Here is a 57,671-nt window from a genome sequence, read left to right as displayed (position 1 = left end):
GCAGCACTCCGAGCCGGGATGGCAAGATGGAGACAAGGCGGAGGTGAGCGGATCGTGGATAGATGGAGAAAGGGATTGGCGTTAGTTTGGCTGCTGCTGGCTGCCGTTTATGCGGCGTTAAAGTGGATACCGGCAAAGCAGCTGGAGAAATTATGGACCGGGCAGCAGGCGGATCGGATAAGCTCGGTGCTTGGTTGGTGCGTTATTGGCGGAGCCGTGCTGTTGGCAGCAATCCTTCTATTTAATGTGTTTGTTAGTCGAGGGAAAGGTAAGTCTGATAGTGCTGCAGCAGCGGTTCTAGAAACAGGGGAGAAGCTGGTTATCGGGCTTTCGACCGAGCTCTCGCAGCCTATCGCTGCTGCTGAAACGGCAGGAGCGGGGCAAGGGGAATATGCGGTTAAAGCCGCATTCCATCTCATGGCCGGCTCCGCGCAGCATATCGGCGAACGCGAGGAGCAGCAGGACGCTTATTGTTTCTCGTCCTTAGAGGATGCAGAGGCGGTCAAACGCCATGGTGTGCTGGCGGTACTCGCCGACGGAATGGGCGGCTATGAGATGGGCAGGGAAGCGGGCCGGCTTGCTGCGCTGACCATGCTGGATGAATATACGAAGAAAACAGCAGAGGAAGCCGTGCCGCGAGCGCTGGCGGAGTCGCTGCAGCTTGCCAATAAGGCCGTTTATGAGCTTGCGCTGGAGCATGAACTGGAATGGTGCGTAGGCACGACACTGGCTGCCGCCGTTATTCAGGATAATCGATTGTTTTGGATATCGGCTGGCGACAGCCGGATTTATTGGTACCGCGGCGGCAAGCTGATAGCCTTAACGAAGGACCACATCTATGCGAATCGGCTGCAGGAGCGGGTTGCGGCAGGCGAGCTTACTCAGGAAGAAGCGGATTCACATCCGGAACGTCATCTATTAACAAGCTACCTCGGTATTCCAAGGGTAACGGAAATGAATGCAAATCAAGTGCCGATTCGGCTCATGGCAGGGGATTGGGTTATTTTATGCAGCGATGGGCTGTATGACGATTTATCAGTTGAGTTGTTGGAGGAAGCGAAGTGCTTCCCGCCTAATGAGGCGTCAGCGTATATTGTTAAACGTGTGCTTGCACAGGAGAGGCCGTATCAGGATAATGCGACTATTGCGATATTGGCCTGTTATTAACGTTTGCGGATGAGTCTATATATGAATAATAACGGATCTGGAGTCCGGAACCGTTATCCTCGCTAAGCTTTCGCGTACATTTGCACGAAACGCCGGTTAACGAGTGACAGGGCTGTCTTTCAGGTAAATACCTAGAAAGACAGCCCTGCGCAAGAACCTCACTGTAATTCCCCTATGGATCCAGCACCGTAACGCAACTCGAAAGGTAATCCAGAATGAATATCGTCTTTTCGATCCGGCCCATATGATGCTGTATTTACATGCCCGGCAGTTCTACATATAAAAGGTAATTTTGGCTAACAATAACGAAAGAAAAGATTTTGTCGAAGGGATCGACACAAATGAAGGAGCGCTCCTTGTTTAAAAACTTCACCAAAGCGTCCAAAAAGAAAAAAACTGACGACCCTGTTCAGCAGGAAAGCGCAAATAACAGTCAGCCCCATCAGCTTTATACCGATTTGCAGCAAAATGAACAGCAGCTTCGCTCGATTTATGCCAACTGCTCGGACATCGTCTATCGTACCTTCTTCATCGAAGGCCAAACGAAAGCAATCTTGATCTATATTGACGGTCTTGCCGACTCCGGCGGAATTGAATCGAACGTCATCTCCCCCCTCATGCAAGAAGCGGAAGGGAAAGCTTATGAAATCGGCCAGCTCGCTGAGCGAAAAATATCTGCATCGCAGGCAAAGCCTTTTACCACCTTTCAAGAGTGCGTCGAATACTTATCGAACGGCCTTCCGATACTGCTCCGGGATCATGAAGCAACCGGACTCGCTTTCGGATTGAACAAATGGGAGAAACGCTCCATCGAAGAGCCTGTGGCTGAATCCGGGATTCGGGGGTCGCGTGAGGGCTTTACCGAAACGCTGCGAACGAATACATCTCTAATCCGCCGTATTGTAAAAAGCCCTATGCTCAAAACGGAACAGATGAAAATCGGCGGCTACACCCAGACGAATGTCATCATCGCATACATCGAAGGGTTAGTCGATAAGACGTTGGTGGAAGAAGTGAGAAACCGGCTTGGGCGCATCCGGATCGACGGCATTCTGGAAAGCGGATATATCGAAGAGTTGATTGAGGATATGCCCTACTCGCCGTTTCCGCAGCTGCTATCAACGGAACGCCCAGATGTGACCTGCGCCAATCTGCTCGAGGGGCGGGTTGCCATATTGGTGGAAGGGACTCCGTTTGTATTAATCGCCCCCATAACCTTATTCTCCTTAATGCAGTCAGCGGAAGATTACTATCAAAGGTTCTGGGTAAGCACCGCTATGCGTTGGCTGCGTTATATGTTTACATTGATTTCAATGCTGCTTCCGTCGCTTTATGTAGCGATTCTAACCTTTCATCATGAGATGGTGCCCGGGTCCTTGCTCATCAGCATGGCGGTCTCGCGGGAAGCGGTGCCCTTTCCGGCATTGGTCGAAGCGCTCATTATGGAAGTGACCTTCGAGGCGCTCCGCGAAGCGGGCGTCCGGTTGCCCAAGCAGGTCGGCTCTGCCGTCAGCATTGTCGGAGCGCTCGTCATCGGCCAAGCGGCGGTTCAAGCCGGCCTCGTGTCTGCGCCGATGGTCATTGTCGTTGCCATTACCGGGATCTCGTCCTTTATGATCCCACGATACATTGCCGGCATTGCGATACGGCTGTTGCGCTTTCCGTTAATTTTTCTCGCAGGATCTTTAGGGCTGCTTGGCATTATGATGGGGATTATCGCTATAGTGCTTCATTTGAGCAGCCTGCGTTCTTTCGGCGTTCCATATCTGTCTGCCATCGCAACTCCAAAGATGAAGGAACTGAAAGACGTGCTGATCCGGGCTCCTTGGTGGATGATGAATACGCGTCCGCGCCTTACGGGGGATTACAACGAGTACCGGCAAGCGCCTAATCAAAAACCGAGACCTGAACAGGGAGGCGAAGCCTAATTAGAAGAGGTGAAATGGATGCGGTCCGACTCTTTGAAAATATTATATAAATTATGCATTTTAGTCTCTTTATTCGTATTTCTTGCGGGATGTTGGGACCGTACGGAGCTCAACGATTTGGCGCTTATTACAGCGATGGCCTTCGACCAGGCGGAGGACAAGCAAATTCAAGTGACCGTACAAATCATCATTCCGCAAAACCAAGGCGGAGGAGGCATGACGGGCGGAACAAGCGGCGGAGCGCCGAAAAAGACAACCGTCCGCGGTGAAAAAGGAATCAACATTTCCGATGCGCTGTCCAAGCTTCAACGAAAAATTCCGCGGAGATTGTTTTGGGGACAGTGCAAAGTATTTATATTCAGCGAAGAAGTTGCGAAATCGGGCATCAAGGACGAATTCGATTTTTTGGTCCGTCACCCGCAGCCTAGAGAGAGAGCTTATATGTTTGTCAGCAAAGGAAAAGCGGCGGATTTGCTCGAATTGTTCCCCCCGATTGAACGCAGTTCATCGGAAGTGCTGAGGGAAATGGCCGACTTTCAAATCGGGATCAAGGTTACGCTTGAGCAGCTTAGCATGTTGTTGAAAGGGGATGCTGAGGCGTCTGCTCTTCCGATCGTTCATATTCTTCCAAAAGCCAAGTCGGCGGAACCTTTCCAAGCGATGCCGTATATCATGGGATCCGCTCTTTTCAAAAAAGACAAAATGGTCGGGCGAATTTCGGAAAAAACGACGCGCGGCGTCATGTGGATTCTAAACGAAATCGATGAATACACCGTTACTTTCACGATGGACGGGAGAGATGAGCTCGTGTCGTTGAAACCAGTTAAAGCCAAAGTCAAGCTCCTTCCGAAAATGGAAGGCGACAAATGGATGATGACAATCAAGGTGAGCGCGGAAGGGGACATTATTCAGAACGGTACCGTCTTGAATCCAATGAATCCGAAATTGTTAGAGAAAATGGACAAGGCGTTTGAGGATGATGTAAGAGAGCGTATAGAGCAAGCGCTTCGCGAAGTTCAACATAAGAATAAGGTTGACATATTAGGCTTTGCGACGGCTTTTCATCGGAAATATCCGAAACAGTGGGAGAAGAACAAAGATCATTGGGATGAGCTGTTTCCCAAGGTTGAAGTAACGATTGATGTCGATGCGTCCATCCAGCGGCCCGGTTTGATCAACGCTCCCGGAGGAATACCTGAAGAAGAGGTGCAGGAAAAATGAGACTTGCTTTATTTAGCGGCGTGACGATTGCCGCACTGCTGATTCTATGGTTTGAATGGCCGCGAATGAAAGCAAAACCGATAAAGGATAAAGCGGCGTTAGTATCGCTGCTCCTAATCGGATGGCTGTTGACCATGCTGGATCTTCCAAACACGCCGGGCCCTACTACGCTTCTTGAAGCTATCTTCAAGCCGTTTAGGGGACTGGTAGAAAAATAAAGCATGGTGATGGCGATGTTGGAGAAAGGAAAAATATCAGGCGTCCAAATGGCGCTAATGCTGTACCCGACCGTATTGGCCACAGGATTTCTCGCCCTGCCGACGATTACGTCCCAGTATGCTCAAAACGACTTTTGGATGACGGGCATCCTCTCCCTCTTTATGGGCCTCATTACTGTATATACTGCGGTCCGGCTCCACGAGCTTTATCCGAATGAGAACGTCATCCAGCATAGCGAACGGATTGCCGGGAAATTAGCAGGGAAAATCATCGGCACCATTTTCTTTCTCTATTCGATTCATGGCACCGGAGCGATTGTCCGCCAGTATGCCGAATTCGTGACGGGCAACTTCCTGTTCAAAACGCCGATCCTGCTCATCATCTCCTCCATGGTTTTACTCGCCTCAATTGCCGTACGGGGAGGATTGGAGACTATGGCGAGGAGTGCCGTCATTTTCACGCCGATTTTTATTTTCCCTTTATTGTTCCTTCTGCTCCTCATTCCCGATCTGGACGTGAGAAACATCTTCCCTATTCTTAGCCATGGAATCATCCCTGTGCTCAAGGGAACGGCCACGCCGCAGGCCTGGGTCAGCGAATTGTTCTTTATGACCTTTTTCCTGCCCTGCTTGACCGATCCGGACAAAGGCCGAAAGTGGGGCAACATGGCATTGGGCGCTATCGTGCTCAGTATGGCTTATGTCAACTTGTTTGCGTTATTTTTGCTCGGGCAGGACACGGGCGACAAAGCGTATCCGATCTTGGTCGCTTTCCGTTATATTAGCGCCGCCGGTATTTTTGAAAATTTGGAGTCGCTGCTTCTCGCGATGTGGGTCGTGGGAAACTTTGTAAAGATCTGTGTGTTTTTCTATGCGGCTGTCCTTTCTTTGTCGCAAACGCTTCGATTGTCGGATTACCGCCCCACCGTCTTCCCGCTTGGCATTCTGGCGATCGTTTTCAGCTTATGGGATTTGCCGAGCTTATCTAGAATCGGGATCCATAATAGGTACACAGCTCCTTTCGAAATACCGGCAGTGTTGACGTTTATCCCTCTGCTGCTGCTTGTTATCCATCATTTACGAGGAATAAGAAAAACCAGGAGGTAAAAGTTCATGCTGGAGAAAGGAAAAATTTCAGGTGTCCAAATGGCGCTGATGCTGTATCCGACCGTACTGGCCACGGGCTTTATTTCCCTGCCGACCATTACGGCCCAGTATGCTCGGAACGATCTTTGGATGACGGGCATTCTCTCGTCTTTTATGGGTCTCGTTACCGTATATGTTGCGGTACGGCTGCATGAGCTTTATCCGAACGAGACTGTCATTCAGCACAGCGAGCGTATTGTCGGGAAAATACCTGGGAAAATGATCGCCGTCATCTTCTTTCTGTTTTCGCTGCAGGCCGCCGGAAACGTTATCAGACAATATGCCGAATTCGTTACGGGCAACTTTCTGTTCAAGACGCCGATTCTATTGATCATTTCCACCATGGTATTGCTTGCCTGTTTTGCCGTACGTGCTGGATTGGAAATCATGGCGAGATGCGCAGTCATTTTTACTCCTATTTTTATTTTGCCTTTATTTATTCTTCTGCTTCTCTTTCCCGACTTGGAGGTCAGAAACATTTTCCCGATCCTAAGCCGAGGGTTCATCCCGGTGCTCCAAGGAACGGCCACACCGCAGGCATGGATCAGCGAATTGTTTTTTATGACCTTTTTTCTGCCCTGTTTGGCAAATCCGGAAAAAGGAAAGAAGTGGGGCATGATTTCATTGTGTGCCATTGTATTAAGCATGACATATGTCAATCTCATTACTTTATTCTTGCTTGGTCCTGACACGGGCAATAAAAATTATCCGATCCTGATCGCGTTCCGTTATATCAGCGTCGCCAATTTTTTCGAAAATTTGGAATCACTGCTCCTCGCGATGTGGGTTGTCGGAAATTTTATTAAGATCAGCGTGTTTTTTTATGCGGCCGTCCTTTCTTTTGCACAGACGCTGAGGCTTTCGGATTACCGGCCGGTTGTGTTTCCTCTAGGCATCTTTGTGATCATATTCAGCTTGTGGGATTTGTCGAACTTCTCTGCGCTAGGATCTCTTTTAACGTTCATGCTTCCGTTCGAAATTCCTGTTGTTCTGACGCTCATCCCGCTGCTGTTACTTGTTATAGACCGTTTGCGCCGGACGTGATTCAGGGCTTAGCATATATTTTCGTTAAAATGTTGGCGGGACCCCCTTATTGCATCGTCGTACGGTTTTTCCCCTCGCTCTTCGAGACATAGAGCGCCTGGTCGGCTTGCTGGAAGGCGTATTCCTTCGTTTCACCAACCTCAACCGCATGCATGCCGATACTTAGGGTAACATGGCGCCGGTTCATTTCCGGAATGGGAATGCACGCAATCGCTTTTCGCAGCTTCTCAATGATAAGCCAAGCAGCTTGGATATCGTCTTCTCGCAAGAGGATAACGAATTCCTCGCCGCCATACCTTGCCGCAAAGCTTTTGCGGCTAATATGGTCCGCTATGCAGGCTGCTGCATGCTTAAGCGCGATGTCACCTGCCCAGTGCCCGAACGTATCATTGACCATCTTGAAATTATCGATATCCAAAATGGCGATCTGCAGCGGAAAGGGATGCAGCTTCTGATCCGCCAGCAGCTTCTCGAATTGTTCATGAAAAGATTTATGATTGTGCAAACCTGTCAACGGATCAATCTTGACCACACGCTCCATCAGCATCGTCTGAATGCGCAGCTCCTGCTCGGATTGCTGGACCATATCCAGCTGAGCCACCAGCTCGCTTCCGCGGCGGATAACCGCAAGTCCGGTAAAGGTGGCTATAATCATAAAACAGGATGTAATAAGCAATTCGACAATATCGGATGAGGAGCGATTCTCCGTATAACAGTGTGTGATAAATAGCCCAATGAAGCTTAGCGCCAGGCAAATAAATAAATACTTTTTTTTGAAATAAATAATGGATATGAGCAGAGGAAACATCATTACAATAGGCGCGACTGCAAAATGATCATTAAGAAAATAGAAATACATAAACGATAATGCCAATGAGGCGTATATAAGCGCTTCCTCTGAACGTCTTGGATTTAAACGGTGGCAAAGCTCAAGAACCATCATAATAAACAAAAAAACGGTGTGAGGAATGAACAATTCCTCGGATAAATAACTCATTGGCGTGAATGTAGGCACGATTAATGTAATAACCTCATAAATAAGCAATTGTGAGGCAAGCACGACAATGGAAACGATCCACAAAATATTAAGGATTAACCGGTTCCAATTTAAGGTTATAAGCAAGCTGTGAAGATGCGGCGTAGACATAATCGCCTCCATTTCTAAAAATACGAGCATCTATAAGTTTTTCGACATTTGGGGATTTTTATTATTCACTGCGCAGCCAGCCTTACCGCCAAAGGCGTCGACGGCTGATAACGCTTGGTTGCAGTTCGTTTAGGGTTCGACGGGTTTGCGGCTGCCTCCTTTATTTTTCGACAAAAACTGCGATACTTTTTGGTTAGAACCACCGTGGTAGTGGGTAATATAGGTTAGAAACGTCTAAGGAGGTAGGTAATCAAAATGGATAACGATCAAGAGCGCGACAAGGGGCATACGAACAGCTTAGTGACGGAAAAAGATATCGATCCTACATTTGGTTTGTTTACGGAAGAGACGCGGGAAGGCGCGGTATCGGATGCATCTGAGCTGCTGGCGAAGCAGCATCCGCGTGAGAATGCCCATGTGCACGAATCACATATTCCGGCTGCAATCGAGGCGTATGACGAGCTGGACTCCGAAGTTGATACCGCTGAGGAAATTTCAGAGGAGCTTGCCGCCGTTCCGGATGCGGACGTAATTGCTAAGGACAGCCCGATCGATCCGGCGTCTCCGGGCGAGGAGTTTCACGGCACGGACCTGCTGAACGGCGTTGGCAATCATCCTGAGGATGAAACGGAAGAGCTCTAAATAACCAGCCTATAATCGCCATAGCCCAAAGAGGAGAAGCACCTTCAATGCCATTTGATAGAATGGCATTGAAGGTGCTTCTTTTAAAATATAAGGATTGATAAGATCTATTATCGTTGGCGGCATCGGCCAGCCGCTCATCAGATACGGCGCTTGTGGTACAATTGAGGAACAAATGTTCTTTATGGGAGCGATAGAGAAGACATTATGCTAAATAATGATACGGTTACGATTTCGGTGAGGCATCTGGTCGAATACGTGTTTTTAAGCGGAAGCATCGACGTAAGGCTGAATGCGATAGATACGATGCACGAAGGGACGAAAGCGCATCAGAGAGTACAGCGGACCTATGGGGAACAGGACCAGAAGGAGGTCTACGTCAAAGCGGAGATCATGGTCGATGATCTGCTGTTTGCCGTGGACGGCCGCTGCGACGGTTTGCTCGGAACAGAGCCGCTGCTTACCGTGGATGAGATTAAATCGACCGGCGGCAACTTGGAGCGGATAACGGATGACGGATATCCCGTTCACTGGGCGCAGGCTCTGTTCTATGCCTATATGTACGCGAAGGAGCATGGGCAGGAGGCGATGCGCGTTCAGCTGACCTATGTGCAGACGGAGACAGAGGAGGAGCGGCGCTTCTTGCGAGTGGTCAGCTTCGCCGAGCTGGAGCAGTATGTTTATGAGATCGCTGCGCGTTACGCGCCTTACGCCCAGCAGCGCCGCAGGCATGAGCAGGCAAGAAACGAGAGCATCCGCGAGCTTGCTTTTCCGTTTGAGGCGTATCGGGCAGGACAGCGGAAGCTGGCAGGTGCGGTGTACAAGTCGATCGAAGAGGGCGTTCGTTTGTTTGCGAAGGCGCCAACGGGCATAGGGAAGACGATATCAACAACTTATCCGGCGATAAAAGCGATGGGATCAGGCATGCTTCAACGGTTTTATTATTTGACGGCGCGAACGACGACGAGGGCCGCGGCCGAGGATGCGCTGCTTTTTATGAAAAGCAAAGGACTGCATTTGCAATCCGTGACGATAACGGCTAAGGATAAGATCTGCTTCCAGGAAGAGGTGCGCTGCGAGAAGGAGCATTGTCCTTACGCAGACGGGTATTATGACCGGATTAATGGGGCGGTACTGGATATTTTGGAGCAGGAGACGGTGATGACAAGGTCGGTTATCGAAGCTTATGCTCATAAGCACCGTGTATGTCCGTTTGAATTTTCCCTGGATTTGGCCTATGCGGCTGATGCAGTAATTTGTGATTACAATTATATTTTTGACCCGCGAATCTCATTCAAGCGTCAATATGCGGAGATGAAGAAGCGGACGGCGCTGCTTGTGGACGAGGCGCATAATCTGGTAGACCGGGCAAGGGAGATGTTCTCGGCAGAGCTGACCAAGGCTCCGTTCTTAGCCCTGCAGCGTGAGCTTAAAGGGGTGCATGGCGAGGGCTACCGTACGGCGAAGGCGATCAATGATTATTTTATTGCGCTGCGCAAAAACAGCGACGGTGCGCCGCACTTGGTCGAGCGGCAGCTTCCGGAGGAGCTGGTCGCACGGGCAGATGCCTTTGCTTCAGCTGCGGAACAGGCGCTTGCGGCGGGCGCAAACGGCGGCGGTTTGCTGCTGGATACGTACTTTACAGCGCAAAATTTTATTCGGACAGCCAAGCTTTATGATGATCGCTATGTCGTGTATACCGAACTCTCGAAGAGCGATGTTCGGTTGAAACTATTTTGCCTCGACCCCTCGCAATTGCTGAAGCAGATGGGCAAAGGCTACCGCTCGCATATTTATTTCTCTGCTACCCTGTCGCCGGTTTCCTATTATATGGACATGCTTGGAGCAGGGGAAAATGATTATACACTGGCTGTGCCCTCTCCCTTCTCGAAGGAGCAGCTTAAGGTGGTGGTGAAGCCGCTGTCTACGCGCTATCACGACCGCGATGAGTCGAAGCTGCCGATTGCGAAGCTGATTATGCAACTCATGGGCGAGCGCCCGGGCAATTATTTCGTATTTTTCCCCTCCTACGCTTATATGAACGCGGTTTATGAGACTTATATGGAGCTAATGGAGTGGTCGGTTCCTGCGGGCGCGGCAACAAGCGCAGAGGTGCTGCTGCAAAGACCGGATATGACAGAGGAGGAGCGGGATCGCTTTCTGGATACGTTCCAAGCAGGTAACGGAAATTCTTTGATTGGTTTCGCCGTTATGGGAGGCGTATTCTCGGAAGGCGTCGATTTGGCCGGAGATCGATTAATCGGGGTGATCGTCGTTGGCGTTGGGCTGCCGCAGTTAGGCGTAGAGCGGAATATGCTGAAGGATTATTTTAACGAGCAGGGCAAGAGCGGCTACGATTACGCATATGTGTTTCCCGGCATGAATAAGGTGCTGCAGGCGGGCGGCCGCCTAATACGCTCGGAAACCGATCGCGGGACGCTAGTGCTCATTGACGATCGGTATTTACAGCCGCAATACCAGCGGCTTTTGCCGGAGGAGTGGAAGGGCTGATTACATGGCGGAATCGGATTCTGTTTTGGCGGCTCTTTTTGGAAGCAGCGAAACGCTGCCGAATCGTTTCTCTACGTAGGCGGCGGCTGACAGCGTAAGCAGCAAGCCGAGAAGCGATCCGCATACGGATAAAGGAATGACCCATAATAACGACGGCTGGGTGAAAAACGGAATGAGCGAAACGGCCAATATCGGAGGCGCATTCCATTTGAATTTATTAATCAAATACAGGACGATCAAGAGCGTGAGAAGCAGGGACAGCACGCCGGGATTCCAATAAACGAATACAGATCCGACAAGCGAGGAAATGACGGCGCCAAAGGCAATTTTGCTCACTTCTGCTTTCTCGAACGGGCGCGAGATGAAGAGCAGGCTGAAAGCGCCCAGGGTAGGGAAAAACAAGGAATGCATATAGGGAATATGTGAGGATATCCAGTAAATCATGATGATATAAAGACAGATGGCATAGGTTCTGATACGCATGCTGCTGGCTCGCCTACTTTCCTAGTTGGATCAACCGATAACTTTACTCAGCATGTAACATTTTACTCCGGGCATTCTTGTACAGTCAATTGCTTAAATGTGACATTTTTGATGCTGCCGATCGGAAATCAGAGGGAGTTCACAGCAATAAAGCCCAGCCGAAAAATCCGGTTGGGCCCTGAAATAAGGAGGAACGGCATGCTTTTGCACAAAGGACAAGTTTTATTTCGCCAAGGGGAAAGCGGATCGCTCTTCCATCTTCGAAGCGGATTGCTGAAGATCGTTCGCGTCCATGAGGACGGCAATCCGTTTCTGGTTAATCTCATCGTGCCTGGAGAAACCATTCCGCATCATTCGTTGATTAGCCCGATGCCCTATCACGGCACGGCGGTAGCGCTCATCACCTGCGAGGTTGACAGCGTATCGCCGCAGCAGTGGTATGGCGAGCTCGAGCGAAATCCGGAGAAGAACCGCGAAATCGCGCTGCTCCTCCAAAGCAAGCTGCGTATGATGCAGCAGCGGATTGATCAATTAACGCAGGTTGCTCCGGCAGATAAGCTGATCAGGCTTCAGCAATGGTTTGCCGTTTATATCGGTCCTATGTCCATTACCGATGTGCTGACGCAGGATGAGATCGGCCAGCTCATCGGCCTTAGGCGCGAAACGGTCAACAGGCTGCTTCGCGCCCAAATGAAAGAATCCGAGCCGAACTAGCTGGATGCAGCGGTTTCGAGGCTTGCAGCCGGGCCAAAAAATTCGAAATGGGTATCAGCTTCAGGAATGCCCCACTCGCTCAGCGAACGTTTAACGGCTGCCATAAAAGGAGTCGGCCCGCAGAAGTAATATTGAGCGTCCGCATCCGGAATGACGGATTGCAGCCATGCCGAGTCGATATAGCCTTCCTTGTGGAAGCGCTGCAGCCGGATGTCTTCTTCTGTCGGGTTCTGGTAGCAATAAAACACTGATAGCTGCGGATGCTGGTCTGCCAGCGCATTGACATGGTCTCTCATCGCGTGTACTTCGCCGTTCTGAGCCGCATGGATAAAGGTGACCGGCCGCGTGTTATAGCGTTCGGTCAGCGTGTTCAGCATGCTGACCATAGGGGTTAAGCCGACGCCTCCGCTAATCAAAACAACGGGACGCTGATCGTCGGTGTTAAGCGTGAAATCACCGGCTGGAGCCGACAGCCATAAGGTCTGGCCTTCCTGTGCGCATTGATGCAAATAGGAGGAAACGGCTCCCGCGGAGCGGTCCTGATAAGCATCCTCGCGTTTTACCGATATGCGGTAATAGGGCTTGCCGGGCGAATCGGACAGGCTGTACTGCCGGATTTGCGTATGCTCGGCGCCTTCTATTTGGAGCTTCACGCTCACGTATTGGCCGGGAATAAAGCTGGCGATGTCGCCGCCGTCCTCCGGAACCAAATAAAAAGAAGAAATAACGTCGCTCTCCTTGACGAGCCGCTCCACCCGGAACGGGCGGAAGCCCTCCCAGCCGCCAAGCTGCGTATGAGCAGCCTCGTACATTTCCTGCTCAATGCTAATAAATGCATCCGCAATGATACCGTAAGCTTCTGCCCACGCATTTAAAATTTCATCCGTAGCCGCATCCCCGAGCACTTCCTTGATTGCCTTGAGCAAATAGGTTCCGACAATTGGATAATGCTCCGGCTTAACGCCCAGGCTGCGATGCTTATGTCCAATTTGCTTCACGACCGGGATAATGGCCGCTAGATTATCAATATGCAATGCAGCTGCGTAAACCGCGTTGGCTAAAGCAGTCTGTTGTTTGCCTTGTTTTTGGTTGGCGTGATTGAATATATTCAACAGCTCCGGATGATTCGTGAACAGCAGCTCATAAAAGCGTTTCGTAATCGTAACGCCGTGAACCTCTAATACGGGAACCGTAGATTTAATGATTTGAACCGAATTCGCACTTAACATGATTAATCCCTCCACTGTCTATTGGCGCCATGCAGGATGGAACGGGCTGATCCGTTCTCACCGCGCCTTATCGAATAACTCAAGTATAGCCGCGTAAGAACCTTCCCTTTGTGATCTAAATCACAGTAAACGGGAACGATTTGTGACACGGATCCGCTTCTCATGAGAGGGAATGCGCTTTTCAGCACTAGCATTAATGGAACCGAGCTTGGTAATGTTTGATTACAAGCGTAAACGGCTGTCGCCGTCCTATGGCGGTAAAAGCTCGTTTCGCGGTGAAATATAAGAATACGTTAAGCTTCACAAACTTATAAGTTCTTATATTTTAAAAAAAGTATACCCAAACGAAGGGTTGACAGTCATTTCCTGGAATGGTAAAGTGACAATTAGATTTTATCGAGAGGAGGGTTACGTTCCATGAATACAAACATTCACTTTAACGCAAATGCAGCAATGAACCATCGTTTGGACATGAATAACGTAATCCATCCGCGCGTCGTTTTACTTTGATTAAGGGTATTCCCTGCATCGGAGGCGCATGGTTACGTCATCGTAATCATGCGCCTTTTCTATGCTTGTAAGGCAGGACTGCTGTGCAGTCGTGTTTTACAAAGAGAAGAAGCGTGTCGTTACGGCGACACGCTTCTTTTTTTTGTAACGATTGAAGCGGCTGCTGCCATGTACTCATGCTGAGGGAGTAAACAGAAGGTAAACGAGGTTTGGATGGATAACGGAAGGTGTGGTAGAGAAGGATGTTCAGTGTACTCAAAAAATTAAGCTGGTTTTTCAAAATGAATTGGAAGCGTTATTCCGTTGCCATTTCACTTCTTATTTTAACGGGATTTATTGATGTTATACCGCCTTGGCTGATCGGCTATACGATAGACGGCATCCATCAGGACCTGCTGGGGCAGGCTGAGTTTAATCGCGTGCTGTACAGCTGGATAGGGCTGACGGTTGTGGGTTATATCATTACGTATGTATGGCATTATAAGCTGTTTGGCGGAGCATTCGTGCTGGAGAAGCTGCTTCGGTCGCGTCTGATGGGGCATTTTCTTCGCATGACTCCGACCTTCTACGAGCGCAACCGGACGGGCGATCTTATGGCTCGCTCTACGAATGACTTGGGTGCGGTAGCGACGACGGCGGGCTTCGGTATTTTGACGCTTATCGACTCGACGCTGTTCATGATTACGATTCTAATCGTTATGGCAGGCTTAATCAGCGTGAAGCTTACGCTTGCCGCCTTATTGCCGCTTCCCCTTATGGCGCTGGCGATGAAGCATTACGGCAAAAAAATTCACGAGCGCTTCATGGATGCGCAGGACGCATTCGGTGAATTGAACGATCAGGTGCTTGAATCGGTTTCCGGTGTGCGGGTCATACGGGCCTTCGTGCAGGAGGAAGCAAACGAGGCGCGCTTTGGCGCCAAAACGAATGATGTGCTTAGCAAAAATATCGCCGTAGCGCGTATCGATGCGCTATTCGAGCCGACGATGAAAATTCTCGTCGGAACAAGTTATTTGATCGGCCTTTGTTATGGCGGCTATCTCGTATTCCATAACGAAATTACGCTCGGAGAGCTGGTCTCCTTTAACGTATTTCTCGGCATGCTGATTTGGCCGATGTTCGCCATCGGCGAACTGATTAATATCATGCAGCGAGGCAATGCCTCACTGGACCGCGTCAATGAAACGCTTGGCTATAAGCCGGACGTTGCCGACGCTGGCGTACCGGTGCATGTAAAGGAGCCGTCTTCGCTGCAGTTCCGGGATGTTACGTTCCGTTATCCTTCCTCAACGGTTGATAACCTTGCGAACGTATCCTTTACGCTGCGGCAAGGGCAAACGCTCGGCATAGTAGGCAGAACCGGCAGTGGCAAGACCACGCTGCTAAAACAGCTGCTAAGGGAATATCCGCTTGGCAAGGGCGACATCAACATATCCGGGGCGGCGCTTGGCAGCCTGAAGATCGATGAACTGCTTGGCTGGATCGGTTATGTGCCGCAGCAGCCGATTCTTTTCTCGAAGACCATTCGCGAAAATATTTTCTTTGGCCTTAAAGAAGGCACAGAAGAAGATTTGCAGCGGGCGCTGGAGCGGGCATCGTTCGCGAAGGATATCAAGTTTCTGCCGGATGGGCTTGCAACGATGGTTGGCGAACGGGGAGTAGCGCTTTCCGGCGGTCAGAAGCAGCGTGTCAGCATTGCGCGCGCGCTCATCGCCGACCCGGAAATATTGCTGATGGACGATGCCTTGTCGGCTGTAGACGGCAAGACGGAGGCTGAAATTATTGAAGGCATCCGTACGGAGAGAGCTGGCAAGACAACGCTCATTACGACGCATCGCTTATCGGCCGTGCAGCATGCCGATTGGATTATCGTCCTCGATGAAGGACGGATCGTGCAGGAAGGCACGCATGAGCAATTGCTGGAGCGCGGCGGCTGGTATCGCGAGCAGTATGATCGCCAGCAGCTGGAGGCCATAATTGAAACGTAATAAATTGGAGGCGTGAAGGGCAATGGGCAATACAGGAAAACGATTGTTTCAATACGCCATGCTTTATAAAAAACCGATCATGCTTGCCCTTTTGCTGCTCGTGCTTGCTGTGTGCGCAGAGCTTTCGGGACCGTTTATAGCAAAGCGGATGATCGACCAAAACATTCTCGGTATTGAGAAAAAGTGGCATGAGGTTGAGGCTAAGCAGGACTTCGCCGTTCTTTATAAAGACAAATGGTATAAGCGCGAGGATCATTTTGCCGCAGATGCTTCCGGGCAGAAGGGCAAAGAGGTACGCGTGCTGCAGGTAGGAAGGCAGTTTTATTGGCTCGACGATGCACTGGCATCGGATGAAGGCAAACGCGTGGTCGAGGGAAATACCCTTACCGTGACAAACAAGGATACAGGGGAGAGTGTCTCGTATCCCGTAACGAAGCTCACTAGAGAAGAGCTCTATGCGTTCTATCAGCCGGAGTTTCCTTCCTTAATGAAGCTGGCCGTTATGTATTTTGGTTTTCTGCTGCTGGTCGCCGTATTTACCTACGGTCAGCGGCTTATGCTGCAAACGTCGGCGAATCGCATCGTGCGCAAGATGCGCACCGATATTTTCGCGCACACGCAGCGGCTGCCTGTGAACTATTATGATAACCTCTCGGCAGGTCAGGTCGTATCCCGTGTCACGAACGATACGGAAGCCATTCGCGAGCTCTATGTCGCGGTGCTGGCGAATTTTTTCACAGGCATTATTTATATGGCAGCCATTTATGGCGCCTTGTTCTTATTGGATGTGCGATTAGCGCTCGTGGCGCTGCCGCTTGTGCCTATTCTCATCATCTGGATTATCGTTTACCGGAAATTCGCGGCACGGTATAACCGCATCATCCGCTCGAAGCTGAGCGAGATTAACGGCATGATCAATGAATCCATCCAAGGGATGACGATTATTCAAGCGTTTCGCCGCCAGAGGGAGACGACCAAGGAATTTGAGGAAATGAACGAGCATTATTATAAGTATCAAAATAAGCTGCTCAGCCTCAATTCCATTACGTCTCATAATTTGGTTAACGTGGTGCGGAATATTTTGTTCATCATTGTCATTTGGATGTTCTGGGGCGATTCGCTCCGCTCAGCGGTATCGGTCGGCGTACTGTACGCTTTTGTCGACTATATGAACCGGATGTTTGCTCCGATTGTGGGTATCGTAAATCAGCTCTCGAATTTGGAGACGGCACGCGTATCGGCAGAGCGGGTGTTTAAGCTGATGGACGAGGAGGGGATCGATGTGGCTCTCGGCAAGATGGACCGGTACAAAGGCGATGTTAAGTTCGAGGACGTATCCTTTGCTTACAAACAGGATGAGTATGTGCTGAAGCATATCTCCTTCCACGCGCGTCAAGGTGAAACCGTGGCGCTGGTCGGTCACACCGGGTCTGGCAAAAGCTCGATTCTAAACCTGCTGTTCCGTTTCTATGATTCAAACGAAGGTAAGATCATCGTGGACGGCATGGATGTACGCGATATTCCGAAGCAGCTGCTTCGCCAGCATATGGGGATCGTCCTTCAAGACCCGTTCTTGTTTACGGGAACGATTGCGTCCAACATCAGTCTGGATAACCCGGCTATCAGCCGCGAGAAAATCGAGCAGTCGCTCCGTGACGTAGGCGCCTATGAGATGTTCAGCCAGCTTAATGGTGGAATTGATGCGCCGGTTATTGAGAAGGGCAGCACGCTCTCAGCCGGACAGCGTCAGCTCGTTTCATTCGCCCGGGCGCTGGCTTATGACCCGGCTATCCTAATCCTCGATGAAGCGACAGCGAGCATTGATACGGAGACGGAAGCCATTATCCAAGAAGCGCTTGATGTGCTGAAGAAGGGCCGTACGACATTTGTGATCGCTCACCGTCTGTCCACGATTCGGAATGCTGACCAAATTCTCGTGCTTGATCGCGGCGTTATCGTGGAGCGCGGCAACCATGACGAGCTAATGGAACAGCGCGGCAAGTATTATGCGATGTACCAGCTGCAATTAGGCGCAGCCTTACCGGCATAGATTCAATAACAAAAACGGCTAAGCGGAAGTCATTCCCGCTTAGCCGTTTTTTTGTTGAAATTTTTGTCGAATTAATAATGTCACAGAAGGATTCAAATCCATATTCAGCCAACATTCAGCTAGGTTTAAAGGAGGCTTAAGTATTGCTGGCTATGATAGATCTTGTAACAACAAATCGAAAGTGAAAGGTGGAAGTTAAATAATGAATGCAAAAGCAAAAGCAAAGGCAATTACAGCAGGAGCAATCGCGCTAACGCTGGCGCTCGGAGGCGGAAGCCTATGGGCAGGACAAGCCGTATTTGCGGCAAGCAGCAGCGACAAGCAGCTGGCACAGAGCACACAGGCAGAGAACGGCAAAGCGGGTAAGGATCATGCAGGCAAACGCGGCGGATTCGGACGCGGCTTTGAACAAATACAAACACAGCTTCTTGAATACTTAGGATTAGAAGAGAGCGCGCTGCAGACAAAGCTAAAAACATTAACACTGTCGGAGATTGCAGTCGAGCAAGGAAAAACAAGAGCGGAGCTGAAGACAAAGCTGGTGGAGTGGCTGGAAGCAGCCGAAGCAGCAGCAACGACTGATACAGAAGCCGCTGCGGCTTCCGATGCGGACAAGGCAGCCAAGCCGGATGCGGCGACTACAGCAGAAAAGCTGCTTGATTCCAAAGGTTTTGGCTTCGGGAAGCATGGCGGCGGCGGGAAAGGCGGCGGATTTGGCAAAGATCTAACCGCCGTTGCTGCAGCGCTGGGCGTGACAGAAGAGGCGCTTAAGGCCGAGTTGGAAGCGGGCAAGACCATCGCGGCAGTAGCGGCCGAGAAGGGCGTCGCCGTTCAAACGCTTATCGACCTGCAAGTGAAGGATCAGAAGACGAAGCTGGCTGAGCAATTAGCGGCGGGTACTATCACGCAGGAGCAATATGATACACGGTTTGCAGAAGCTGTCGAGCGTGCGACTCAGCATGTGAATGGCGTGCTGCCGCAGCGCGGCAAGGGCCAAGGATTTGGAAAAAACCTAGATGAGATTGCATCGGCGCTCGGCTTTACGGCAGAGGAGCTAAAAGTAGAGCTGGAAGCGGGTAAGACCATCGCGGCAGTAGCAGCCGAGAAGGGCGTCGCCGTTCAAACGCTTATCGATCTGCAAGTGAAGGATCAGAAGACGAAGCTGGCTGAGCTACTAGCTGCGGGCACGATCACGCAGGAGCAGTATGATACGAAGCTGGCGGCAGCCATCGAGCATGCTACAAAGCATGTAAACGGAGAGCTGCCGTTATCAGGAAAGGGCGGTAAAGGGCCGCGCGGCGAACGCAAAGGCGACGCAGCTGCACAAGAGCAAACGAACGCCGATGCTTCCGAAGAGTCAGCGATTTAAGCGGAGCGGGGCATGAAGCAAGCACAGCTTAGGTGAGCAATACGCGATAAGAAAAGGAGCAGTCTCTTTGGTCATAGACCGAGAGACCGCTCCTTTTTTAAATATAAGAATTTATAAGTTTCACATTTATAAATAAGCTTATATTTCACCGCGAAACGAGCTGTTGCCACCCAAGGACGGCAGCAGCCGTTTACGCTTGGTACCCCCGCTGCTTCAAACGGCTCTGCCAAGCAGCTGCTCAAGCTCTCGCGGCGGAAGGGGCTTGCTGAATAAGCAGCCCTGCAGCTCATCGCAGTGCAAATCTCATTTCTTGATATAGGAATAAATGACAATTTATTCATATATAAGAATTTATATGTTTTCACATATAAATGTGCTTATATATCTCCGCGAAACGACTGCTTTTGCCACAGAGGACGGCGACATCCGTTTACGCTTCACCATACGTTCAAAACTAAAGGATTGCTGGGCGCATAGTTGTCTGATATAGTTCTATTATCGAACTATTTCACAATAGAATTAATTTAACGGTTGCAGGAATGCTTCATGAGAGGGAGGACATCAGTGTGGATCGAGCGTTACTAAAAGATATTATCGATCGCTACGAGGCGGCGAATTTTCTCGTTAACCGCCGGTTAAATGCGATGATCCGCGAGCTAATGCCAGATGATCTGACGGTTGATCAATTTTCAACGCTGCGGTATTTACGGTCGAGGGAGAAAAGCACATCATCCGAGCTGGCGGACATTTTTTGCGTGGGCAAAAGCTCGATAACCGCAATCATTACCAGGCTGTTTGACAAGAACCTGATTCAAAGGCTGCCTGATGAAAAAGATCGCCGTGTCATCTATTTGGCGCTTACTCAAGAGGGAAAGCAGGTTTGTGACCGCATGGAGGATAAAATCCAAGTGCTGTTGGCCAAATATATTGACCGTTTCGAAGAGCAGGAAGCACTTACTTTTATCGAGACCTTCGAGAGGCTGGCGAATGAAATGATGCAATCTTAGCTTTATATTACTGGAGGGAGATTAGAGATGAGAACCGTACTGAAATGGAGATGGCTGGTTCTGGTGTTATGGCTGGCTGCTGCTGTCGGTCTGATGCTAAGCGCACCGAACATGGAAGAGCTTGTAAGAACGAAAGGGCAGGTTAACGTGCCTGACGGCTATTCCTCGACGATTGCAAACGAGCTGGAGGAGGCGATCGGCGGAAATGACGGGGCCGGGGCCAGCAGCGGGATGCCGACTGTTCTTGTATTTCATAAGGAAGGCGGCTTATCTGACGCGGATTTAAAGGAAGTGAAGGGCGGAATCGATAAGCTGAAGAGCAATGCCGAGAAGATTGGCGTTCTCTCCGTGACCACTCACTTTGATACCAAAGAGTTGGAAGAGCAGATGGTCTCCGAGGATGGAAGCACCATCTTGGTGCTTGTCAATGTCGAAGCTGGTGACCGTGAACTTGCCGAGCTGAGAGACGGGCTTTATGAGACGATTTCGGATGTGAAGGTCGATCATTATTACACCGGAAACTGGCTGATCTCGGAGGATGTCGTGCAGAGCTCCCAGGAAGGGCTTAAGAAAACGGAGTTCATTACGCTTGGCTTTATTTTGGTCATACTTTTCGTCGTATTTCGTTCGGCCGTCGCGCCGCTCGTACCGCTTGTTGCGGTGGGCTTTACTTACTTAATTTCACAATCGGTTATCGCGTTTTTAGTCGAGTACTTCGATTTTCCGCTCTCGAACTTCACGCAGATATTCCTCGTCGCCGTATTGTTCGGCATCGGTACGGATTATTGCATTTTGCTCATCAGCCGCTTTAAGGAAGAGCTTACGCACAGCGGAGGCGATAAGACGGAAGCAATTATTCAAACCTATCGCACAGCAGGCAGAACGGTATTGTTTTCCGGTTTAGCCGTGCTGGTTGGTTTTGCAGCGATCGGCTTCTCGACCTTTATGCTATACCGCTCGGCGGTTGCGGTTGCAGTTGGTGTAGCGGTGCTGCTTATCGCATTGTTCACGATCGTACCGTTTTTTATGGCGGTGCTCGGCACGAAGCTGTTTTGGCCGGCAAAGGGCTCATTGGAGCATAAACCGAGCAAGCTGTGGGGAACAGTCGGCAAGTTTTCATTGAAACGCCCCTTATGGGCGCTTATTATTTTGGCGGTCATCATCGTTCCGTTTCTGACCGCGTATAAAGGGACCATATCCTTTAACTCGCTTGATGAAATTGGCGATAAATATGATTCTGTTAAAGCTTTTAATATTATTTCAGAGAGCTTCGGGCCTGGCGACTCCTTGCCGACTACGGTTATTGTCAAGACGGATAAACCGATGGATACGCCTGAGGGGCTTGCTGCACTCGAACAGATTAGCCGTGAGCTTGCCAATACGGAAGGCGTCAAGGCCGTTCGTAGCGCGACGCGTCCTACCGGCGATGTCATGGAGCAATTTCTCGTGTCTGATCAAGTGACGACCCTTGAGGACGGACTTGGTCAAAGCGGAGAAGGCTTAGATAAAATCGGTGATGGCCTATCTGAAGCAAGCAGCGCGCTGAGCGAAAATGCGCCAATGCTAACTGAAGCGGTAGATGGCGCAGGCCAGCTTATTGACGGGACAAATGAGCTGAAGGCAGGCATCGTAGAGCTTGGCGCAGGTCTGAAGCGGATTCAGCAGGGAATGCTGGATGGATCAGCGGGTGCGGGTGAGCTGAGCGAAGGCTTGAAGCAGGCAGAGGCAAGCACGAAGAAGCTGGCTGATGCCAGCCGTCAATTGCTGAGCAGCTACGAGCAGCTAGGAGGCGGCCTAGGTCAGTTAACTGGCGCATATAGCACGATTGCTTCCGAGCAAGCGAAGCTGGCTGACGGCTTATCCGGCGTAGAACAAAGCCTGACCGGTTTGCAAGACAGCTATCCGGAGCTGCAAGACGACGAGAAATATAAGGAAATGCTTAGCTCGCTGGGGCAGCTTCAAGAGGGCGCAGCAGGCATAAGCGGTCAATTGACGCAGCTGAATGAGCAGCTTTCAGGCATCTCGGCCGGTATGACGCAAGCGAATGCCGGACTGCTTCAAGCATCAGAAGGTCAATCCGCGTTAGCGGCAGGACTTGGCAAGCTGGCTGCGGGGCTCGCTGAGCTGCAAAGCGGAATCGCGCAAGCGGCTGCGGGCCAAGGTCAAATCGTATCAAAGCTGCCGAGCGTGACGCAAGGCTTTAATGAGCTCTCGGAGGGGCAGAAGGAGCTGCAAGCCGGTTTTGCATCCTTAAATGATCAGCTGAGCGAGCTTACGAACGGACTCGATCAAAGCGTTGACGGCTTATCGCAGGTAACGGATGGGCTGGCTTCTGCCGGCGGTTACCTGAACGGGCTTGCCGAAGCGCCGAATAAGCAAATGAGCGGCTGGTACATTCCGGAGGAAGCCATTGCGAACGAGGAGTTCCAGTCTGCGCTGAACGTTTATATGTCGGAAGACCGCCAAACGGCAAAATTTGATGTTGTCTTTAACGGCAATCCTTACGCGCAGGAGACGATGGCTCAAATCGACGGTCTTGAAGCAGCTGTCAACCGTGCCATCCAAGGTACGGAATACAACGGAGCTGAGGTAGCCGTCGGCGGCGTAACGAGCATGAATAATGATTTAAGCAATATTTCGAATGCGGATTATTCACGTACCGTTATTCTCATGCTGATTGGGATTTCGATCATTCTCATCATCTTGTTCCGCTCCATCGTCATGCCCCTGTATATGGTCGCTTCGCTCCTCGTCACGTTCTACTCGTCAATGGCGATTGCGGAGGTCATATTCGTGAGGGTGCTCGGGCAATCCGGCATTAGCTGGGCGGTGCCGTTCTTCGGCTTCGTGATGCTGGTCGCGCTCGGAATCGACTACAGTATCTTCTTAATGGATCGCTTCAAGGAATATCGCCATCTATCTCCGCAGGAAGCGATTCTGGAAGCGATGAAAAACATGGGTACGGTTATTATGTCGGCAGCCGTTATTCTAGGCGGGACATTCGCCGCGATGCTGCCTTCGGGCGTGATGTCGCTCCTGCAAATCGCGACGATCGTGCTCTGCGGCTTGTTCATGTATGCGCTGCTGATGCTTCCTTTGTTTATACCGGTCATGGTGCGCATGTTCGGAGCCGCCAACTGGTGGCCGTTCATGGGGCGCGCAAAGGATGCCGAGCATTCAGGCAGCGTTCATAGCGGTCAAAAGCTGAAAGGACATCAGGTCTCGCATGATTCCTCGCACTAATGATTAAAAAAGATTACCCTTGGCCTCCAACTTGGAGGCCTTGCGGTAATCTTTTTTTGAAATATAAGAATTTATAAGTTTTCGGGCTTATCGGGATTCTTATATTTTACCGCGAAACGAGCTTTGGCCGCAAAGGACGGCGACAGCCGTTTACGCTTGTTTATACGCTGTTATGTGGTTGCGCAATCCGCTCTTCGCTGGCAAGGAAGGCGTTAATCTGCTGCTGCTGCTCGTTTAGCAGGCGCTGCAGCCGCTCCGTTTGTTCCTTGCTGGCGGAAGCCTCCTGCTCGGCTCGCGTCACTAGGAGGAGCAGATCATAGGTCTCATGAGACAGACCAAGCTTTTGGCGTATTTTCTCATTGCGGAAGGATCCGTTCTCCGGGGAGCAGCGGCCATCCTCGCTTGTTTCGCATCTTGTTTTATCTGGCAGAAGAAGCAAGGCCGAGCGGCCCTGCTCTGTAATCATATACACCTTTTTGCCGTTATCTTCATCCTTCATTGCAATAAATCCGCGCTCTTCGAGCATTTGGAGTGTCGGATATATAGAGCCCGCGCTCGGTACATAGAGGCCGCCGGATTGCTCCTCTAAAGCCTTCATCATCTGATAGCCATGCATAGGCTCGCTATTAAGCAGCTTTAATAACGCAAATTTCACGCCGCCTCGGCCAAAATACCGCTTGCTTGCGCCGCGGCGCTCATTGGCGCCAGCTTCTTCCGTTTTATGCTGGCGATGCTCTTCGGAGCCATCGTTTTTTTGATCAATCATGAATCGTCACCTCGGTCTTTATCATACGGCATATGCCGGTCTAGTCAATCCCTATAGGGTAAAAGCCAGTCAATACTCTGCAGCCATACCCGTTATTCGTCAGTTGGCATCGTCTTGCTACACTTACAGCATTGACAATGATTATTATTATTATTTACAAATTTTAAAATAAATTATGTAAGGCGGATAGGAGCTAAACGGTTAGATCCGTCAACTGGGCGAGACTGATCGTTTTTTTAAAATATAAGAAAGTATAAATTTTAACGTTATACTATGCTTATATTTCATCGCGAAACGAGCTTTTGCCGCCAAGAACGGCGTCAGCCGTTTACGCTTGTATTGTTTTAACCTGGGATTCAGAATACCGCGATATACTCTGCTTAAATTAGCAGAAACGATGGATAAAAAAAGGAGGGTGAGCGGATCGATGAAACAATCCAAGGCGATAAAATGGCAGCTCGGGGCATGCGGCGCATTTGCTGTATTTCTTGTATTCGGCTCCATACAGAATAGTCAGGCTTTCCAGCTAGCGCATGCCCTTAAAGCGGGCGAGGGCTCAGACCAAACGATTGAGCAGCAGCTTGAGGAGGAAGACAGCGTAGTAGACGGCTGGGTGCAGCAGAGATCTAACAGCCGGTCGGAGCGTTACGGCGAAGCGGAGGAAAACGGGGGCTGGGAGGCCGTCCCTGAGCAGGACAGCGAATCCGGATCGGCCCGCGGCGGCCTGCGGTCTCAGACGGGGCGTTCATAGGATGAATAACCGGATAACTATTCAATTTCGCGCGATGAACACAGACGTTGAGGCACAGCTTATCCACCAGCTAAATCCGCTTTCGGATTCCGCAAAAACAGAAGCAGAGGCTGGCGATTTCGCTGCTTTGGTAAAAGACTGGTTCGAGGATATGGAGACACGGCTTAGTCGGTTTAACGCGGGCAGCGAGCTGAGCAGGCTAAACCGCGCTGCGGGGAGCTGGATGCTTGTATCGGATATTTTATTTGAGCTGTTGGCTGAAGCTGAAGCGTATCGGCTTCGTACAGATGGCTTTTTTAACGCTAACGTTTTGGCGGCGCTGCATGCGGCAGGGTATGGTCAGTCCTTTGAGCATGCGGGGCAGTTTAAGCCTGACGCACACTTTCAAGGAGAGATACTAAGACCGGATGAGTTATTCCTGGAAATGGATACACGGATGAAAGCGGTAAGGCTAAGCAGCGGTGCGCAGCTTGATCTTGGAGGGATTGCAAAGAGCTGGTCTGTCCGAAGGCTGTCGGAGTGGCTGCGGCGCAAACGGGGCATTAAAAAAGGATTAATTAACGCGGGAGGCGATGCGATGGTATGGGATGACTGTACGGATGGCGGCCCCGCAGAGCTGCGTATTCAAAATCCATGGGATACTTCCTGCAGTGACGCCGCTATTTGCCTATATAATGGCGGAGTGGCGACCTCCAGCACGCTTGGACGAAGCTGGAAAACGCCGCATGGTGTATACCATCACCTGATAGATCCTCGTGAAATGAAGCCGAGCGGCAGTGATGTTGCCCAGTGCACGATAGCGGGACCGGATGTCACGGCATGCGAGGTGTGGGCGAAGGTTGTATGCATTGCCGGACTGAAGCTGGGAACGGCTATGCTTGCCGAGCATGCTCCTTCCTACGAGGGTTACATCTATAAGTTGGACCGGTCGCTTTACAGGCATCAAGCAGCGGTTCCCCAAAAGACGAATGGGAGGTATATCAATTGACGGACTTGATTATTGGCCTGCCGACTTGGCAGCTTACGCGTATATTCGGTATTGCCGCTTATTTGCTTTTATTTGCCGGAATGGCTTTAGGCATCCTTTACAGCTATCCGTTTGTAAAAGGCAAAAGAAAACCAGCTATCTACAAAACACATATGCGCTTGACGAATAGCGGGTCACTGCTGGCTTTGCTGCATGCCGCGGTGCTTGTCATTGATACCTATACGCCGTTTGAGTGGAAGGAAATTCTCATACCTTTTATGGCTCATGAGCATCCCGTGCTTTATGGAATGGGCACAATCTCGCTTTACGGCCTTATTCTTTTGCTGCTTACATCCGATTTTCGCCAAAAATTGTCGAAGGGCCTATGGCTAACGATTCATTTGCTGGCCTATCCCATCTTCATGCTGGCCATGGCACATGGGTTCTTTGCGGGAACGGATTCACAGCTTCCGGCGATGAAATGGATGTACGGCGCGACGATTGCCATCACGCTTATGCTCCTTGGAGGAAGAGTGCTGCTCAGAAAGCCATTACGCCGCATGACGGCTTAAATTTATCGCATGCAAGAAGCCTACGCAGAACGTAGGCTTCTTGCATGTTCGCGCGGAAGCGGAAGCCATTATTCAAATTATAGCGAGTATTTTGAAGAGGCTACTGTTGCTGGACGGCAATATTTGCAGGGTGTCGTTTCGACGGAGGCACTGCTGGAGCAGTTTAATGATTTTTGGCAACGGCAAAGAGAGCTGGAAGGTGATTAAACAAGCAGGAGCTGCTGCTGGGCGCGCGAAGAACCGCGGGCCCAGCGGCAGCTCTGTTTGTCATATCATGTAAGCATAGGCTGTTCGTATGAAGCTAGTAGGACGGGGCAACCTGTTAAGAATGACGGCGAGTCTTGACCTGGATGCATCGCCGCATATACGATGATAGCATTCCATTATTAGAGATCGCTAGGAAGCGATGGCAAGCAGCAAGGAGGAACAGGTGATGAAGCAGCTGTTAGTTGTATTTACCGGAGGAACCATTGGAAGCAGAAAACAAGGGGAGGGCATCGATGTCGACGGTGCGGGCTCTTATTCCCTTATTGATGATTACAACCATAGTGCGCGAAAGCGCAGTGACGTAACGCTTCATGCGATACAGCCGCTAAACTTGTTAAGCGAGAATTTGACGACATACGATTGGATTACGTTAGCACAAACCATACGCCGCTTGGACCTTAGCCCGTATGATGGCCTTGTCATTACGCATGGTTCGGATACGCTAGCCTACATTGCAGCAATGATCAGTTATTTATTTGCAGACACGCGGATACCATTCGTTCTGACTGCGAGCAATTACCCGCTGGCTGACGAGCGGAGCAACGGGCGGCGCAATTTTGTGAATGCGATCGATTTTGCTGCGGGTGAACAGCTCCCGGGCGTATTTGTCGTGTACGAGGATGACAAAGGGGACACGCTTGTTTATCTCGGAACGCGGATTACGCAAGCCGTGTCCTTCACGGACCAGTTTGGCAGTCCATATGGCGTACCCTACGGTAAAATAGCGGATAGCGTATTCAGCTGGCTTCCGCATGCACGTAATCCGAAGCCGGAAACGCTTCGGCTGGCTGCGCCGAAAACGGCATTGCAGTGGGAAGCGGAAGCGCTGCATCTAGATTCCAGCATCGTATATATTAGGCCTTATCCCGGCCTGGATTATACCTATTACGATTTTTCACCCAATCGGCCTAAAGCGGTGCTCCATGATCTTCATCATTCCGGAACGGCCTGCGCAGTCGAAGAGGGGCCGTACTCGCTCCCGCAGTTTATCGCACGCTGCAAGGGATTAGGCATTGACGTTTACATATGTCCGATTAGAGATCGTTCGGATGCGCTCTATTCGTCTTCCCTGCGTTTGATTGAAGCGGGAGCGATTGTAATAGAGAAGCTTTCCGTGGAAGCTGCCCTAACGAAGCTGATGCTCGCTTACGGCATGCATGAGGATCCGGCAGAGGCAAGAGCTTTCGCAACGGAAAGCTCTTTGTATTTTGAACACAACGAGGTGTAAAATGATTATAGAGAAGCTTTTGTTAACGACGGCAAGCGCAGCGGACATTCAGCCCTTTTACAGCGAGGTATTGGGTCTTCCGATTGTTCGCTCGGAGCAGGGCAGCTTTACGGTGAGGGCAGGCTGGAGCGAGCTCACGTTCCAGGAGATGGAGCAGAAGCCGGCCGAAGAACATTATTACCACTTTGCTTTTACGATTCCGGAGAACAGGCTGCCGGAGGCGAAAACTTGGATCGAAGCAATGGTGCCGATAGGCACTGAGGCAGGTCAGGATGTGTCCTATAGCGAGTCCTGGAACTCGCATTCGGTTTATTTTGAAGATCCGGCGGGTAATATACTGGAGCTTATTGCACGTCATACGATGGACAATGCCACTGATCGTCCCTTCGACCCGAAGCAGGACATCCTTTGCATCAGCGAGATTGGTGTACCGACCAGCAAGGTTCCGGCGGCCGTAGACCGGTTTGCCGATCTCGGGCTCATGACCTATAAGACGCGTGACGACAGCTTTAATCCAATCGGGGATGACGACGGCTTGTTGATGGTGGTTGAAACGGGCAGGCGCTGGCATTTCACGAACAAAACGGCTGAGAGCTTCCCGGTTAACGTAACCATACGCGGCATAGGGGAGTTATATCTAAGCGAAAATGAACACGGTTTGTCGATTGAAAATATAAATTAGAGGAGCATGAGCAACCATGGGAGAAGCATTGAAGGTAGGAGACCAGGTTCCGAATTTTAAGCTGCAGGCATCAAACGGCAAGGATGTGGAGCTTGCGGATTATGCAGGCAAGAAGCTCGTTATTTATTTTTACCCGCGCGATATGACGCCAGGCTGCACGACGGAATCCTGTGATTTCCGCGATTTCAACGGACAATTCGGCGCGAATAATACGGAGGTTATCGGAATCAGCCCGGATGATTTAGCTTCTCATGAGCAATTCGTGGATAAGCACGAGCTTCCATTCCTATTGCTCTCAGACACGGAGCATACGGTTTCAGAGCTGTTTGGCGTATGGAAGCTGCGGAGCTGGAACGGTGAGGAGTTTATGGGTATCGAACGCTCCACCTTCTTGCTTGATGAACAAGGCAAGCTGGTCAAGGAATGGCGCAGCGTGAGCGTAGACGGACATGTGAATGAAGTGCTTGAGGCGGTAAAAAACAGCTAGCAGCTATAATACGAAAAGGCTCACCTAGAAGCAGCTTATTGCGCTTTAAGGCGAGCCTTTTACATTTTATTTATTCTTGTTTCTTCTTCCAGCTTGGCAATTGGCTGACATAGCTGTCGGATAGATTTAGCAGCTCCAGCGCACGCTGGTACTCATCTTCCGTAGCCTCCTGCTCTTTAATGCCGTCGCCGGCTAAAGAATAGTGCGTGCCGTCCTCGTAGCCGCTTCCTGACATAAACAGCTCCTTGCTGCTTAAGAATGAGCCTGTCGGGAGATAATAACGCTGTGGCAGCACATTGTACGATTGATTCAACAAGTCTTGGCCGAAGTGGATATGATCGTCCAAGGAAATGCCGAGCATGTTCGCGATGGTTGGCAAAATATCGACTTGACCGCCAAGCTGATCGAATACTTTCCCTTCGGTAATGCCTGTCGATGCCACCACGAGCGGAATGTTGATCATATCGGTATAGCCGTATTCATGGCCGTAAATTTCAGCCATCAGCTCTTTGTCATCACGGTCGAGTGAATAAACCGGAAGGCCAAGATGATCGCCGTAAAGCAGAATTAAGCTGTTGTCCCAAATGCCGCGTTCCTTCAGATCGGCAATAAACTCGCCAAGCGCGAAGTCGGCATAGTTTTGAGCACGGATATAGTCTCCGACGAAGGTATCTTCATAACGCTCAGGCAGCGTTATCTTGTATTTGTCCGCCGGAATCGTATACGGATGATGTGAGGTCATTGAGATCACATGCGAGTAAAATGGTTTGCCGTTTTGACTCATGCGGTCCAGCTCAGCTGCTGTTTTCTTATAAAGCTGTTCATCGGAAGAACCGAAGAATACCGAATCCTCCGTACCGAAGAACTTCGCATCGTAATAACGGTCAAAGCCAAGCGCTTTGTAAAGCTCGCCTCGGTTCCAGAATTCAACGACATTTGTATGGAACGTCGCAGTGTCATATCCGTTTGCCTGCAGCATTTTAGGTAAGCTTGGAAGCTCCTTGTCGGCATAAATCATCGTTGCCGCGCCGCGGGGCGGAATGTAGAATGACGTATTAACAACGAACTCGGCATCGGAAGTATTGCCTTGGCCGACCTGTTGATAGAAATGCTTGAAATAATAATTTTCGTTTACGAGCTTATTAATGTTAGGCGTAATTTCTTGACCGTCAATTTTCAGGTTGACGAGGAAGTTTTGGAACGACTCCATTTGAATAATAATGACGTTTTTGCCTGATGCCGTCTTCCAAAGCTGCGGAGCAGCAGGCTGTTCAATTTTTTTGACGGTATCGATTTTGTCTTGAGTAATATGGTTTGGATCTACGAAATCAATATCTTTATTGGAGAAAATCATATAGGCTTCATAATTGAGAATACCCATTTGCTCCGCTTTGACAATTTCATTCATGCTGGCGCGGTTTGGCAGGATATTGAACAAGCATAGTGCGATAGAAATGCTAAATAAAGCAACGACAAGTCGTTTGTTTTCCTTACGGGAGTTTGCTTGCTTCCAGTTCAGCGCCTTTTTGGAGCGGAACAGCACGACAGCCATAATGATAATGTCGATAAAGATCAGCAAATAGTAGGGATCCATGAGCGAGAATACGCTGTTTTTCACTGCAGTGACTTGATTGACCTGCTCGAGCGCGAGATAGGTTACGATAACCCCGTAATACTTGTAATACATAATGACGGCGAATAAGATGAGTGTCATTAATAGATTCGCGATTAAATAGTAAATAAGCTTACGCTTGGAAGCGAACCATTCAATGAGACAGTATACAATAAGCACAAACGGTATTTCTTTTAAAATCGTAGTCCATGAAAACCCATCCTCGAAAATAACCATCCACGCCAGATAGCTTTTGAGCAGCATTATGAACGAGAAGAAAAGAATGGGACGAGTGCTTAATAATCGTTTTGGAGTGAGAAATGTCATATAACCGCCTACCTTTCACAGCAAAAACAGGCCGTCTCTCAGAGGCAGCCAGCCCGCTTATAGTAATATATATGCGTTCGGTAAATTCTTAATCCATTATGCTCCTAATTATAGTCTGATGTCAAAAGGCAAAAGGCTCCTCCATGCCCATGAAAAATATTAGTAAGGAAAGAAATAATTAAGGTTTTTTGTTTATTTCTAAAGGTAACATGTTTTCCAAGCGTTAAGATTGAAACATTACAGCGGTTTTAGTAGTCTACTAATGAGAGACTTTTGGACAAACCATGAATAGAAGTATATTTACATGAAATATATGTAAAAATATTTACTGGAGGCTTATCATGAAAAAAAGAAGAAGTAGGCTGCTGCTGTTCGTTATGGTATGCGCGGCAATGGTCATTGGTTACTCTTTATTTAATAAAGAAGAGACGACCATAATTCCTCCCAAACAGGCGGCCGCCGATGGCGGAACCGCTCCGAACGGCGGCGAAGTTACGGGCAGCGCGGACTCCGGGGCGGATGGGAATGCGGGCAGCGATACGCCTGATGGAGACAAGGGTGAATCGCAGACGTTGCAGCCGGATGGCGAGGCTGACGGCGGTCAAGAAGAACAAACGGAGGACGGGCTGGCGGTTATTGCAAAGCCTGAGGAGATGGCCGTGCTTGTCAATAAGCAGCGCAAGCTGCCGGAGGAATATAATCCTTCGGATTTAGTGTATCCGGATGTTCGATTTATTTTTTCGGAGAAAGTAGAAAAGCGGAAGATGCGCCAGGAAGCGGCATCGGCGCTTGAGAAGCTGTTTGCTGCGGCCGAAGACGATAGCATCCAATTAGCCGGGGTTTCTGCGTATCGCTCGCACAGCACGCAAAAGACGTTGTTTGAACGCTACGTAAAGAGAGACGGCCTTGAAAAGGCGAGAACGTACAGCGCTTTTCCGGGAACGAGCGAGCATGAGACCGGCTTAGCGATTGATGTTTCCGGCAGTGACGGCAAATGTGCTGCGGCCGATTGTTTCGCGGATACAAAGGAAGCGCAGTGGCTGGCGGAGCATGCGCATGAGCATGGCTTTATTATTCGGTATTTGAAGGGTAAGGAAGAGATTACCGGCTATCAATATGAACCATGGCATCTGCGTTATGTAGGCGTAGACCTTGCTGCGGAGCTTGCCGAAAGCGGAGAGTCGCTTGAAGAGTATTTTGATGCGGTGCCTGTCACACAATAAGAGAAAATACCAATAGCGCAAGCCGCACCTGTAACAACCGGGACAACCGGGATCATTGCGTCGGTTCGGCACAGGGAGCTTGCGCTGCTTTCTACTGGTGATGTGAAACGTTAAACCTTTGCTTCAAACGTTTTGCAATCTGTTTCTTCGGAGTTGCTTGCTTGTTTGCCGCGGTTGCTGACCACATAAATAGATGAGGCGGCGCAGTGGTTACCTGCTGCCCAGAACTTGCATGAGTTCACTTCGCATAGTACATCCTTAGCCATTACCATTCACCCCCTCACTTATAGGATTGACAAACGATATATCGTTTTATACTCAGAAGGGACGGATAGATGTGGGAAATAAAATTTATTTTAATCATGACGCCGGCGTGGACGATCTGGTATCCCTATTTCTTTTGCTGCAAATGAAAGAGGTTGAGCTGCTCGGGGTATCCGTTATTCCGGCAGACGGTTATATGGAGCCCGGCATCAAGGCGAGCTGCAAAATTATCGACCGCTTCGGAGATCCCGCCAAGACAGGGGAGATCGAGGTCGCTAGGTCCAATTCACGCGGCGTGAATCCTTTTCCCGCTGAATGGCGAATGCATACGTTTTTCGTGGATGCGCTCCCTATCCTGAACGAATCGGGGATCATTTCTACGGGGATTGCGGCACTGCCTGCCCATCTGCATATGGCCGAACAGCTTCGGCGTTCGGAAGAGAAGGTGACCCTGCTGTTCACGGGCCCGCTTACGGACCTTGCACGGGCATTGGATGAAGCGCCGGATATTGAGGATAAGATTGAGAAGCTTGTCTGGATGGGCGGTACGTTTAATGAGAAGGGCAACGTGCAGGAACCTGAGCATGACGGTACCGCGGAATGGAATGCCTTCTGGGACCCGGAGGCCGTACACCGCGTATGGGCAAGCCGTATTCCGATTTTGCTCGTCGCTTTGGAGAGCACGAACAAGGTTCCGCTGACGATGGAGGTTCGCAATCGCTGGGCATCGCTGAGGAAGCACGAGGGACTCGATTTTGTAGGGCAATGCTACGCAGCTTGTCCTCCGCTTGTCTATATGGAGACAAATTCGACCTATTATTTATGGGATGTGCTTACGACGGCTGTTGTTGGAAACCCGGGCCTGGTTGACATCAAAACGGTAAACAGCGTCGTGATTAAGGATGGTCCCAGCCAAGGCCGCACCGTTGAGGACGCGGACGGACGCCCGGTCAGCCTCGTATACGACGTTGATCCGGTTCGATTCTTTGATTATATTACCGAACTATCTGCAGGCGCGGTTAGCGTCGTTGTAGAACGGGACTAGATTTAACATAAAGAAGCGCAGCGAGGAATGAGCCAAGCTCATCCTATGCTGCGCTTCTTTCAAAATATAATTTAAAAATTCAACCTTATACGATGCTTATCATTCAACGCGAAACGAGCATTTGCCGCCAATGACGACGCGTCAGCCGTTTACGCTTGTTAATCCATTTCGTAAATCGAGCCTGACTTACTGGCATAAAGCTCGGCGTATACCTTCTCTGCATAGGCATCGGTCATACCCGATATATAATCGGCGACAAACCGCGGCCAGCTCCATTTGCTCTTATGCAGCTCGTAATTTTCAATCCAGTCCGGCGGGATGATAAGGCGGCCGTATTCGGGAACCTTAAAGCTATCCCACAGCCTGCGGATCATAATCTCGCTGCGCATTTGCAGGCGCTGAACGCGGAAGTCCTTAATGAGCGTGACCCATGCGAGCTTCTTCAATATTTCCATCGTCCGCAGTAAATCGATATCCTGCTGCCCATTGTTCACGAAAGTGACTTTCTTCCAGCCGCGCGCGGAATCGTCTATGATGCCGACCCTGCCGGCGAACAGGCTTACCCATCTCGCCTTCATCTCCCGGCGTGTGCGCGAGGATTCGCGCTCGCAGCTTACGTACAGCTCCTGCCACTGCTCGAAATAGGAGACGAGCACACGCTTGACCATAGCGGGAATGTCCACTTCTCCCCAGCCAATGCCCGTATTGCCTTTGTCCTCGACAATTTCCTGAACGACATGGTCGATGAGTCTGCTGTCCTCAAAAAAGGTGCGGTTCATATGGATTTTGCCGGCACGGATGCCATCCTCAATATCATGCGTAGAATAAGCGATATCGTCACATAGATCCATGAGCTGGGCTTCCAGCGTGGAGCAGCCGATCGGGATCTTCCATGAACGGCGCAGCTGCTCGATTTCACCCCACTCGGTGCTGTACACGCCTTTGAGACGACCAGGCTCACCAAGGCTGAACGGGTATTTATTGATAGCAAGCAAGACAGCAGCGGTCAAATCAAGGCCGCTTCCGCTTCCGGCGCGTTTCTCCAAAAACATCAAAATGCGAAAGTTTTGCGCATTCCCCTCGTAAGGGATGCCGTACTCTTCCATGAGCACGTGATTAAGCACCTCTTCGCCTTTATGACCAAACGGCGGATGTCCGAGATCATGTGCGAGCGCTGCAATTTCCACGACGGCTGGATCTAATACAAGGCCGGGATGCTCCTTGCGGGAGAGAAATTCATATTGCTTGCCCAGTCTCCGGGCAACCTCGCGTGCGATTTGGGAAACCTCAAGCGAATGGGTCAGCCTTGTCCTGTAATAATCACCCGTGCCTGCGCCAAACACCTGCGATTTGCCCTGCAGGCGGCGAAATGCGGGTGATTGTATAAGCCTTGCATAATCTCTTTCATATTCGTCTCGCTCTTCGCTAAAGGTGCCAAGCGCCTTCTCATCCAATCTAAATTTACGTATATCCATCGTCGTTCCTCCAGTGCCAGCGCTGCGGGTCTTCTATAAAATCAGAGCCATTCGTTCCCGGCTTGAATCAGCTTATATTTTGATGCTTCTCATGTTATCGCGGTATTAATGAAGCAATAGGTTGTTCTGCTTGAATTGTAGCATATAATCAGGCTTGAACATACTTCGTGCTTGGAGTATGATCGCATTAGCTTTTACATCAGACTGAGGTGTTTATTATACGAACGGCAATCATGCAAAATGGATATGCAATTATTATGCTGCTCAACATCTTTTTGGCGATTACCGTCATTTTTCTTGAACGGCGCAACGCGAGCACGACATGGGCTTGGCTTATGGTTCTCTTCTTCATACCGGTTATCGGGTTTGTCATGTATTTGATCTTGGGGCAGAAGGTACGCAAAAGAAAGCTTTATAAGCTGCTCGGCGACAGTCAGCGCATTATTGAGCACACCATCGAGAGGCAGATGCGGCAGCTGCGCGACGGAGAAATTGCTTATAGCGATCCGGCCATGCAAAGCTATCAGGATATGATCTACATGAATTTGAAAACCAGCTACGCGCTGTTCACAAACAATAACGCGGTAGAAATCTATACAGAGGGCAATGCGAAATTTGACGCTTTGCTGAAGGATATAGAGGAAGCGCGCCATCATATTCATCTCGTTTATTATATCGTTCGCGACGACGAGCTGGGCAGAAGGCTGGTAAAGGCGCTGGCGGCAAAAGCGGCTGAGGGCGTCGAGATAAAGTTTCTGTATGACCATATTGGAAGCTCCGGTTTGCCGAAGCGGTATTTTCATGAATTACTGGCGTCTGGCGGCCAGGAAGCGGCATTTTTTCCATCGCGAATTCCTTATTTGAATTTAAAGATTAATTACCGCAATCATCGCAAGCTCGTTATTATTGACGGGCAGGTTGGCTACATTGGCGGTTTCAATATCGGTGACGAGTACTTGGGGCTGAACAAGCATTTCGGCGAGTGGCGAGATACGCATCTGAGAGTTCATGGCAGCGCGGTGCTGCAAATGCAGGCGCAGTTTCTCATGGACTGGAATCTGGCAGCATCGGGTCAGATTTCGTTGAACGAGCTGTATTTCCCAATCATGAGCAGTGATGTGGGATCGATCGGAATGCAGCTGGTGGCAAGTGGCCCTGACACAGAGTACCAACAAATTAAGGATGCGTATATAAAAATGATTTATGCGGCCAAAAAGACGATTTGCTTGCAAACGCCTTATTTTGTACCGGATGAAAGCTTGATGACGGCGCTGAAGATCGCATCTTTATCCGGTGTCGATGTTCGCATCATGCTGCCGAGCATGCCGGATCATTTCTTCGTGTATTGGGCGACGCATTCCTATTTGGGGGAGCTTCTTGCCAACGGGGTCAAATGCTTTATGTTCGAAAAGGGCTTCCTCCATGCGAAAACGCTTGTCATTGACGGCAAGGTCGCTTCGGTTGGCACGGCGAATCTCGACATCCGCAGCTTCAAGCTGAATTTTGAGATGAATGCGTTTATCTATGATACGCAGACATCGGCTAAACTGCAACGCATTTTTGAGGATGATATGAAAAATAGTATGGAGATGACGCTTGAAATTTATTCAGAGCGGCCGCTTATGAACCGGTTCAAAGAATCGATTTCTAGATTATTGAGTCCAATCCTATAAACACACGTAAGAAGGGCTTCTGCTTATCTATGATAACCAGAAGCCCTTCACGTGCTTGGTAGAAAACTATTCAATTTATTCAAACGCTCCATTCCGCTGCTTGCCCTGTTTCTTTGTCCTTTCGAATTTGTTACAAACCTTATCGACTTCGATCCTAGCTTTAATGACCTCGATCAACATCCTTTCGATTTGTTTCAAATCCTTCTTTTCCGTAAGTACCTGTTATTCCAAGTGGCCGTTTACATCACTTTCGCTATTGTCCCCGCATGTCCTTAAATCCGATCGGTACTCCTTTCCGAGTTAATGAGACATGCTTCGCTAACTTAGTCCAATGGGCTATCCCCTTTCCTTTAATATAGGCTTAGTATACACCTTTATTTGAATTTTGTAAATATTCAGTTTATTTATTTCGACAAAAAAATGATTATTATTTCATAGAGTAATAGGACGACCAATACAAGGCGTGGTTGACCGTTTCTGCTCATGAATTTATACTTAGTCTAAAGTCATTAATGAAGGAATGATGTTCTCGTGAACAAAATCAACTTAACGATACAGCGCAAAGAGATACTTGAAGTCGTTCAGCATGCGCCGGACCATCCAACCGCGGCGGATGTCATTGATCGGCTTCGCGGCAAAGGCTTCAACTTCGCCTACGGTACGGTGTATAATTCCCTGCGTTATTTGACGGATGCAGGATTGATTAGGGAGCTGAAGCTAGGCGAGGCGGTTAGCCGATACGATGCCCGTACGGACGAGCATCAGCATATCGTCTGTACCGTATGCGGGCGAGTAGACGAGGTGCTTACGGAGCTGCCTGGCGAGTGGCTGCAGAAGGTAGCGATGGAAACGAAATATCGGATCGAGCATGCACAGGTTGTAATAGAAGGGGTGTGCGAAGAATGCGCGACGAAACAATCATAACGGACAGTGCTTCGTTGAATAGGGCTGAGGCGGGAAGCTTCTCGGAAGAGGAGCTGCTGCAAAACGGAATGTTATGCTCGATTACGCAGCGGGTTATGATCATCAGTCCGATGCCTGAACGGGTAAAAAGCTTGCTCGTCGCATTGTCATCCGAATGTTTCGATGTTTTCTCGCTGCATGACTTTAACAAAAGTATGCTTCAAAGCCTGCAGCCGGAGCTGCTTGTCTTCGATGCGATACCCGTTGTCAATGCTTCGGCGGGTCATACGCTGCAGGCAGGCGCGGAATTGCTGGAGTCTGCTGACCTGCATGCGGTTCCTGTATTGATCCTGCTGGATCAGAAATCATTCGACAGCCGTGGAACTTTCGCCCTCGGCGCGGCCGAGCTGCTTGTTTGGCCCGCTAAGCCTGAGCAAGCGGTAAAACAAATCAATCGCATGCTTTTGAACCGACCGGCAGTTAAGGCAGTTGACGCGGATGTTCGAACCTTTAAGGATATTACGGTCGACCTCAAGAAAATGACGGTAGACCGGGCTGGCCAGCGCATCGAGCTCACCAAGACGGAATATGATTTGCTGCTGCATTTTATGTCGTCCGACGGCTCTGTGCTGTCGCGCGAGTCGCTGCTTGATACGGTATGGGGCTTGCAATTCTATGGCGGCAGCAATTTGGTTGATGCCCATATTAAGAGCTTGCGCAAAAAATTAAAGGATAGCGCGGTATCGCCCAAATATATTGTTACGGTGCGGGGTGCAGGCTACCGAATTGCGGATATTCGCGATTAGCAGGCAGCTGCGTTCTCATTTAAAAATTTCATGGCTGGTGCAGTCTCATTATCATTTTCATGAAATATTCATCCTTCGTTCATCATGCTTTCATGACAGCTAATAAGCTATCCGCTATGATTGGTTTAAGGATTTAGATCAAGTCTAAATATATAAACCAATCGAAGAGGTGCTATCATGGACAACTACATGACAACGAATCAAGGAACGCCAGTTGGCGATAATCAAAGCTCTCGAACGGCAGGACAGCGCGGACCGGCGCTTATAGAGGATTACCATTTGCTTGAGAAGCTCGCGCATTTTGACCGGGAGCGGATTCCGGAGCGTGTCGTACATGCGCGGGGGGCTGGCGCACATGGCGTCTTCCGCACGGAGGTCAGCATGAAGGAGCATACGAAGGCTCATTTTATGCAGGAAGCAGGATCCGAGACGCCTGTATTCGTCCGCTTCTCGACCGTTATCAACGGAACCGGCTCGCCGGAGACGGCGCGTGATCCACGCGGCTTTGCGGTGAAGTTTTATACGCAGGAGGGCAATTATGATATTGTCGGCAACCACTTGCCCGTATTTTTCATTCGCGATGCCATGAAGTTTCCCGATATGGTCCATTCCTTGAAGCCGGCGCCGCATACCAATCTTCAAGATCCCGCGCGTTACTGGGATTTCATGACGCTCTCGCCGGAATCCACGCATATGCTGACCTGGTTGTTTTCGGATGATGGGACACCCGCCACCTATCGCGAGATGGACGGCTTTGGCGTACATGCCTTTAAGTGGATCAATGATGCCGGCAAGCCTGCCTATGTTAAATATCACTGGAAATCGCTGCAAGGCGTGCGAAACTTCACTGCGGCTGAAGCGAGCGTGATGCAGGGCAAAGACTTCAATCATGCGACACGTGATTTGCATAATGCGATTGAGCTTGGGCAATTCCCGGAATGGGAGCTGCATGTACAGCTCATGCCGGTTGAGCATATAGATCGTTATGCGTTCGATCCGCTTGATCCGACTAAGGTATGGCCGGAGGATATGTATCCGCTGCAAAAGGTAGGCACGATGACATTGGACCGTAATCCTGTTAACTATTTCGCGGAGGTGGAGCAGTCGGCCTTCTCGCCAAGCGCATTAGTGCCAGGCATCGAGCCGTCCGAGGACAAGCTGCTGCAGGGACGATTGTTCTCGTATCCGGATGCGCAGCGATACCGTCTTGGCGCGAACTACCTCCATATTCCCGTGAACTGTCCCTATGCGCCTGTACGCAACCATCAACGCGACGGGGCGATGACGATGCAGGCTAATCCTTCGCCGGTTAACTATGAGCCGAACAGCTCCTCGGAGAGTCCGAGGGAAGCAACCGCATTCGTCGATTCCTATGCGCCTCTTCAAGGGGTTGCCGGCCGTCAGAAGATCGATAAAACCGATGATTTCACACAGGCGGGCGAGCGCTTCCGCTCCTTGTCTAAGCAGCAGCAGGCAAATTTGATTGCCAATGTGACCGGCGAGCTGGAGCAGACGAACGACGAGATCCGCCTCCGCGCCATCTGCAACTTTTTCCGCGCTGACCGCAATTTTGGCATGAAGCTTTCGCAAAACCTAGGCGTAGATATCCGCAAGTATATGCCGCAGGGATAATCATCTCTAACGCGCCATTACACATAAGCCCCGCTGCTTCGAGAAAATCTCGAAATAGCGGGGCTTCTGCTTATTTAGCCGGTGACTATCCAGTACAAATGCTCAAATTGAGCTCCCACCGTTTATTTAGCTGGAAAAACTCCAGTTAATTGCTCAATATGAACTCCGCCGTCCCTTGATTTACCGAGGATCATCTCGTACAAAGGCACATTTAATGCTCTCACAGTTAATTTTACTGGAAAAACTCCCGTTAATTGCTCAATATGAGCTCCTATCAGCCACTTAGATGGAAAAACACCTGTTAATTTGTTGTTTTGAGCTGCTTTTGGAGCGTTCTGAGGAAATTAGCAGGAGAAATTCCAGTTAAATTACCCTACACGCAGAAATGGATCATTTAACGGGAGAAATTCCTGTTAATTCCTATTAAATAACGAAGCTCATAGGCATCCGATCCCGATCACTCTAATCGAAATAAAGTTTAGATAACTTACTGGTGACCTCTAGTACAAATGCGCACCTAGTGCTCCTTCCGTTTAATCAGCTGGAAAAACTCCCGTTAATCGCTCAAATTGAGCTCCTACCGGCCACTTAGATGGAAAACCTCCAGTTAATTTATTGTTTTGAGCTGATTTTGGAGCGTTCTGAGGAAATTAGCAGGAGAAATTCCAGTTAAGCTGTCCTACATGCAGAAAAGGAAAATTTAACTGGAGAAATTCCTGTTAAATATCTAAGGCATCCGTTACTCTATTCAAAAAAGTTTGGTAATCTCGTTCAGCAGCATTTTTCTGCAAAGAGACTAGTCATCTCAACTCTGTTGTCCTATAATTAGATGAAAGAGACGAAGAACGTCCCGTTGTTACTCCTGCGCGAGTAATACCGGGACGTTTTCTATTTTCAGGGAGGTTGATGAATATGGCGTATGATGAGGCACAACGTTCATTTATTCAATATCATGTCGAGAATAGGAAGGGGGAGCGCCGCGGCAGACTGGAGAGAGGACATGGGCATGCGGAAACATTATTTTTACGGAACGTTTGGTGGCCTTTACGGGGCAGCTTCCAGCATCTGCATCCCGAGTATGAAGTCATCGATTGGAGAGGCAGGTCGTATTTTGCCGATTTTGCTTGGCTGCTGCCGGGGAAAATAAAGCTTATTATTGAAATCAAAGGTTTTGCTTCGCATGTGCGCGACATGGACCGACAAAAATATTCCAATGAGCTAAACCGTGAAACCTTTATGTTCGCGATGGGCTATCATGTTATCTCATTCGCATACGATGATGTGGAGAAGAACCCGGAGCTTTGCATGACGATGCTTCGGATGGTGCTCAGCAGATTTGAGCCAGGGCAGGCTCAGATTTCCCGTACACAGCTTGCCGAGAAAGAGATAATACGCCTCGCCATCCGGCAAGCGGAGCCTATTCGACCGAAAGACGTGGAGCGGCATTTTGGCATGGATCACAAAACGGCTGTTCATCATCTGCGGAACTTATGCGCAAGAGGGTGGCTGCAGCCTTTTTACCGGGGCACCGGAAAACGAATCGTCCGATACGAGCTGGCTCGTGATTTCTTGGATTATTTGGACTAAGAAAAGCACGATATCCAAAACCTTTTGATTACATTGCCGTTCTCCTCGGTATACGAAGTATCGGGTACTCCGCCATTACGTACGATGGTTCTCTCTGAGGCGAGATTGCTCTCGTCGCATACGACCAGAACTTTGCTAATGCCGAGCTGGCGTGCCTTCTCCAAAGCTAAAGCTAAGAGCGCAGTGGCATAACCTTTGCGTCTTTCCGAGGGACGTATGCCATAGCCGATATGGCCTCCGCTATTGAGCAGCTTCTCGGTAAGCGCGTGTCGAATGTTGACCGCACCGACAATCCGCCCGTCATCCGTTACGAGCCAAAAGGTAGAGTCCGGTACCCAGCCCTTTGGTAAATTCACGCCTTTTTCGTTAGCCTCTAAAAACTGGAGCATGCCTTGAAAATCGTCAGGGGCTTTGCTAATCACCCACGGCACCATATCTTCTCCGCTTTCCACCCATTCCTGGTAAAAAGAAAAATAAGCGGCCTTCAATGCCATAGTTGGTTTTACTAACGCGACTTTCGTCACCATATAATCGCCTCCCGCTTATTTGGAAATGATTTCTTCATCATACCATACGGTTTATTTTGTACGTCCATAGCAGCAAAAAGAACAGCCGCCTAACCTCCTTTCGGACGGTTAAACGGCCGTTCACATTCAAAAAGACTTATTTCTTCAGTTTATCCCATGCGCCCTGCATGCCAGTTTCCCAAGCAGACTCATCGATTCTGCCTGCGATATACTGCTGGATCACGCTGGCGAATTCCTGCGTTACGCCATCCGGGTATTTCGAGGATTGCAAGCCAAGCACTTTACCCGCTTGTACATAGTTGTAAACCTCAGTACCGATGTCGCCCATATCCTCAGGCGTAGCCGTAATCGTAGTTAGAGCCGGAATGAACTTGAATTTTTTAACGATGTATTCTTTACCGATATCGGAAGTAACGAGCCAGTTCAGGAACGTTTTAGCTTCTTCCTTCACGTCTGATTCTTTGTTGATAACAAGGTTAGCCGGGATACCGACATTCAGTTTGTCATTCGCTGCAGCATCTTCGCCAAGCGGCATTGGCAATACGCCAAGGTTCAGGTCGGGATTGATGCTGTCGATTTGAACCTGCGCCCAGTTGCCTTCTTGCATCATCGCTGCTTCACCGCTCGCAAATAACGATACTTGCGTGTTGTAGTCGGTTGTGAGCGGGTTTTTGTTGCCGTAATCAACGGTAAGCTTCATCAGCTTCGCCCACTCGGCGAATTTCTCGTTGCCTGGAATTTTTGCGGAGCCGTCGTTCAGGCCTGCAATAAAGGCATTTACATCCGGCTGCTGCGCAAATGCAGGGTTGATGCCTTGGTTACCGATCAACCACCACTCTTGATAAGCGTTAGCGAAAGGTGTAATGCCGGCCGCTTTTAGCGTTTTTGCCGCAGCTTCAAGCTGGGAATACGTTTTTGGAAGCTCGGTAATGCCTGCTTTTGCGAATAGATCCTTGTTATAGATATAGCCGAACCCTTCAAGGTTCATCGCCATACCGTATACTTTACCATCTTTGGTCATAGGCTCGGCAGCCAAAGGCACAAGATCCTTCACCCATGCTTGGTCGGATAAATCCTCGAGCTTGTCCAGCCACATTTCCATTTCTGCGTAACCGCCGTTTGAGAAAATGTCAGGAGCATCGCCGGCAGCGAATTTTGTTTTTAGGGAAGCGCCGTAGTCAGCACCGCCGCCAACGGTTTGGATATCAAGCTTGATATTCGGGTATTCTTTATTGAATTCAACCGCCAATTCGTTCAGTCCTTCAACGATTTCGGTTTTGAATTGAAAAATCGTTACTGTTTTTACTTCATCTTTCGGTGTATTGCCGCCTTCGTTGTTGCTGCTGCCGCCACATGCGGTCAACACGATGCTCATTGCCAGCACGAGGCTAAGCGTTAGCATAGTCAGCTTTTTATTCATGATGTAAATCCCCCTTGATTAATGGTTTATTATATGGAATCGACTGTTCAATTACAAGCGTTAGCCTTTAACCGAACCTGCCGCTACTCCCTCAACGATGTAACGCTGCAACAGCAGGAAGAAAGCTACGATTGGAGCAATGCCGAGCACGAGCGCCGGAAGCGCAAGATCCCATTGCTTCGTATATTGACCGAAGAACGCGAAGGTCGCGAGCGGAATCGTCCGCATGTCGGGTTTTTGCAAAATAAGCGATGGAAGCAAGTAATCATTCCACACCCATAGGCAGTTCAAAATAATAACGGTCATTAGCATCGGCTTAAGCAGGGGCAATACGATCCGGAAGAACACGGTAATCGGATTGCAGCCGTCAACGGTCGCTGCCTCTTCGATTTCAAGCGGAATCGCTTTGATGAAGCCGTGAAACAGGAACAGCGAAAGCGGAGCGCCGAGTCCGAGATAACACATAATAAGACCGTACATACTATTATTGACGCCAAGCACGTTCACGACTTTTAACAAAGGAATCATGATCGACTGGAACGGAATAACCATAGCTGCTACAAAAAGCATAAACAAAACGCGGTTAAAGCGAGTGTTCGCCCGAACCATCCGGTATGCGCCCATCGCGCTGATAAGCGCAGTCAGGACGACGGTCACAACCGTGATGATCATCGAGTTGCTAAAAGCTTGCGGAAAGCGCGTCAGCTTCCAAGCGCGGGAATAGTTTTCCCAGTTAAAAACCTGCGGCCAGCTGGCTGAATTGGTCATGATCTCGCCGAAGGGTTTGACCGAGTTCACAAGCAGGAAATAGAACGGCGCGAGAAACAGAAGGCCGACGATGATCATAACCGCTTCGGTGATGAACAGCTTTCCGGTATATTTTTTGGTATCCATTAAGCTTCAACCTCCTTGCTCTTGGTGACGCGAACCTGAATGAGCGTAATGACCGCAACGACGATAAAGAAGATTAATGATTTGGCCGTACCGAGACCGTAGCGGTTGTTCTGGAACGCCTCGGCATAGATGTTAAGCGCAACGGATTCCGTTGATTTGAACGGTCCGCCTTTGGTGAGCGACAGGTTGAGATCGAACATTTTGAATGACCAAGAGATGGCGAGGAACAAACAAACCGTGATCGCAGGCATGATGAGCGGTAAAATAATGCTGCGAAGCACCTGCATGCGCGTGGCCCCGTCGATCTCAGCGGCTTCAAGCACTTCCTTCGATACATTCGTTAGGGAAGCGATATAGACAACCATCAGATAACCGGCCGACTGCCATACGAATACCATCGTGATGCCCCAGAAGCCCGTCGTTTCATCCCCAAGCCAGGGAAGGTTGAAGAACGACCAGCCGGTCATGTCGCCGACGGTTGAGAATCCTTTTACAAAGATAAACTGCCAAATGAAGCCGAGCAGCAGACCGCCGATGACGTTCGGCATAAAGAAGATCGTCCGCAGCACATTGCGGGATTTCAGCTTCTTCGTCAGCAGGTAAGCTAGAAAGAAGCCGACAAGATTGGTTAAGAGGACGCCGACGATTGTAAAGCGAATCGTAAACCAAAAGGAAGACCAGAAATCGGCATCATTCGTAAAGATTTGTTTGAAGTTATCGAAGCCAACCCAGTTTACAGTTCCTGCTACGCCGTTCCAATCGGTAAACGAGTAGTACATGCCAAGCAGAAACGGGATAATCATAATAAGTAGAAAAAAGATGGTAACGGGTCCCACGAATACGAATTGCGGCCACCATCCGGACATTCTCTTGCTGCCCATCGAAGAACTCCCCTTTCTTTTCACCAGAAAACTAATGTATGTTTAATTATGCAAGTCTCAGAGATCGATAAACACCGACGGATGTGACCGGTCAGGTGCAATATATTGATCGGAGCGGAGGTAGTTTACCCTTGAAATTTAATAGTATACGAACAAAATTAATCGTTTTTATGTTGTTTGCGACGATTGTTCCCATCGTGACAACGATGATTGTTTCCTACAGCTATACGACTCACTCGATGAAAGAAAGGGCACTGGAGGATACGCAAAACCTGCTGTATCAAGGTCAGCGGAACGTGACAGGGGTGCTGGAAGAGCTGAGCCTCGGCTCGCTTAACGTTTATTCGGATGCGGAGCTTTACCGGCAGCTGCAGACGGGGTTAGAGGATTTCCAAACGGATAGCCGCGTGTTCGCTGCGATGTCGTACATGAAGTCATCCGTGCCGGATGTGCATCAGGTGTATTTGTACGCAAGCCTTGGCAAGCGGGCAACGATCGTTACGAATGTAGCGGGCGCCAAACGGTCAAATGATATTGAGCCGTTCTCCGAGCTGGATGCTTATGTAGGAAGCGGGGAGAGCACGGCGCTTCAGCCTACGCATAGGAGCCACACCTACGGCTTCTCCTCCCTGCAGCCTCAGCAGCCGAGCGAAATGGTATTTACGCTGCATCGCCGCATCGAGCTTATTCCTTCTAATGAAAAGCTCGGCTATGTCTCGATAGACGTGAAGCTTTCGCTGCTTACGGATATCGTTTTGCAGCTTTATGACCGCAGCGAGGAAGATTTGTACGTAGTCGACAATAACGGCAATGTGATATTCGCGGATGATGAAGCGCTGCTTGGAAAACCGCTTAAGGCTGCATGGTATGACGGGGCTTTGGCACGCGGTGACGAGGGAAGTGGTCATTTTGAGCAGGACGGCGCGTTATTTGTCTATGAACGCGTAAAAGCATCGATTGCGAATTGGACGATTGTAAAGCGTATTCCTACTTCTTACCTCATTCGGGAGGCCAATCAGGCAGCGGCCATTAATTTGCTTCTGCTTGCATTGTCTCTTGCTGTTATCGCAGCAGCGACGATTGTTGTTTCTCTCCGTATAACGGCTCCGATAAAGCAGCTCGTCCGTTATATGAATCAGGTTCAGGCTGGAAATTTGAATGTGCCCATACAGCACTCGGGCAATGATGAGATCGGATTGGTCGTTGTGCGCTTCCGAAGCATGATGGACACGATAAATAATTTGATTTTGCGCGAATACAAGCTGGAGCTTGCGAATAAGACTAATCAGCTGCGGGCGCTGCAGGCTCAGATCAATCCGCATTTTCTGAATAACACCATCCAAATCATTGGAACGCTGGCGCTGGAGATAGGTGTGCCCCGCATTTATGCGCTGCTGTCTGCGCTTGCCCGGATGATGCGTTACAGCATGGATAATGAGGCAAAGACGATTACGCTGAAGGATGAGCTGGCTCATTTAAAGGCATACGTTGAGCTTCAGAGAGAGCGCTATGAGAACCGGTTTGAATTTCAAGTTGAAGTGGCGGATGCGCTGCTCAGCGCAGAAATGCCGAAAATGCTGCTGCAGCCCGTTATTGAAAATTATTTTAAGCATGGCATGGACAAGTCTGCGGAGGATGGCCAGCTTTCCTTGCGGGCGCGGCTCTGCGAGGACGATGGCATGTTAGAGATCATCGTTGAAAATAACGGCGCAGCGATTCCGCAGAAACGGTTGTCGGAGCTGCGGCGGGAGCTTGCCAGCGTTCAGTTTCGGGAAGCTGTCCTGGATGAAGCTCCCACGGGAGGAGCGCATGAACGCAGCGAAGATTCTAAGGCGGTCAGTGCAGGCCATTCCGTCATGCTTGCTCAAGCTGGCGCCGAGCCTAAGATTGGATTAAACAATGTACTCGCCCGCATGCATATGGTGTACGGAGACGAAGCACGGCTAGAGGTTGAGAATATAGAGCCAAAAGGGGTAAGGATTACGCTAATTATGAAGAGGATGCTGGAGAAGGGAGGGGATAAGGATGAAAGCGTTAATCGTGGATGATGAGGCCCGCGTAAGAAAAGCGGTTAGGCTGCTTGTGAACTGGGAACTGCATGGGATTACGGAAATAGAAGAGGCTGGCGGCGGTTTTGAAGCGATTCAGCGGATGAGACAGGACAAGCCAGCCATTGTCATTATGGATATGATGATGCCGGAAGGAAGCGGCGTAGATCTGATGGCTGCCGTCAATGAGTTTGCGGGCACGGTGAAGTTTATTGTAGTGAGCGGACGCGGCGATTTTGATTTCGTTCGCGAGGCGGTGCGCCATGGCGGGATCGATTATTTGCTGAAGCCGATTGAGCCGGAGGCGATCAATGCGGCGGTTGCAAAAGCTGCATCACAGTGGCGGCTGGAGCAGCAAGAGCGGACTGATCGGCAGAAGCAGAGCATGCGGCTCAATGAATTCAAGCCGGTATATGGCGAGAAGCTTCTGACGGGGCTCATCAATGAACCAAAAACGGCGCAAATGGCTGTGCGGAGGCTGCAGGAGGAAGGGCTCATTCCTGAAGGGGCAATGAAGGCGCGGCTTGCGCTGCTGCAGGTTGATGCAAGCGATAAGCAGCTTCAAGAGCGATTTGCCTGGGACAGCGATCTGCTGCATTTTGCGATTATAAATATATGTAATGAGTTTCTAATCGCCAAGAAGCGCGGCGTCGCGTTTCGGCACTGGGGAGCGCCGACGGAGATCGTCATTGCCGTATGGGGCGAGAATGAGCAACTGCCTGTTATCCTTCAAGATATTAATGAAGGCATATTTATAACACTGCAGCGGCGTATGCATGCGGGACTGAGCAAAGCAGGCGATTTCCCGGAAGCTATGCCTGTTCAATATGAGGAAGCATTAGCTGCTTTATCGGGGCGAAACACACTGTCCGCGAATGATTATCTGCACAGCTGCGAGGAAGATAAGAATGTGAAACGAATCGCCTTCTCGGATTGGGAAGAGGAGTGGAAGGTTGCGGCGCTTAGTGGAGTCGATGAACAGCTGGCCGCGGCATCGGGACGTTGGCTGGAGGCGGCGCGTTTAACGGGCCATATTTCACCTTATATGCTGGACGAATATAAAACAGAGGTGCTGCTTTTTTGCGCCAGGCTGCTTCGTGAGGCTCCGGGCCGGCAGGCCGTCGAAGAGGACGCGCTGCTGAGCGCAGAGGAGCTGGCGGAAAATTCTCCTTATGTGAATGCGGGCGCCTTCTCACTGCAGGATTGGCGTGAATGGTCTTACCGGCTTTTGCAGCGTTTATCGCAGGCAATCGTTCAGCGCCAAGCGCAGGAGAAAACGAAAATGAGCGATATTGCGAGTTTTATTGACCAGCATTACAGAGACGAGCTATCCCTGCAGGATATAGCGAAGCGGTTTTTTGTCAGCCGCGAATATGTGTCCCGCAAGTTTAAACAGGAATATGGCATCAACATTACCGACTACATAACAGGCATTCGGATCGATAAAGCCAAGTTGTTGATGGTCAATCCCAATTTGCGTGTTGCCAAAATTGCTGAAATGGTCGGGTTTCATGACGAGAAATATTTCAGCAAGGTATTCAAAAAGCAGGAGGGCATATCGCCGAAGGCATTCCGTCTTAAGGATACGGATTAAGCGGAATAGGGGAACGTTTTGCAAAGAACGTCAAAGCCAAGACTAGGCACCTTTTTTCCGGTTACATTCGCTAGGGGTGCCTAAGCCATACATCATTTGCAGTGCGTATGGTTTTACAGTACGATGAAAGAAATAATAGAATATGTTTTCAATGAAACGGGGGAGGATGCGGTGTTGCTGTCAACACACTTGATCCAAATCGGCTCGATCATCGTATCGGCAATAGCTGGCCTCACACTTATTATATTTCGTATCCGTGCAGGAAAAAAGCCGACCACTTTGCGAAAAATCGCTATTCCGCCGCTAGGCATGGCAACGGGCTTCATTATGTTTGCGTTCTCTGCCACACATATTCCGTGGGTGTGGGGGCTGTCCGCTTTCTTAACGGGATTGCTGATTTTCGCGTTTCCATTAATCGTAACGACACGTTTGGAACGTGTGGAATCCGAAATTTATGTTAGACGCTCGAAAGCATTCATTTTCATTATGATGACCCTGTTCGTCATACGGCTGTCCTTGCATCGCGTCGTTGAGCAGTATATGTCGATACCGCAAACCGGAGCTATTTTCTATTTGCTTGCGTTTGGCATGATCGTGCCGTGGCGTCTTGCTATGATTAGTGATTTCATGAGGCTGCAAAAAGTAGATTCATAGTGTAAATGGGGGAGAGACGTATGGATCCAAAGCTGACTGAACGAGTGAAGCTGACCCAAAACAAACTAAGAAGGCGGACATTATCCGCGATTTTTCAGGAATTCGATCAGAAATTGATGAGGCTGGAGCGCAGCAAGCGTGAAGAAAAGTATATTAAAATGTCGGAAACGCCTTTTTCCTTCTTTCGCGGAAGCGCTTATTTATTTTATTTCGATGTGTCGCGGGAGTGGTTTCCATACCATACACCAATCAACCGTCCAACCTGGATTCAGGGCGATCTGCATTTCGAGAATTTTGGCGCTTTCCGCAATGAACGCGGTGCGCTTGTCTATGACGTGAATGATTTCGACGAGGGTTATTTGGGCTCGTATTTATACGATCTGATCCGGATGTCCGTAAGCATTGCGCTGGTCGGCAGGCTGAAGGGGCAGCCTTATGACAGTCAGATCAGCGCAATAGAGGCATATCTGCAGGCTTATTCGAAGCAAATGCGCCGTTTTGTGAAAGGCAAGGATGACCCGGGTACCTATGCGATAGATATGGAACGTGCCGAGGGTCCCGTAAAGAAGCTTCTGAAAAAGCTGCAAAAGCGTAAAGACCAGCATTTCTTGGAGAAGGTTACTGCGCTGGTACAGGAGCACCGCGAGTTTGCGACTACCGATGAAATTGTATCGCCGACCGACAAGGAGCGTGAAGAGCTGCTTGAGGCCTGGCCGATGTATTTAACTACAGTCGCAGCGGATGACGCGGCAGAATTGCGCCATTTTCAAGTGAAAGATATTGCGGTGAAGCATGGCTCAGGCACGGCCTCTATCGGCCTTGACCGATTTTATGTATTAATTGAAGCGGGAGAGGAAGAGCAGGGCGGGGATGATATCGTACTTGAGGTAAAAGAAGTGCGCGTTCCGGTTCCAGCCTACTTTATGCCTTACGACGAGACGTTCTGGTCGCTGTTCGAACATCAGGGGAAACGGGTAACAATGACGCAGAAAGCGATGCATCACGAGGCAGATCCTTATCTCGGGTGGCTGTCGATCGGGGATCGGCAATTTTATGTGCGGGAGCGTTCTCCGTATAAGAAAAAGCTTAATCTTGAAGCGCTTGAAACAGCAGGTGACCTGCTGTCTGTGACGGCTACGATGGGAAGGCTGACAGCCAAGCTGCATGCACGTGCCGATGTTGATGTGGTACAAGGGATATTGGCCTATCACAGCGAGATTGAAATCGTGAAGGCGATGGGCAATGATGAGGATGCATTTTGTACCTCGATTGCGAATTGGGCAATCTCCTATGCCGATCAAGTGGAACAGGATTATGCATTATTTACGGATTGGCTGAGCGGAAGAAAGAAGCAATCGTAATCATACAGCTTCATACGGCAAGGACTGCACGCAGGTTGTAAAACGCCTGAGTAGCAGTCCTTTTTCGTTGACAGTCGTTCATTGTGCGTGTTATTCTTCTTATATAATAAATTGTATGCAATTTAATTTTTAAAAATCAAAATCCGTTAGAGGAGGCAGTTGGCAATGAGCATTTATTCATACGAACTAGAGACAATAAAAGGTGAACAGCAGAGCATGGAGCAATATAAGGGCAAGGTGTTGATTGTCGTCAATACGGCAAGTAAATGCGGCTTTACGCCGCAATACACGGATCTGCAAAAGTTATATGGAGAATATAAGGATCAAGGGCTTGAGATTCTTGGTTTTCCGAGCAATCAGTTTGGCGAACAGGAGCCAGGTGCGAATTCCGATGTTCAAAGCTTCTGCCAACTGAACTACGGTGTTACGTTTCCGCTCTTCGACAAGACGGACGTGCGGGACGAAAAGGCTCATCCTCTATTCAAATATTTAACGGAGGAAGCACCCTTCGAAGGTTTTGACACAAGCGAGCCGAGCGGCAAAATGCTAAATGCCTTCCTTGATGAGAAACTGCCGCATTACTTATTAGGGAATTCCATTAAATGGAACTTTACCAAATTTCTAATTGACCGCGAAGGAAACGTCGTAAAACGGTTCGAATCAACCTATGAACCACTCGATATGAGAGCCGAAATTGAGCGATTGCTTTAATGCTCCCTCACTAAAAAATGAAATAGATGCGGCTTCCCGGCGAAAAAAAGCCCATATAATGGCTATTTTAGTCGTTTTGCAGGGAAGGCTGACGTTTGAAGGCGAATTTACACCTAATTACGGACAATTGTATAACAAACGATAGCTATACATGAGGAACAGAATGAATAAGTGAGTATATTCGTAAACATAAACGAAGTTATCTATGGTGTTACGTTTCCACTTTTCGGCAAGACAGGCGTTCGGGACGAAACGGCTCATCCCTTATTCAAATATTTAACGGAGGAAGCACCCTTCGAAGGTTTTGACACAAACGAGCCGAGCGGCAAAATGCTAAATGCCTTCCTTGATGAGAAACTGCTGCATTACCTGGTAGAAAGTTCCATTAAATGGAACTTCACCAAATTTCTAATTGACCGCGAAGGAAACGTCGTAAAACAGTTCGAATCAACCTATGAACCACTCGATATGAGAGCCGAAATTGAGCGATTGCTTTAATGCTCCCTCACTAAAAAATGAAATAGATGCGGCTTCCCGGCGAAAAAAAGCCCATATAATGGCTATTTTAGTCGTTTTGCAGGGAAGGCTGACGTTTGAAGGCGAATTTACTCCTAATTACGGACAATTCTTTAACAAACGATAGCTATACATGAGGAACAGAATGAATAAGTGAGTATATTCGTAAACATAAACGAAGTTATTCGGAAAGGGAGCCAGTCTCAGGACTGGCTCCCTTTTGTATTTAAGGAGAGAGGCTGAATAATCCATTTAATTGCGATCCTATGGACAACCTATTATTAGAAAAAAATGCTGCTAGCAGCTCCCATTCAGGGATACTGCTTGTGTTTATTGATCCCCTCGATCTCCCCATACATCCGGCTGAAATATACCTTCGTTTGCGAACTTGAACGATTGTATGCTCTGTCATGCAGCGCTCCAGTCCCGCTCCCAGACTTTTAAGCTCGCGCCAATAATGCCCTTTCACTCTTTATTGTCATGCAAATACATCAGGACTCAGAGCGGTTTCGATAAACGCTTGTCTTTCAAAGCAGGTTGAAAATAAACAGAAACGGAAAGGGTGTATTAACCGCTATTCCATGCTCTTTGAAAGAGGTGTATAGAAGTTATACAATTCAAATATCATTGTTATTATTAGTTGTTAATATGCATTTAATTCGTGAATAGTTCTATAGAATATCCTTTAAAAGCGTGATCATAAAAGGCGAATATCAGTATCAGCCACTTAAGTTGAACGTTTATAATATGCAAATAATATTAACCGATATTTTATTGTTAGGGATATTTCATCGAGCTAATACCGTTGGGAATTTCTCTATTCCCTGTGTGTGAAATTAGTTAATCCAATAAAAGGTCATAACTATTGGTTTCATGCAGCAGCTACCGCTAATTACAGACGGGCTTTGCCCATTAAGCAGCAATGATAGGTGTCCAATGCGAATGCCATTTGTACTGGTCGAATGTGGATGGGGCTGCGCGCCATTTGACCGGTACAAATGCAGATATATTTTTCAAAAATGGTCATACTACCCACCAACACGTCGAATTTCGCATAGAAAGTTACCGCATGGGGGGATTATTTATATGAAGGATCAGCGTCAATCAGAATCCTTGCAAGAAAAAACGCAATCTGCGGGAGAGAGATTCTCATCCTCGGGTTTTATTCTGGCGGCGATCGGAAGCGCGGTCGGACTGGGGAACATGTGGAAGTTTCCTTATATAACAGGACAGTACGGTGGAGCGGCTTTTTTCTTGCTCTTCGTTATATGCTTGCTGCTGGTCGGACTGCCGGTTCTGCTCGCTGAACTGACGGTGGGGCGGGGCGGCAGAGGCAATGCGTCCACGTCGCTCATTCGTCTAAGCGGTCATAAGCTATGGGGCGGCTTTGGGTTTATTACGATATTAGGCGCGTTTGTCATCTTGTCCTTCTATGCGGTTGTTGCTGGCTGGACTTTGCATTACGCCATGCTGTCATTTTCGGGAGAACTTTTCAAGCATAATGATTTTGGGCTGCTTTTCAGTGATTTTAATAACAGTTGGATGCCTGTTTTCTGGCAATTCATCGTCCTGCTACTGACAGGCTTCATTATTATGCGGGGCGTCTCGGCCGGCATAGAAAAATTTAATAAGATTCTGATTCCAGGACTGGTTATTTTGCTTATTGTGTTGTGTATACGAGCATTGTCGCTGGAGGGAGCGGGAGAGGGCGCAGCTTTTTTTCTAAAGCCGGACTTTAGCAAGCTGTCGGCGGAATCCGCGCTTGTCGCGCTTGGCCACGCCTTCTTCTCGTTGTCGCTCGGCATGGGGGCAATGATGACATACGGCGCATATGTTGATAAGCGGCAATCGCTGGGGCTGGCTACGCTGGCCATTGGCGCAGGGGATTTAATTTATGCTTTTCTCGCGGGTTTGATTATATTTCCTACGACGTTTGTCTTCGGTCTAGAAGCGTCGCAGGGCCCGAGCCTTGTATTCGTAGCGCTGCCGGCCGCGTTCTCGGCCATGCCGCTCGGATCGTTTTTTGGCGGTTTGTTTTTTGTGCTGCTTGCTTTCGCTGCCTTGACTTCCACAGTCTCGCTGCTCGAAGTGCCGATTGCCTTCGTCCGCGAGGCTTTTGGCTGGCGCCGCAGCTTTTCGGTTATTTTTCTAACGCTGCTTTGCTTCTTGATCGGATTGCCCTCAGCCTTATCATTAGGAAACAAAGTGCCTTGGCTCACGTTTGGCGGCAAGCCGTTTTTTGATTGGATGGACTTCGTATGCTCTAACATCGTGCTGCCGCTCGGCGGGCTGGTCGTCACGCTGTTCGTCGGCTATGCTTGGCGCGGGGCGGCGGAGGAGGCGGGCTTGTCTTCGTGGTGGCTGCGGCTGTGGTTGTTCATGCTTCGCTACGTCGCGCCCATTCTCGTATTGCTCGTATTTCTCTACTCGTCAGGCATCATCCGGTTTTGATGTCTATGATTTTTGAAGCGATTAAGCAGCAAAATAGCGAAGAATACCATTAGATAATAGGCAAATCTATTCATGATGGATCTGCGCATCACTAACCCGCCTCATTTTGAGGTCGGGTTATGCTGCTTTCTACCGTAGAACCAGAGGGAGTATTATAATTTCGCGGAAATTTGTGTATTATAAGAGGATAAATATTTTTCGTGGGAAAGGTTGGTCGCAGATGGAGAATACTGTAGAGAACAAGTCATCATCCTCGAATTTCATAAAAAACATTGTAGTCGAAGATTTGAAGAGCGGCCACGTACAGGAAATTGTCACTCGTTTTCCGCCGGAGCCGAATGGCTATTTGCATATCGGACATGCCAAGTCGATCTGTCTGAACTTTGAGCTCGCCGATGAGTTCAAGGGCAGAACCAATTTGCGTTTTGACGATACAAACCCGCTCAAAGAAGATACGGAGTACGTGGAATCCATTCAAGAGGATGTCCGCTGGCTTGGCTTCGAGTGGGACGAGCTTCGTTTTGCGTCGGATTACTTTGAGGAGCTTTATAACCGTGCGGTGCTGCTGATTAAGAAGGGTAAAGCGTATGTCTGCGATCTAACAGCCGAGCAAACCCGCGAATATCGCGGTACGTTGACCGAGCCGGGCAAGGAAAGCCCGTACCGCAGCCGCACCGTGGAAGAAAACCTTGATTTGTTCACGCGCATGCGCGCGGGCGAGTTCAAGGACGGCGAGAGAGTGTTGCGCGCCAAGATCGATATGGCTTCGCCGAACATTACTTTGCGCGACCCTGTTCTGTACCGCATTGCGCATACCCATCACCACCGTACGGGCGATGCTTGGAGCATCTATCCGATGTACGATTATGCACATCCGCTAAGCGATGCAATTGAAGGTATCACGCATTCTATTTGTACGCTGGAGTTCGAGGATCACCGTCCGCTGTATGACTGGACGATCGCAGAGTGCGAGATGGAAGCAACTCCGCGCCAATATGAATTTGCCCGCCTTAATGTGACGAACACCGTCATGAGCAAGCGCAAGCTGAAGCAATTGGTAGACGAAGCCGTAGTAGACGGCTGGGATGATCCGCGTATGCCGACGATCAGCGGTTTGCGCCGCAAGGGCTACACGCCCGAAGCGATGCGCGCATTCTGCCGCGAGATCGGGGTTTCGAAGAGCAACAGTCTAGTTGACGAGCGCAATCTTGAGCATTTTATCAGAGAAGATTTGAAGCTGAAAGCACTTCGGACAATGGCTGTCCTCCGTCCTCTTAAAGTTGTGATTACAAACTATCCAGAAGGTCAAACCGAGCTGCTGGATGCCGAGAATAATGCGGAGAACGAGGAAATGGGCACGCGACAAATTCCGTTTTCGCGCGAGATTTACATTGAACAGGATGATTTCATGGAAAATCCTCCGAATAAATATTTCCGTCTATTCCCCGGCAACGAAGTGCGCTTGAAGCATGCGTATTTCATCACCTGCCAAGAAGTCGTAAAGGATGAAGCGGGAAATGTAATCGAGCTGCACTGCACGTATGATCCGAAGACCAAGAGCGGCTCCGGTTTTAATGAACGTAAAGTGAAAGGCACGATTCATTGGGTCGAAGCATCGCAAGCCGTTGCTGCGGACTTCCGCTTGTTCGAGCCGCTGATTACGAGCGAAGCCGAAGAGGATGGCAAGCCTTTCCTGGAATGCATCAACCCGAATTCGCTTGAAGTGCTGCAAGGCTTCGTTGAGCCTAACATGAAGGATGCTGCGGGCGGAGACAAGTTTCAATTTTTCCGTCACGGCTACTTTAATGTTGATCCGAAGGATACGACGCCCGAGAAACTGGCTTTCAACCGTATCGTATCGCTGAAGAGCTCATTCGATCCGTCTAAAGCATAAGGCAAAATGAAGATTAAAGCCTGTCGAGCGTCAATACTCGGCAGGCTTTCTTTCTATTTATAGGGGGATGGGAAAATGGAAAACCATCATATTCAAGGCTTGATACTCGCTGGCGGGCTAAGCACGAGGATGGGAACGGATAAAGCGCTGCTGCCTATTGCGGGCAAGCCGCTCCTCTATCGGCTCGTAGAGGAAGTATCGCGTTTAACGCAGCATGTGACGGTATCGGTTGGATCACCTGAGCGCGAAGCACTTTATCGGGAGAGCTTGGGCGATTTGGGAGATACAGTGAGCTTCGCTATTGATCTTATTCCTGAATGCGGACCGTTATCGGGGCTTCATGCTGGTTTATCTGCTATTGGTGACGGTTATGTATTTACGATGGCATGCGATATGCCGCAGCTGTCTGAGGAGCTGCTTTCCGCTCTTCTTACTCATACGGATAGCGGGGCAGATGTTATTTACGCCCCCGGCCAGCCGTTTCATGCGCTCTACCATGCAAGGACGGCAGGACGAATAGAAGCAGCGCTAGAAGCAGGAGATTTCCGTTTAATGGGACTGCTTAACCGGCTTCGGACCGTGGAGATCAATCTGCAAGAGCAGGGAGAATCATCCTATTTTATCAATTTGAATACCCCTGCGGACTACAATAAATATATAGCGCGTAATGAGTGATATGATATAATTTGTCAAAGCTCTGAGATTCCTATTTCAAGAAAATGCAAGAATAACATAGAAGGGTAAGAGGTGGCGAGCATGACCAGACAGCTACAATATAATATAGCGGATGCGCAGCTAAGCGATCTGGAGCGTATTGTCGACATTTATAATTCAAC

Annotated in this window: 49 protein-coding genes (2 of these 49 running past the window's edge); 38 read left to right on the top strand and 11 right to left on the bottom strand. The window is 49.4% G+C overall.

What is annotated here, in order from left to right; translation table 11 throughout:
- From RCO25_RS06665 to RCO25_RS06635, 7 genes are all read left to right on the top strand, one after another.
- Positions 1-85, top strand: partial view of a hypothetical protein gene (locus RCO25_RS06665; protein ID WP_308995350.1) — the 3' portion only. Its footprint begins 71 nt before the window's first position; only the last 85 of its 156 coding nucleotides appear in the window; its start codon lies beyond the left edge, outside the window; the stop codon is at positions 83-85.
- Entirely contained in the window at positions 55-1,167 is a 1,113-nt protein-coding gene (locus RCO25_RS06660; protein WP_308995349.1) for a PP2C family protein-serine/threonine phosphatase, read from the top strand. The genes RCO25_RS06665 and RCO25_RS06660 overlap by 31 nt, the downstream gene beginning before the upstream one ends.
- A 341-nt stretch (positions 1,168-1,508) precedes the next feature.
- The gene (locus RCO25_RS06655) at positions 1,509-3,095 is read left to right on the top strand and encodes a spore germination protein (protein ID WP_308995348.1); all 1,587 of its coding nucleotides are present in this window, start codon (positions 1,509-1,511) and stop codon (positions 3,093-3,095) included.
- 18 nt (positions 3,096-3,113) lie between these two features.
- The gene (locus tag RCO25_RS06650) at positions 3,114-4,316 is read left to right on the top strand and encodes a Ger(x)C family spore germination protein (RefSeq protein ID WP_308995347.1); all 1,203 of its coding nucleotides are present in this window, start codon (positions 3,114-3,116) and stop codon (positions 4,314-4,316) included.
- Positions 4,313-4,534: a hypothetical protein gene (locus RCO25_RS06645; RefSeq protein WP_308995346.1), complete on the top strand. Its 222-nt coding sequence runs from the start codon at positions 4,313-4,315 to the stop codon at positions 4,532-4,534. The genes RCO25_RS06650 and RCO25_RS06645 overlap by 4 nt, the downstream gene beginning before the upstream one ends.
- A gap of 15 nt (positions 4,535-4,549) precedes the next feature.
- Positions 4,550-5,641 (top strand): GerAB/ArcD/ProY family transporter, encoded by a 1,092-nt coding sequence (locus RCO25_RS06640; RefSeq protein ID WP_308995345.1) that lies wholly within the window; start codon positions 4,550-4,552, stop codon positions 5,639-5,641.
- A 6-nt stretch (positions 5,642-5,647) separates the two neighbouring features.
- Positions 5,648-6,724: a GerAB/ArcD/ProY family transporter gene (locus RCO25_RS06635; protein ID WP_308995343.1), complete on the top strand. Its 1,077-nt coding sequence runs from the start codon at positions 5,648-5,650 to the stop codon at positions 6,722-6,724.
- Positions 6,725-6,770: 46 nt separating this feature from the next.
- On the opposite strand, the gene RCO25_RS06630 is transcribed toward RCO25_RS06635, so the two are convergent.
- A complete protein-coding gene (locus RCO25_RS06630) occupies positions 6,771-7,871 on the bottom strand; it encodes a GGDEF domain-containing protein (RefSeq protein ID WP_308995342.1) in 1,101 nt (366 codons plus the stop codon).
- Positions 7,872-8,126: 255 nt separating this feature from the next.
- Between RCO25_RS06630 and RCO25_RS06625 the strand changes: the two genes are divergently transcribed.
- Positions 8,127-8,513 (top strand): hypothetical protein, encoded by a 387-nt coding sequence (locus RCO25_RS06625; protein ID WP_308995341.1) that lies wholly within the window; start codon positions 8,127-8,129, stop codon positions 8,511-8,513.
- 207 nt (positions 8,514-8,720) lie between these two features.
- Complete coding sequence (locus tag RCO25_RS06620; RefSeq protein ID WP_308995339.1) at positions 8,721-11,024, top strand: helicase C-terminal domain-containing protein; 2,304 nt, start codon at positions 8,721-8,723, stop codon at positions 11,022-11,024.
- Here RCO25_RS06620 and RCO25_RS06615 read toward each other — a convergent pair whose 3' ends face one another.
- Positions 11,025-11,507 (bottom strand): HPP family protein, encoded by a 483-nt coding sequence (locus RCO25_RS06615; protein ID WP_308995338.1) that lies wholly within the window; start codon positions 11,505-11,507, stop codon positions 11,025-11,027. It lies immediately after the preceding gene.
- Between the two features lie 198 nt (positions 11,508-11,705).
- Here RCO25_RS06615 and RCO25_RS06610 point away from each other — a divergent pair, with 198 nt between their 5' ends.
- Positions 11,706-12,221 carry a Crp/Fnr family transcriptional regulator gene (locus RCO25_RS06610; RefSeq protein ID WP_308995336.1) on the top strand — a complete coding sequence of 172 codons (516 nt, stop codon included), beginning with the start codon at positions 11,706-11,708 and terminating at the stop codon, positions 12,219-12,221.
- On the opposite strand, the gene hmpA is transcribed toward RCO25_RS06610, so the two are convergent.
- Positions 12,218-13,450 carry an NO-inducible flavohemoprotein gene (hmpA, locus tag RCO25_RS06605; protein WP_308995335.1) on the bottom strand — a complete coding sequence of 411 codons (1,233 nt, stop codon included), beginning with the start codon at positions 13,448-13,450 and terminating at the stop codon, positions 12,218-12,220. The genes RCO25_RS06610 and hmpA overlap by 4 nt on opposite strands.
- A gap of 752 nt (positions 13,451-14,202) precedes the next feature.
- On the opposite strand from hmpA, the gene RCO25_RS06600 reads away from it, so the two are divergent.
- From RCO25_RS06600 to RCO25_RS06580, 5 genes are all read left to right on the top strand, one after another.
- Complete coding sequence (locus RCO25_RS06600) at positions 14,203-15,948, top strand: ABC transporter ATP-binding protein (protein WP_308995334.1); 1,746 nt, start codon at positions 14,203-14,205, stop codon at positions 15,946-15,948.
- A gap of 22 nt (positions 15,949-15,970) precedes the next feature.
- Entirely contained in the window at positions 15,971-17,998 is a 2,028-nt protein-coding gene (locus RCO25_RS06595; RefSeq protein WP_308995333.1) for an ABC transporter ATP-binding protein, read from the top strand.
- 202 nt (positions 17,999-18,200) lie between these two features.
- Complete coding sequence (locus RCO25_RS06590) at positions 18,201-19,367, top strand: SHOCT domain-containing protein (protein ID WP_308995332.1); 1,167 nt, start codon at positions 18,201-18,203, stop codon at positions 19,365-19,367.
- Positions 19,368-19,933: 566 nt separating this feature from the next.
- On the top strand, positions 19,934-20,374 hold the full coding sequence (locus RCO25_RS06585; RefSeq protein ID WP_308995331.1) for a MarR family winged helix-turn-helix transcriptional regulator: 441 nt from the start codon (positions 19,934-19,936) through the stop codon (positions 20,372-20,374).
- A 27-nt stretch (positions 20,375-20,401) separates the two neighbouring features.
- Positions 20,402-23,617: an efflux RND transporter permease subunit gene (locus tag RCO25_RS06580; protein WP_308995330.1), complete on the top strand. Its 3,216-nt coding sequence runs from the start codon at positions 20,402-20,404 to the stop codon at positions 23,615-23,617.
- 160 nt (positions 23,618-23,777) lie between these two features.
- Here RCO25_RS06580 and RCO25_RS06575 read toward each other — a convergent pair whose 3' ends face one another.
- Complete coding sequence (locus tag RCO25_RS06575; protein ID WP_308995329.1) at positions 23,778-24,383, bottom strand: PadR family transcriptional regulator; 606 nt, start codon at positions 24,381-24,383, stop codon at positions 23,778-23,780.
- Between the two features lie 427 nt (positions 24,384-24,810).
- Here RCO25_RS06575 and RCO25_RS06570 point away from each other — a divergent pair, with 427 nt between their 5' ends.
- The 6 genes from RCO25_RS06570 (at position 24,811) to bcp (ending at position 29,337) form a co-directional block, all read left to right on the top strand.
- Positions 24,811-25,134, top strand: a complete 324-nt coding sequence (locus RCO25_RS06570) for a hypothetical protein (protein ID WP_308995328.1) — start codon at positions 24,811-24,813, stop codon at positions 25,132-25,134.
- Position 25,135: 1 nt separating this feature from the next.
- Positions 25,136-26,122, top strand: a complete 987-nt coding sequence (locus RCO25_RS06565) for an FAD:protein FMN transferase (RefSeq protein WP_308995327.1) — start codon at positions 25,136-25,138, stop codon at positions 26,120-26,122.
- Complete coding sequence (locus tag RCO25_RS06560; protein ID WP_308995326.1) at positions 26,119-26,673, top strand: ferric reductase; 555 nt, start codon at positions 26,119-26,121, stop codon at positions 26,671-26,673. Before RCO25_RS06565 ends, RCO25_RS06560 begins: the two co-directional genes overlap by 4 nt.
- Before the next feature lie 433 nt (positions 26,674-27,106).
- Positions 27,107-28,168, top strand: a complete 1,062-nt coding sequence (locus RCO25_RS06555; RefSeq protein ID WP_308995325.1) for an asparaginase — start codon at positions 27,107-27,109, stop codon at positions 28,166-28,168.
- Position 28,169: 1 nt separating this feature from the next.
- Positions 28,170-28,850 carry a VOC family protein gene (locus RCO25_RS06550; RefSeq protein ID WP_308995324.1) on the top strand — a complete coding sequence of 227 codons (681 nt, stop codon included), beginning with the start codon at positions 28,170-28,172 and terminating at the stop codon, positions 28,848-28,850.
- 16 nt (positions 28,851-28,866) lie between these two features.
- Positions 28,867-29,337 carry a thioredoxin-dependent thiol peroxidase gene (gene bcp, locus RCO25_RS06545; RefSeq protein WP_308995323.1) on the top strand — a complete coding sequence of 157 codons (471 nt, stop codon included), beginning with the start codon at positions 28,867-28,869 and terminating at the stop codon, positions 29,335-29,337.
- Between the two features lie 70 nt (positions 29,338-29,407).
- Here bcp and RCO25_RS06540 read toward each other — a convergent pair whose 3' ends face one another.
- Positions 29,408-31,276 carry an LTA synthase family protein gene (locus tag RCO25_RS06540; protein WP_308995322.1) on the bottom strand — a complete coding sequence of 623 codons (1,869 nt, stop codon included), beginning with the start codon at positions 31,274-31,276 and terminating at the stop codon, positions 29,408-29,410.
- Between the two features lie 341 nt (positions 31,277-31,617).
- On the opposite strand from RCO25_RS06540, the gene RCO25_RS06535 reads away from it, so the two are divergent.
- Entirely contained in the window at positions 31,618-32,499 is an 882-nt protein-coding gene (locus RCO25_RS06535; protein WP_308995321.1) for a M15 family metallopeptidase, read from the top strand.
- 110 nt (positions 32,500-32,609) lie between these two features.
- Here RCO25_RS06535 and RCO25_RS06530 read toward each other — a convergent pair whose 3' ends face one another.
- On the bottom strand, positions 32,610-32,765 hold the full coding sequence (locus tag RCO25_RS06530; protein WP_308995320.1) for a DUF1540 domain-containing protein: 156 nt from the start codon (positions 32,763-32,765) through the stop codon (positions 32,610-32,612).
- Between the two features lie 71 nt (positions 32,766-32,836).
- Here RCO25_RS06530 and RCO25_RS06525 point away from each other — a divergent pair, with 71 nt between their 5' ends.
- Positions 32,837-33,808 (top strand): nucleoside hydrolase, encoded by a 972-nt coding sequence (locus RCO25_RS06525; protein ID WP_308995319.1) that lies wholly within the window; start codon positions 32,837-32,839, stop codon positions 33,806-33,808.
- A gap of 158 nt (positions 33,809-33,966) precedes the next feature.
- Here the strand turns inward: RCO25_RS06525 and RCO25_RS06520 are convergent, their stop codons facing one another.
- The gene (locus tag RCO25_RS06520) at positions 33,967-35,283 is read right to left on the bottom strand and encodes a deoxyguanosinetriphosphate triphosphohydrolase family protein (protein ID WP_308995318.1); all 1,317 of its coding nucleotides are present in this window, start codon (positions 35,281-35,283) and stop codon (positions 33,967-33,969) included.
- A gap of 233 nt (positions 35,284-35,516) precedes the next feature.
- Here RCO25_RS06520 and cls point away from each other — a divergent pair, with 233 nt between their 5' ends.
- From cls to RCO25_RS06495, 5 genes are all read left to right on the top strand, one after another.
- Positions 35,517-36,956, top strand: coding sequence for a cardiolipin synthase (gene cls / locus RCO25_RS06515; protein ID WP_308995317.1), 1,440 nt, complete (start codon positions 35,517-35,519; stop codon positions 36,954-36,956).
- A 531-nt stretch (positions 36,957-37,487) separates the two neighbouring features.
- On the top strand, positions 37,488-37,880 hold the full coding sequence (locus RCO25_RS06510) for a Fur family transcriptional regulator (protein ID WP_308995316.1): 393 nt from the start codon (positions 37,488-37,490) through the stop codon (positions 37,878-37,880).
- A complete protein-coding gene (locus tag RCO25_RS06505; protein WP_308995315.1) occupies positions 37,859-38,665 on the top strand; it encodes a winged helix-turn-helix transcriptional regulator in 807 nt (268 codons plus the stop codon). Before RCO25_RS06510 ends, RCO25_RS06505 begins: the two co-directional genes overlap by 22 nt.
- Before the next feature lie 177 nt (positions 38,666-38,842).
- Complete coding sequence (locus tag RCO25_RS06500) at positions 38,843-40,297, top strand: catalase (protein WP_308995314.1); 1,455 nt, start codon at positions 38,843-38,845, stop codon at positions 40,295-40,297.
- 912 nt (positions 40,298-41,209) lie between these two features.
- A complete protein-coding gene (locus RCO25_RS06495; RefSeq protein ID WP_308995313.1) occupies positions 41,210-41,884 on the top strand; it encodes a DUF559 domain-containing protein in 675 nt (224 codons plus the stop codon).
- On the opposite strand, the gene RCO25_RS06490 is transcribed toward RCO25_RS06495, so the two are convergent.
- The 4 genes from RCO25_RS06490 to RCO25_RS06475 form a co-directional block, all read right to left on the bottom strand.
- Complete coding sequence (locus RCO25_RS06490; protein WP_308995312.1) at positions 41,881-42,411, bottom strand: GNAT family N-acetyltransferase; 531 nt, start codon at positions 42,409-42,411, stop codon at positions 41,881-41,883. The two genes, RCO25_RS06495 and RCO25_RS06490, sit on opposite strands and share 4 nt — an antisense overlap.
- 136 nt (positions 42,412-42,547) lie before the next feature.
- A complete protein-coding gene (locus RCO25_RS06485; RefSeq protein ID WP_308995311.1) occupies positions 42,548-43,831 on the bottom strand; it encodes an ABC transporter substrate-binding protein in 1,284 nt (427 codons plus the stop codon).
- Positions 43,832-43,891: 60 nt separating this feature from the next.
- The gene (locus RCO25_RS06480; RefSeq protein WP_308995310.1) at positions 43,892-44,725 is read right to left on the bottom strand and encodes a carbohydrate ABC transporter permease; all 834 of its coding nucleotides are present in this window, start codon (positions 44,723-44,725) and stop codon (positions 43,892-43,894) included.
- Positions 44,725-45,606, bottom strand: a complete 882-nt coding sequence (locus RCO25_RS06475; protein ID WP_308995309.1) for a carbohydrate ABC transporter permease — start codon at positions 45,604-45,606, stop codon at positions 44,725-44,727. Before RCO25_RS06475 ends, RCO25_RS06480 begins: the two co-directional genes overlap by 1 nt.
- A 131-nt stretch (positions 45,607-45,737) precedes the next feature.
- Between RCO25_RS06475 and RCO25_RS06470 the strand changes: the two genes are divergently transcribed.
- The 10 genes from RCO25_RS06470 to RCO25_RS06425 all read left to right on the top strand — a co-directional run.
- Entirely contained in the window at positions 45,738-47,654 is a 1,917-nt protein-coding gene (locus tag RCO25_RS06470) for a cache domain-containing sensor histidine kinase (RefSeq protein ID WP_308995308.1), read from the top strand.
- Complete coding sequence (locus RCO25_RS06465; protein ID WP_308995307.1) at positions 47,632-49,248, top strand: helix-turn-helix domain-containing protein; 1,617 nt, start codon at positions 47,632-47,634, stop codon at positions 49,246-49,248. The genes RCO25_RS06470 and RCO25_RS06465 overlap by 23 nt, the downstream gene beginning before the upstream one ends.
- 171 nt (positions 49,249-49,419) lie before the next feature.
- On the top strand, positions 49,420-49,902 hold the full coding sequence (locus RCO25_RS06460; RefSeq protein ID WP_308995306.1) for a CcdC family protein: 483 nt from the start codon (positions 49,420-49,422) through the stop codon (positions 49,900-49,902).
- A gap of 20 nt (positions 49,903-49,922) precedes the next feature.
- Complete coding sequence (locus RCO25_RS06455; protein ID WP_308995305.1) at positions 49,923-51,263, top strand: DUF2252 domain-containing protein; 1,341 nt, start codon at positions 49,923-49,925, stop codon at positions 51,261-51,263.
- 165 nt (positions 51,264-51,428) lie between these two features.
- Positions 51,429-51,974 (top strand): glutathione peroxidase, encoded by a 546-nt coding sequence (locus tag RCO25_RS06450; protein ID WP_308995304.1) that lies wholly within the window; start codon positions 51,429-51,431, stop codon positions 51,972-51,974.
- 171 nt (positions 51,975-52,145) lie between these two features.
- Positions 52,146-52,472, top strand: a complete 327-nt coding sequence (locus RCO25_RS06445) for a hypothetical protein (protein ID WP_308995303.1) — start codon at positions 52,146-52,148, stop codon at positions 52,470-52,472.
- A 1,104-nt stretch (positions 52,473-53,576) separates the two neighbouring features.
- Positions 53,577-54,941, top strand: coding sequence for a sodium-dependent transporter (locus tag RCO25_RS06440; RefSeq protein ID WP_308995302.1), 1,365 nt, complete (start codon positions 53,577-53,579; stop codon positions 54,939-54,941).
- Positions 54,942-55,161: 220 nt separating this feature from the next.
- The gene (locus RCO25_RS06435; protein WP_308995301.1) at positions 55,162-56,835 is read left to right on the top strand and encodes a glutamine--tRNA ligase/YqeY domain fusion protein; all 1,674 of its coding nucleotides are present in this window, start codon (positions 55,162-55,164) and stop codon (positions 56,833-56,835) included.
- Between the two features lie 75 nt (positions 56,836-56,910).
- Complete coding sequence (gene mobA, locus RCO25_RS06430) at positions 56,911-57,510, top strand: molybdenum cofactor guanylyltransferase (protein ID WP_308995300.1); 600 nt, start codon at positions 56,911-56,913, stop codon at positions 57,508-57,510.
- An 81-nt stretch (positions 57,511-57,591) separates the two neighbouring features.
- Positions 57,592-57,671: the start of a GNAT family N-acetyltransferase gene (locus RCO25_RS06425; RefSeq protein WP_308995299.1), read on the top strand. It continues 427 nt past the right edge of the window; 80 of the gene's 507 nt are visible here — the first part of the coding sequence; the start codon lies at positions 57,592-57,594; the stop codon falls past the right edge of the window.

It is taken from the genome of Paenibacillus sp. LHD-38 (assembly GCF_031157315.1).
In the GTDB taxonomy this organism is placed as follows: Bacteria; Bacillota; Bacilli; order Paenibacillales; family Paenibacillaceae; genus Pristimantibacillus.
This window is presented reverse-complemented; position numbering and strand designations above follow the sequence as displayed.

Excerpts from the sequence above, each read along its gene's own strand:
- RCO25_RS06505 (WP_308995315.1), top strand. The coding sequence starts at position 37,859 with ATGCGCGACGAAACAATCATAACGGACAGTGCTTCGTTGAATAGGGCT.
- RCO25_RS06565 (WP_308995327.1), top strand. The coding sequence starts at position 25,136 with ATGAATAACCGGATAACTATTCAATTTCGCGCGATGAACACAGACGTT.
- cls (WP_308995317.1), top strand. The coding sequence starts at position 35,517 with ATGCAAAATGGATATGCAATTATTATGCTGCTCAACATCTTTTTGGCG.
- mobA (WP_308995300.1), top strand. The coding sequence starts at position 56,911 with ATGGAAAACCATCATATTCAAGGCTTGATACTCGCTGGCGGGCTAAGC.
- RCO25_RS06570 (WP_308995328.1), top strand. The coding sequence starts at position 24,811 with ATGAAACAATCCAAGGCGATAAAATGGCAGCTCGGGGCATGCGGCGCA.
- RCO25_RS06610 (WP_308995336.1), top strand. The coding sequence starts at position 11,706 with ATGCTTTTGCACAAAGGACAAGTTTTATTTCGCCAAGGGGAAAGCGGA.
- RCO25_RS06575 (WP_308995329.1), bottom strand. The coding sequence starts at position 24,383 with ATGATTGATCAAAAAAACGATGGCTCCGAAGAGCATCGCCAGCATAAA.
- RCO25_RS06500 (WP_308995314.1), top strand. The coding sequence starts at position 38,843 with ATGGACAACTACATGACAACGAATCAAGGAACGCCAGTTGGCGATAAT.
- RCO25_RS06435 (WP_308995301.1), top strand. The coding sequence starts at position 55,162 with ATGGAGAATACTGTAGAGAACAAGTCATCATCCTCGAATTTCATAAAA.
- RCO25_RS06620 (WP_308995339.1), top strand. The coding sequence starts at position 8,721 with ATGCTAAATAATGATACGGTTACGATTTCGGTGAGGCATCTGGTCGAA.
- RCO25_RS06450 (WP_308995304.1), top strand. The coding sequence starts at position 51,429 with ATGAGCATTTATTCATACGAACTAGAGACAATAAAAGGTGAACAGCAG.
- RCO25_RS06655 (WP_308995348.1), top strand. The coding sequence starts at position 1,509 with ATGAAGGAGCGCTCCTTGTTTAAAAACTTCACCAAAGCGTCCAAAAAG.
- RCO25_RS06635 (WP_308995343.1), top strand. The coding sequence starts at position 5,648 with ATGCTGGAGAAAGGAAAAATTTCAGGTGTCCAAATGGCGCTGATGCTG.
- RCO25_RS06535 (WP_308995321.1), top strand. The coding sequence starts at position 31,618 with ATGAAAAAAAGAAGAAGTAGGCTGCTGCTGTTCGTTATGGTATGCGCG.
- RCO25_RS06555 (WP_308995325.1), top strand. The coding sequence starts at position 27,107 with ATGAAGCAGCTGTTAGTTGTATTTACCGGAGGAACCATTGGAAGCAGA.
- RCO25_RS06530 (WP_308995320.1), bottom strand. The coding sequence starts at position 32,765 with ATGGCTAAGGATGTACTATGCGAAGTGAACTCATGCAAGTTCTGGGCA.
- bcp (WP_308995323.1), top strand. The coding sequence starts at position 28,867 with ATGGGAGAAGCATTGAAGGTAGGAGACCAGGTTCCGAATTTTAAGCTG.
- RCO25_RS06550 (WP_308995324.1), top strand. The coding sequence starts at position 28,170 with ATGATTATAGAGAAGCTTTTGTTAACGACGGCAAGCGCAGCGGACATT.
- RCO25_RS06625 (WP_308995341.1), top strand. The coding sequence starts at position 8,127 with ATGGATAACGATCAAGAGCGCGACAAGGGGCATACGAACAGCTTAGTG.
- RCO25_RS06595 (WP_308995333.1), top strand. The coding sequence starts at position 15,971 with ATGGGCAATACAGGAAAACGATTGTTTCAATACGCCATGCTTTATAAA.
- RCO25_RS06615 (WP_308995338.1), bottom strand. The coding sequence starts at position 11,507 with ATGCGTATCAGAACCTATGCCATCTGTCTTTATATCATCATGATTTAC.
- RCO25_RS06440 (WP_308995302.1), top strand. The coding sequence starts at position 53,577 with ATGAAGGATCAGCGTCAATCAGAATCCTTGCAAGAAAAAACGCAATCT.
- RCO25_RS06495 (WP_308995313.1), top strand. The coding sequence starts at position 41,210 with ATGGCGTATGATGAGGCACAACGTTCATTTATTCAATATCATGTCGAG.
- RCO25_RS06540 (WP_308995322.1), bottom strand. The coding sequence starts at position 31,276 with ATGACATTTCTCACTCCAAAACGATTATTAAGCACTCGTCCCATTCTT.
- RCO25_RS06650 (WP_308995347.1), top strand. The coding sequence starts at position 3,114 with ATGCGGTCCGACTCTTTGAAAATATTATATAAATTATGCATTTTAGTC.
- RCO25_RS06520 (WP_308995318.1), bottom strand. The coding sequence starts at position 35,283 with ATGGATATACGTAAATTTAGATTGGATGAGAAGGCGCTTGGCACCTTT.
- RCO25_RS06640 (WP_308995345.1), top strand. The coding sequence starts at position 4,550 with ATGTTGGAGAAAGGAAAAATATCAGGCGTCCAAATGGCGCTAATGCTG.
- hmpA (WP_308995335.1), bottom strand. The coding sequence starts at position 13,450 with ATGTTAAGTGCGAATTCGGTTCAAATCATTAAATCTACGGTTCCCGTA.
- RCO25_RS06590 (WP_308995332.1), top strand. The coding sequence starts at position 18,201 with ATGAATGCAAAAGCAAAAGCAAAGGCAATTACAGCAGGAGCAATCGCG.
- RCO25_RS06645 (WP_308995346.1), top strand. The coding sequence starts at position 4,313 with ATGAGACTTGCTTTATTTAGCGGCGTGACGATTGCCGCACTGCTGATT.
- RCO25_RS06480 (WP_308995310.1), bottom strand. The coding sequence starts at position 44,725 with ATGGATACCAAAAAATATACCGGAAAGCTGTTCATCACCGAAGCGGTT.
- RCO25_RS06630 (WP_308995342.1), bottom strand. The coding sequence starts at position 7,871 with ATGTCTACGCCGCATCTTCACAGCTTGCTTATAACCTTAAATTGGAAC.
- RCO25_RS06475 (WP_308995309.1), bottom strand. The coding sequence starts at position 45,606 with ATGGGCAGCAAGAGAATGTCCGGATGGTGGCCGCAATTCGTATTCGTG.
- RCO25_RS06580 (WP_308995330.1), top strand. The coding sequence starts at position 20,402 with ATGAGAACCGTACTGAAATGGAGATGGCTGGTTCTGGTGTTATGGCTG.
- RCO25_RS06465 (WP_308995307.1), top strand. The coding sequence starts at position 47,632 with ATGAAAGCGTTAATCGTGGATGATGAGGCCCGCGTAAGAAAAGCGGTT.
- RCO25_RS06600 (WP_308995334.1), top strand. The coding sequence starts at position 14,203 with ATGTTCAGTGTACTCAAAAAATTAAGCTGGTTTTTCAAAATGAATTGG.
- RCO25_RS06490 (WP_308995312.1), bottom strand. The coding sequence starts at position 42,411 with ATGGTGACGAAAGTCGCGTTAGTAAAACCAACTATGGCATTGAAGGCC.
- RCO25_RS06485 (WP_308995311.1), bottom strand. The coding sequence starts at position 43,831 with ATGAATAAAAAGCTGACTATGCTAACGCTTAGCCTCGTGCTGGCAATG.
- RCO25_RS06455 (WP_308995305.1), top strand. The coding sequence starts at position 49,923 with ATGGATCCAAAGCTGACTGAACGAGTGAAGCTGACCCAAAACAAACTA.